The organism is Micavibrio aeruginosavorus EPB (assembly GCF_000348745.1).
GTDB classification, from domain to species: Bacteria; Pseudomonadota; Alphaproteobacteria; order Micavibrionales; family Micavibrionaceae; genus Micavibrio; species Micavibrio aeruginosavorus_A.
Window position 1 is genome coordinate 1,670,949 of record NC_020812.1, and the last position, 55,292, is coordinate 1,726,240.

The 55,292-nt window shown below is 55.6% G+C and carries 62 protein-coding genes and 1 tRNA gene (2 of these 63 cut by a window edge); 38 read left to right on the forward strand and 25 right to left on the reverse strand.

All coding sequences use genetic code 11. The features are described from left to right. A protein-coding gene (locus tag A11S_RS07770) for a peptidoglycan-binding domain-containing protein (RefSeq protein ID WP_015467956.1) crosses the window boundary here: on the forward strand, positions 1–546 show its end. 819 nt of this gene lie to the left of the window's left edge; 546 of the gene's 1,365 nt are visible here — the last part of the coding sequence; its start codon lies off the left edge, out of view; its stop codon occupies positions 544–546. 350 nt (positions 547–896) lie between these two features. Next, positions 897–1,217 carry a hypothetical protein gene (locus A11S_RS07780; protein ID WP_041802593.1) on the forward strand — a complete coding sequence of 107 codons (321 nt, stop codon included), beginning with the start codon at positions 897–899 and terminating at the stop codon, positions 1,215–1,217. 147 nt (positions 1,218–1,364) lie between these two features. Here A11S_RS07780 and A11S_RS07785 read toward each other — a convergent pair whose 3' ends face one another. From A11S_RS07785 to flgB, 3 genes are all read right to left on the reverse strand, one after another. Next, a complete protein-coding gene (locus A11S_RS07785; protein ID WP_015467958.1) occupies positions 1,365–1,652 on the reverse strand; it encodes a flagellar hook-basal body complex protein FliE in 288 nt (95 codons plus the stop codon). A gap of 74 nt (positions 1,653–1,726) precedes the next feature. Further along, positions 1,727–2,146, reverse strand: a complete 420-nt coding sequence (gene flgC, locus A11S_RS07790; protein ID WP_015467959.1) for a flagellar basal body rod protein FlgC — start codon at positions 2,144–2,146, stop codon at positions 1,727–1,729. 39 nt (positions 2,147–2,185) lie between these two features. Beyond that, positions 2,186–2,596, reverse strand: a complete 411-nt coding sequence (gene flgB / locus A11S_RS07795; RefSeq protein WP_015467960.1) for a flagellar basal body rod protein FlgB — start codon at positions 2,594–2,596, stop codon at positions 2,186–2,188. A gap of 65 nt (positions 2,597–2,661) precedes the next feature. On the opposite strand from flgB, the gene A11S_RS07800 reads away from it, so the two are divergent. The 4 genes from A11S_RS07800 (at position 2,662) to fliP (ending at position 5,464) form a co-directional block, all read left to right on the forward strand. After that, the gene (locus A11S_RS07800; protein WP_015467961.1) at positions 2,662–3,051 is read left to right on the forward strand and encodes an EscU/YscU/HrcU family type III secretion system export apparatus switch protein; all 390 of its coding nucleotides are present in this window, start codon (positions 2,662–2,664) and stop codon (positions 3,049–3,051) included. 152 nt (positions 3,052–3,203) lie between these two features. Then, a complete protein-coding gene (locus A11S_RS07805) occupies positions 3,204–4,208 on the forward strand; it encodes a D-alanyl-D-alanine carboxypeptidase family protein (RefSeq protein ID WP_015467962.1) in 1,005 nt (334 codons plus the stop codon). A 109-nt stretch (positions 4,209–4,317) separates the two neighbouring features. Next, complete coding sequence (locus A11S_RS07810) at positions 4,318–4,608, forward strand: flagellar biosynthetic protein FliO (RefSeq protein ID WP_015467963.1); 291 nt, start codon at positions 4,318–4,320, stop codon at positions 4,606–4,608. Then, positions 4,586–5,464 carry a flagellar type III secretion system pore protein FliP gene (gene fliP, locus A11S_RS07815; RefSeq protein ID WP_015467964.1) on the forward strand — a complete coding sequence of 293 codons (879 nt, stop codon included), beginning with the start codon at positions 4,586–4,588 and terminating at the stop codon, positions 5,462–5,464. The genes A11S_RS07810 and fliP overlap by 23 nt, the downstream gene beginning before the upstream one ends. On the opposite strand, the gene A11S_RS07820 is transcribed toward fliP, so the two are convergent. The 8 genes from A11S_RS07820 to A11S_RS07855 all read right to left on the reverse strand — a co-directional run bounded on the left by A11S_RS07820 (position 5,461) and on the right by A11S_RS07855 (position 13,824). Next, positions 5,461–5,946: a VOC family protein gene (locus A11S_RS07820; RefSeq protein WP_015467965.1), complete on the reverse strand. Its 486-nt coding sequence runs from the start codon at positions 5,944–5,946 to the stop codon at positions 5,461–5,463. The genes fliP and A11S_RS07820 overlap by 4 nt on opposite strands. Before the next feature lie 75 nt (positions 5,947–6,021). Next, positions 6,022–8,982, reverse strand: a complete 2,961-nt coding sequence (locus tag A11S_RS07825) for a hypothetical protein (protein ID WP_235067609.1) — start codon at positions 8,980–8,982, stop codon at positions 6,022–6,024. Between the two features lie 91 nt (positions 8,983–9,073). Beyond that, positions 9,074–9,907 (reverse strand): flagellar motor protein MotB, encoded by an 834-nt coding sequence (locus A11S_RS07830; RefSeq protein ID WP_235067619.1) that lies wholly within the window; start codon positions 9,905–9,907, stop codon positions 9,074–9,076. Next, positions 9,888–10,661 (reverse strand): flagellar motor protein MotB, encoded by a 774-nt coding sequence (locus A11S_RS07835; RefSeq protein WP_015467968.1) that lies wholly within the window; start codon positions 10,659–10,661, stop codon positions 9,888–9,890. The genes A11S_RS07830 and A11S_RS07835 overlap by 20 nt, the downstream gene beginning before the upstream one ends. A gap of 12 nt (positions 10,662–10,673) precedes the next feature. After that, a complete protein-coding gene (locus tag A11S_RS07840) occupies positions 10,674–11,399 on the reverse strand; it encodes a MotE family protein (RefSeq protein ID WP_235067622.1) in 726 nt (241 codons plus the stop codon). A 60-nt stretch (positions 11,400–11,459) separates the two neighbouring features. Beyond that, positions 11,460–12,035, reverse strand: a complete 576-nt coding sequence (locus A11S_RS07845; RefSeq protein WP_015467970.1) for a DUF6468 domain-containing protein — start codon at positions 12,033–12,035, stop codon at positions 11,460–11,462. A gap of 2 nt (positions 12,036–12,037) precedes the next feature. After that, positions 12,038–13,147: a flagellar motor switch protein FliM gene (gene fliM, locus A11S_RS07850; RefSeq protein WP_015467971.1), complete on the reverse strand. Its 1,110-nt coding sequence runs from the start codon at positions 13,145–13,147 to the stop codon at positions 12,038–12,040. Between the two features lie 89 nt (positions 13,148–13,236). Further along, entirely contained in the window at positions 13,237–13,824 is a 588-nt protein-coding gene (locus tag A11S_RS07855; RefSeq protein WP_015467972.1) for a flagellar basal body-associated FliL family protein, read from the reverse strand. 369 nt (positions 13,825–14,193) lie between these two features. Between A11S_RS07855 and flgF the strand changes: the two genes are divergently transcribed. The 4 genes from flgF to flgH are packed head-to-tail and all read left to right on the forward strand — an operon-like array spanning position 14,194 to position 17,543. After that, entirely contained in the window at positions 14,194–14,916 is a 723-nt protein-coding gene (flgF, locus tag A11S_RS07860) for a flagellar basal-body rod protein FlgF (protein WP_015467974.1), read from the forward strand. 39 nt (positions 14,917–14,955) lie between these two features. Next, entirely contained in the window at positions 14,956–15,741 is a 786-nt protein-coding gene (flgG, locus tag A11S_RS07865) for a flagellar basal-body rod protein FlgG (RefSeq protein WP_041803104.1), read from the forward strand. 18 nt (positions 15,742–15,759) lie between these two features. After that, positions 15,760–16,731, forward strand: coding sequence for a flagellar basal body P-ring formation chaperone FlgA (gene flgA, locus A11S_RS07870; RefSeq protein WP_015467976.1), 972 nt, complete (start codon positions 15,760–15,762; stop codon positions 16,729–16,731). Between the two features lie 47 nt (positions 16,732–16,778). Continuing rightward, complete coding sequence (gene flgH / locus A11S_RS07875) at positions 16,779–17,543, forward strand: flagellar basal body L-ring protein FlgH (RefSeq protein ID WP_015467977.1); 765 nt, start codon at positions 16,779–16,781, stop codon at positions 17,541–17,543. Positions 17,544–17,756: 213 nt separating this feature from the next. Here flgH and A11S_RS07880 read toward each other — a convergent pair whose 3' ends face one another. Then, positions 17,757–18,122 (reverse strand): hypothetical protein, encoded by a 366-nt coding sequence (locus A11S_RS07880; protein ID WP_235067624.1) that lies wholly within the window; start codon positions 18,120–18,122, stop codon positions 17,757–17,759. On the opposite strand from A11S_RS07880, the gene A11S_RS07885 reads away from it, so the two are divergent. Continuing rightward, complete coding sequence (locus A11S_RS07885; RefSeq protein WP_148285125.1) at positions 18,121–18,309, forward strand: hypothetical protein; 189 nt, start codon at positions 18,121–18,123, stop codon at positions 18,307–18,309. The genes A11S_RS07880 and A11S_RS07885 overlap by 2 nt on opposite strands. Before the next feature lie 9 nt (positions 18,310–18,318). Here A11S_RS07885 and dksA read toward each other — a convergent pair whose 3' ends face one another. Beyond that, the gene (dksA, locus tag A11S_RS07890) at positions 18,319–18,777 is read right to left on the reverse strand and encodes an RNA polymerase-binding protein DksA (RefSeq protein WP_015467980.1); all 459 of its coding nucleotides are present in this window, start codon (positions 18,775–18,777) and stop codon (positions 18,319–18,321) included. Positions 18,778–18,900: 123 nt separating this feature from the next. Then, on the reverse strand, positions 18,901–19,353 hold the full coding sequence (locus A11S_RS07895; RefSeq protein WP_015467981.1) for a flagellar assembly protein FliX: 453 nt from the start codon (positions 19,351–19,353) through the stop codon (positions 18,901–18,903). A gap of 294 nt (positions 19,354–19,647) precedes the next feature. Between A11S_RS07895 and A11S_RS07900 the strand changes: the two genes are divergently transcribed. From A11S_RS07900 to A11S_RS07930, 7 genes are all read left to right on the forward strand, one after another. Next, positions 19,648–20,775 (forward strand): flagellar basal body P-ring protein FlgI, encoded by a 1,128-nt coding sequence (locus A11S_RS07900; protein ID WP_041803106.1) that lies wholly within the window; start codon positions 19,648–19,650, stop codon positions 20,773–20,775. A 13-nt stretch (positions 20,776–20,788) separates the two neighbouring features. Continuing rightward, positions 20,789–21,142 (forward strand): rod-binding protein, encoded by a 354-nt coding sequence (locus A11S_RS07905; protein WP_015467983.1) that lies wholly within the window; start codon positions 20,789–20,791, stop codon positions 21,140–21,142. Then, entirely contained in the window at positions 21,139–21,615 is a 477-nt protein-coding gene (locus A11S_RS07910; protein ID WP_015467984.1) for a flagellar protein FlgN, read from the forward strand. Before A11S_RS07905 ends, A11S_RS07910 begins: the two co-directional genes overlap by 4 nt. Positions 21,616–21,665: 50 nt before the next feature. Continuing rightward, the gene (locus A11S_RS07915) at positions 21,666–23,351 is read left to right on the forward strand and encodes a flagellar hook-length control protein FliK (protein WP_015467985.1); all 1,686 of its coding nucleotides are present in this window, start codon (positions 21,666–21,668) and stop codon (positions 23,349–23,351) included. A 13-nt stretch (positions 23,352–23,364) separates the two neighbouring features. Then, the gene (locus A11S_RS07920) at positions 23,365–24,111 is read left to right on the forward strand and encodes a flagellar hook assembly protein FlgD (protein ID WP_015467986.1); all 747 of its coding nucleotides are present in this window, start codon (positions 23,365–23,367) and stop codon (positions 24,109–24,111) included. Positions 24,112–24,201: 90 nt separating this feature from the next. After that, positions 24,202–26,244: a flagellar hook-basal body complex protein gene (locus A11S_RS07925; RefSeq protein ID WP_015467987.1), complete on the forward strand. Its 2,043-nt coding sequence runs from the start codon at positions 24,202–24,204 to the stop codon at positions 26,242–26,244. Between the two features lie 62 nt (positions 26,245–26,306). Next, a complete protein-coding gene (locus A11S_RS07930) occupies positions 26,307–28,019 on the forward strand; it encodes a flagellin N-terminal helical domain-containing protein (protein WP_015467988.1) in 1,713 nt (570 codons plus the stop codon). A gap of 179 nt (positions 28,020–28,198) precedes the next feature. On the opposite strand, the gene A11S_RS07935 is transcribed toward A11S_RS07930, so the two are convergent. Beyond that, complete coding sequence (locus tag A11S_RS07935) at positions 28,199–28,711, reverse strand: GNAT family N-acetyltransferase (RefSeq protein ID WP_015467989.1); 513 nt, start codon at positions 28,709–28,711, stop codon at positions 28,199–28,201. A gap of 116 nt (positions 28,712–28,827) precedes the next feature. Here A11S_RS07935 and A11S_RS07940 point away from each other — a divergent pair, with 116 nt between their 5' ends. Both A11S_RS07940 and A11S_RS07945 read left to right on the forward strand, forming a co-directional pair. Beyond that, positions 28,828–30,390: a glycine--tRNA ligase gene (locus A11S_RS07940; protein ID WP_015467990.1), complete on the forward strand. Its 1,563-nt coding sequence runs from the start codon at positions 28,828–28,830 to the stop codon at positions 30,388–30,390. 172 nt (positions 30,391–30,562) lie between these two features. Continuing rightward, entirely contained in the window at positions 30,563–30,973 is a 411-nt protein-coding gene (locus A11S_RS07945) for a hypothetical protein (protein ID WP_015467991.1), read from the forward strand. 60 nt (positions 30,974–31,033) lie between these two features. Here the strand turns inward: A11S_RS07945 and A11S_RS07950 are convergent, their stop codons facing one another. Genes A11S_RS07950 through A11S_RS07960 form a run of 3 tightly spaced genes read right to left on the reverse strand, consistent with a single transcriptional unit; the run spans position 31,034 to position 33,325 of the window. Next, positions 31,034–31,543 (reverse strand): hypothetical protein, encoded by a 510-nt coding sequence (locus A11S_RS07950; RefSeq protein ID WP_015467992.1) that lies wholly within the window; start codon positions 31,541–31,543, stop codon positions 31,034–31,036. A 15-nt stretch (positions 31,544–31,558) separates the two neighbouring features. Beyond that, positions 31,559–32,527, reverse strand: a complete 969-nt coding sequence (locus tag A11S_RS07955; protein WP_015467993.1) for a S49 family peptidase — start codon at positions 32,525–32,527, stop codon at positions 31,559–31,561. A 30-nt stretch (positions 32,528–32,557) separates the two neighbouring features. Next, complete coding sequence (locus A11S_RS07960; protein WP_015467994.1) at positions 32,558–33,325, reverse strand: tRNA1(Val) (adenine(37)-N6)-methyltransferase; 768 nt, start codon at positions 33,323–33,325, stop codon at positions 32,558–32,560. 47 nt (positions 33,326–33,372) lie between these two features. Here A11S_RS07960 and A11S_RS07965 point away from each other — a divergent pair, with 47 nt between their 5' ends. From A11S_RS07965 to A11S_RS08000, 8 genes are all read left to right on the forward strand, one after another. Further along, positions 33,373–33,939 (forward strand): hypothetical protein, encoded by a 567-nt coding sequence (locus tag A11S_RS07965; protein WP_015467995.1) that lies wholly within the window; start codon positions 33,373–33,375, stop codon positions 33,937–33,939. Positions 33,940–33,961: 22 nt separating this feature from the next. Next, positions 33,962–35,020 carry a polyprenyl synthetase family protein gene (locus A11S_RS07970; protein ID WP_015467996.1) on the forward strand — a complete coding sequence of 353 codons (1,059 nt, stop codon included), beginning with the start codon at positions 33,962–33,964 and terminating at the stop codon, positions 35,018–35,020. Between the two features lie 179 nt (positions 35,021–35,199). Further along, complete coding sequence (locus A11S_RS07975) at positions 35,200–35,475, forward strand: hypothetical protein (protein WP_015467998.1); 276 nt, start codon at positions 35,200–35,202, stop codon at positions 35,473–35,475. A gap of 142 nt (positions 35,476–35,617) precedes the next feature. After that, positions 35,618–35,694 (forward strand) — tRNA-Pro (locus A11S_RS07980). Positions 35,695–35,941: 247 nt separating this feature from the next. After that, positions 35,942–36,181 (forward strand): YMGG-like glycine zipper-containing protein, encoded by a 240-nt coding sequence (locus A11S_RS12260; protein ID WP_041802603.1) that lies wholly within the window; start codon positions 35,942–35,944, stop codon positions 36,179–36,181. Between the two features lie 268 nt (positions 36,182–36,449). After that, complete coding sequence (locus tag A11S_RS07990) at positions 36,450–37,085, forward strand: OmpA family protein (RefSeq protein ID WP_015468001.1); 636 nt, start codon at positions 36,450–36,452, stop codon at positions 37,083–37,085. A 128-nt stretch (positions 37,086–37,213) separates the two neighbouring features. After that, positions 37,214–37,513, forward strand: coding sequence for a metal-sensitive transcriptional regulator (locus A11S_RS07995; RefSeq protein ID WP_015468002.1), 300 nt, complete (start codon positions 37,214–37,216; stop codon positions 37,511–37,513). An 83-nt stretch (positions 37,514–37,596) separates the two neighbouring features. Continuing rightward, on the forward strand, positions 37,597–38,631 hold the full coding sequence (locus A11S_RS08000; protein WP_235067636.1) for a permease: 1,035 nt from the start codon (positions 37,597–37,599) through the stop codon (positions 38,629–38,631). Here A11S_RS08000 and A11S_RS08005 read toward each other — a convergent pair. Genes A11S_RS08005 through A11S_RS08015 form a run of 3 tightly spaced genes read right to left on the reverse strand, consistent with a single transcriptional unit; the run spans position 38,628 to position 42,417 of the window. After that, positions 38,628–39,167 carry a hypothetical protein gene (locus tag A11S_RS08005; RefSeq protein WP_015468004.1) on the reverse strand — a complete coding sequence of 180 codons (540 nt, stop codon included), beginning with the start codon at positions 39,165–39,167 and terminating at the stop codon, positions 38,628–38,630. The genes A11S_RS08000 and A11S_RS08005 overlap by 4 nt on opposite strands. After that, complete coding sequence (locus A11S_RS08010) at positions 39,167–39,571, reverse strand: Rap1a/Tai family immunity protein (protein ID WP_015468005.1); 405 nt, start codon at positions 39,569–39,571, stop codon at positions 39,167–39,169. The genes A11S_RS08005 and A11S_RS08010 overlap by 1 nt, the downstream gene beginning before the upstream one ends. Next, the gene (locus tag A11S_RS08015) at positions 39,571–42,417 is read right to left on the reverse strand and encodes a helicase-related protein (RefSeq protein WP_041802605.1); all 2,847 of its coding nucleotides are present in this window, start codon (positions 42,415–42,417) and stop codon (positions 39,571–39,573) included. Before A11S_RS08015 ends, A11S_RS08010 begins: the two co-directional genes overlap by 1 nt. Before the next feature lie 138 nt (positions 42,418–42,555). Here A11S_RS08015 and A11S_RS08020 point away from each other — a divergent pair, with 138 nt between their 5' ends. After that, positions 42,556–44,121, forward strand: coding sequence for a hypothetical protein (locus tag A11S_RS08020; RefSeq protein WP_015468007.1), 1,566 nt, complete (start codon positions 42,556–42,558; stop codon positions 44,119–44,121). On the opposite strand, the gene hemW is transcribed toward A11S_RS08020, so the two are convergent. From hemW to rph, 3 genes are read right to left on the reverse strand one after another with little or no spacing between them, the layout of a single operon-like run. Then, positions 44,122–45,291, reverse strand: coding sequence for a radical SAM family heme chaperone HemW (hemW, locus tag A11S_RS08025; RefSeq protein ID WP_015468008.1), 1,170 nt, complete (start codon positions 45,289–45,291; stop codon positions 44,122–44,124). Continuing rightward, a complete protein-coding gene (gene rdgB, locus A11S_RS08030; protein WP_015468009.1) occupies positions 45,288–45,875 on the reverse strand; it encodes an RdgB/HAM1 family non-canonical purine NTP pyrophosphatase in 588 nt (195 codons plus the stop codon). The genes hemW and rdgB overlap by 4 nt, the downstream gene beginning before the upstream one ends. Positions 45,876–45,880: 5 nt before the next feature. Then, positions 45,881–46,612: a ribonuclease PH gene (rph, locus tag A11S_RS08035; RefSeq protein ID WP_015468010.1), complete on the reverse strand. Its 732-nt coding sequence runs from the start codon at positions 46,610–46,612 to the stop codon at positions 45,881–45,883. A 90-nt stretch (positions 46,613–46,702) separates the two neighbouring features. On the opposite strand from rph, the gene hrcA reads away from it, so the two are divergent. The 8 genes from hrcA to A11S_RS08075 all read left to right on the forward strand — a co-directional run bounded on the left by hrcA (position 46,703) and on the right by A11S_RS08075 (position 54,252). Then, on the forward strand, positions 46,703–47,743 hold the full coding sequence (gene hrcA / locus A11S_RS08040; RefSeq protein ID WP_015468011.1) for a heat-inducible transcriptional repressor HrcA: 1,041 nt from the start codon (positions 46,703–46,705) through the stop codon (positions 47,741–47,743). 109 nt (positions 47,744–47,852) lie between these two features. Continuing rightward, positions 47,853–48,680 (forward strand): hypothetical protein, encoded by an 828-nt coding sequence (locus A11S_RS08045; RefSeq protein ID WP_015468012.1) that lies wholly within the window; start codon positions 47,853–47,855, stop codon positions 48,678–48,680. Between the two features lie 43 nt (positions 48,681–48,723). Further along, positions 48,724–49,356 (forward strand): nucleotide exchange factor GrpE, encoded by a 633-nt coding sequence (gene grpE / locus A11S_RS08050; RefSeq protein WP_015468013.1) that lies wholly within the window; start codon positions 48,724–48,726, stop codon positions 49,354–49,356. A gap of 62 nt (positions 49,357–49,418) precedes the next feature. Continuing rightward, positions 49,419–49,931 (forward strand): hypothetical protein, encoded by a 513-nt coding sequence (locus A11S_RS08055; RefSeq protein ID WP_015468014.1) that lies wholly within the window; start codon positions 49,419–49,421, stop codon positions 49,929–49,931. A gap of 18 nt (positions 49,932–49,949) precedes the next feature. Next, a complete protein-coding gene (locus A11S_RS08060) occupies positions 49,950–50,465 on the forward strand; it encodes a hypothetical protein (protein ID WP_015468015.1) in 516 nt (171 codons plus the stop codon). A 214-nt stretch (positions 50,466–50,679) separates the two neighbouring features. Beyond that, on the forward strand, positions 50,680–52,626 hold the full coding sequence (gene dnaK, locus A11S_RS08065) for a molecular chaperone DnaK (protein ID WP_015468016.1): 1,947 nt from the start codon (positions 50,680–50,682) through the stop codon (positions 52,624–52,626). A 97-nt stretch (positions 52,627–52,723) separates the two neighbouring features. Continuing rightward, complete coding sequence (gene dnaJ / locus A11S_RS08070; RefSeq protein ID WP_015468017.1) at positions 52,724–53,893, forward strand: molecular chaperone DnaJ; 1,170 nt, start codon at positions 52,724–52,726, stop codon at positions 53,891–53,893. Further along, complete coding sequence (locus A11S_RS08075; protein ID WP_041802607.1) at positions 53,890–54,252, forward strand: putative signal transducing protein; 363 nt, start codon at positions 53,890–53,892, stop codon at positions 54,250–54,252. Before dnaJ ends, A11S_RS08075 begins: the two co-directional genes overlap by 4 nt. Positions 54,253–54,280: 28 nt before the next feature. Here A11S_RS08075 and A11S_RS08080 read toward each other — a convergent pair whose 3' ends face one another. Further along, the gene (locus A11S_RS08080) at positions 54,281–54,688 is read right to left on the reverse strand and encodes a hypothetical protein (RefSeq protein WP_015468019.1); all 408 of its coding nucleotides are present in this window, start codon (positions 54,686–54,688) and stop codon (positions 54,281–54,283) included. A gap of 141 nt (positions 54,689–54,829) precedes the next feature. Here A11S_RS08080 and dapB point away from each other — a divergent pair, with 141 nt between their 5' ends. Beyond that, positions 54,830–55,292: the 5' portion of a 4-hydroxy-tetrahydrodipicolinate reductase gene (gene dapB / locus A11S_RS08085; protein ID WP_015468020.1), read on the forward strand. Its footprint extends 245 nt past the window's final position; the window shows 463 of its 708 coding nt (coding positions 1–463); it begins with the start codon at positions 54,830–54,832; the stop codon falls past the right edge of the window.

The following is a 55,292-nucleotide window of genomic DNA, read 5'->3' on the forward strand; positions in this document are numbered from 1 at the left end:
AAGAGCCCTGTTTATCAAGACGCAATGAAGATAAACGAAACGCGCTTCGAACAAAGCATTACGCAAGGATTTGTGGACAAGGAAGGTGGCCCCAAATCGCCTTTGAAAGACCAAATCTTAAACATGAAAGATGGAGAAACCGTAAAACTGATCAATCCGCAAAAAGATGGGCAATCAGAATACTGGGACAGAGATATAAAACGATCAGAAGGGATAACAAAAGATCAAGATCGATTTTTCTCAATCGGGGCCACAAAAATGCGCTCTACCGGGGATTTACAAGCCACACGCCATGGCGATAAAATTGAAATCAGCGGAACGGTTCGCCATACAATCAAGGACCGCTATGACTTTAATGACGATACGGTCTTTGATAAATTGGCCTTCAAACATCACCGCCTCCTTGCAACAGCAGGGAAAGCAGAGCCTTTCAATATTGAAGGCACAAAAGAACAGCCCGTAACGGGCGTTTTGGAAATTAAAAACGGAAAGATCACAAATGCAAAATTCCAGTGGGGAGCAAAAAAAATGGAGGCCGAACGCTAAAAAAACTTTTCACTGGATCCTGACATTCATCTCCCCAAAACAATGCTGGCCATTTTACGTGTATTGGCTGGCATTGTTTTATGATGGATTCGCGTGGAACTCATGGATATACCCAGTCCTAACGGTTGATATATCGCCCAAAACACTCCCTCTCACATACATCATCATGGCATGGGCCATCTTTAAAATCGGCTTGAATCTGATCCGCACAATCCGGACCAAAGCCACGAGTGTGTTATCGATTTACATCATTCACATCCTGCTTATGATCACCCTGTCCAAATTTACCCATCATCTTATATACGCCCTTGTCTGGACTTACATCATCAGGTCATCATAACGGTACAATAATGACAACCACCCCCTTTATAGACCCAAAAATCATTTGGCCCATAGGCCTATATTGGGCGGTTATTCTTATTCATGAGTTGCGATGGGTGTGTTTTCTGCCAGTTCCGAATATTTTTCAACCATGTTTTTATTACGCGCAAGGGATCACCGCTTTTATTGCGCTACTTCTTGTTGGTATCATCGCAATTATTATTGTGCGTGCGTTTTTAAAAAACAACATGACCACAGCCTACGCCCTGACGTCCCATCTGGTTATTGCGACCCTTGCAACACCCTACACGCTCGAATCCGTTGAATTGTTTGTATGGTCAGGACGCTAGAAAACTAAGAAACGTCCCGTCCCTGGAATTTTAGAAATCAAAGATGAAAAAATCACACATGCCAAATTCCAATGGATGTTTTGATCCCTCATGAAAAAACCCCGTGCCCAGATGGCAACGGGGTTTTTCATGAAGGCTTCCAACATCTTAAATCGGCATCCGCATAATTTCCTGATACGCATTGATCATCCGGTCACGCACGGCCACGACGGATTGCAGGGTCAGTTCGGCGGCGGTGACCGCTTCGACCACGTCGGCCAGCCCGGCTTTGCCGATAATGGCCTGAGCCTGCACCGTTTCGGCGTTTTTCATGGTGGCGATGGATTCGGTCGCGGCCTTTTCAATCATCGAGCCAAAGGACACCGCGCCATCTTCGGCGGCGACACCGGCACCGGATGCGGTTTTCGCCATATTGGCGTAGGCGTTGGCGGCCATTGCGGGACTTGCGACTGAATTTACCATGGCTTTAAACCTTAATTGTTACACCCTGTTATTATACCATAAAACCGTTATTGGCGCAGAAGATTTATTGTCTGCATCATCATGGTTCGGGATTGTTCGATCATCCCCAGATTGGCCTCGTAAGACCGTTGAGCTTCGCGCATATCCATCATTTCGACGATCGAGTCGATATTCGGCATTTTCACATAGCCCTTGTCATCGGCCGCCGGGTGGTCCGGTTGGTATTTCAGGATGAACGGGGTTTTCTTGTCCGTGCCGATTTTGGATACTTCCACCATCTCGGCCCCGGTTGCGCGATCCAGTTCGTTTTTGAACGTCACCGTCTGGCGGCGGTACGGGTCCGCGCCCGGCGTTGTGCCGGTGGAATCCGCGTTGGCCATGTTTTCGGCCACCACGCGAACGCGCGTGCTTTGCGCCCGCATGCCTGCGGCGGAAACCGATAACGCTGTGAACATATCATCTGCCATTTTAAACCCCTTTTATGCCTTGTTCTGCTGTTCTTTGACTTATCGACCGACACCCAATGCGGTGCGGATCATGCCGACGTTTTTCTGGTACATGCTGGTCATCAAATTGTAATCAATCTGGTTTTTATTGGCGTTGACCATCTGTTCTTCCAGAACAACCGCATCACCCGTCGGGGCCACGTCATAAACCTTTTTCATTTCCGGGCTGCGTGCCGTTTCCACCTCGTTCGGGGCTGGCATGTGGCGCGGATTGGTGGTCACCGGGCGGACCACGTTTTCCTTGGTCACGTTTTTCAACACAGTGCCGAAATCAACCTTTTCCAGGTCGTGCGGGCGGTAACCCGGCGTATCGGCGTTGGCCACGTTCTGGGCCAAAATATTCTGGCGCTGGTCCAGATAGTTCATTTTCGCGCCGAGGGCTTTGAATAAACCTATATTTTGTGTTGTCATGGCGTTTGGGCCTTTTGTTCGTTTCAACCGTACCAACCGCTAAAAGCTTTGCAGGATCTGTGCCAATGGCCGATTACACCGAAAATGGCGGGAAAAAGCCCGGGGACGACCAACTCAAGCCACTGAATTTAAAAGAAAAAACAAATAAACGCGCGTCCGCCGTGGCGATTTCCGCCACGGGCGAACCCGGGGATATGCCGACCATTTCTGCCGCCGGACGGGGCAAAATTGCCGAGCAAATATTACAGCTCGCCTTCGCCAACGGCGTCCGCGTGCGTGAAGACAGCGCCCTGGCCGAAATGCTGGTGGCGCTGGAAGTCGACAGCCCCATCCCCACCGAGGCCATTATGGCCGTGGCGGAGGTGCTGTGTTATGTCTATCGCGCCAACGGGGAACCAAACCCCTTTGACGCCATTCTGAACGAGTCAGAGCAAGAACCGGGCCAAGACGATTAACGGCCCATCGATTAAAGCCTGCCGCCTGCGGACCTTTGCGCCGCAATATAGATTTTCTGTAAAGTCACAAAAACCCCCTTGTCCATAATCCCGTTTTTCTGCTTATGTGTCCCCAATCAATAAAAATACCACCGCATAACAGGGACATGGCCATGGGTGACATTACAAAATCACGCCGCAATTTTCTGAAAACCACAGCGATCGGTCTGGGCGCTTTATTCCTGAGCAGCCTGACCCCGCATTTTGCCGAAGCCGCACGATCGAACGACATTCGCCCCGTCGCTCGCGCGCAAAGCAACATCGTGATTGATGTGAACACCGGACGCATGTTGAGCGGCCACAATGTTGATGGCCTGCGCTATGCCGCATCGCTCACCAAAATGATGACCGCCTTGCTGGTGTTCGATGCCCTGCGCGGCGGGGACATTACATTGCACGAACCCGTCACCTTTTCCGCCCGTTCACAAAACGTGGAACATTGGCGATTGAATGTTGGCGTTGGTAATACGCTGTCCGTCAATGACTGCCTGATTGCGCTGCTGACTCGTTCCAGCAACGATGTTGCCGTGGCGTTGGCCGAACATATCAGCGGCAGCGAAGCCAATTTTGTTGAAGCCATGAACCGCAAGGCCCGCCGTTTGGGCATGACCAACACGCGGTTTTATGATGCGTCTGGGTTGAACAACCGGTATCAGCGCACAACCGCCCGCGATATGGCCACGCTGGGTCGGCATATTGTGCTGACCTATCCAACACGGCTGGACTTTTTTGCCCATGCGGAATTTTCGTATCACACGGATCGCACGCTGGGTCGCCGCCCGTATAATGTGAACCGTCTGGTCCGTGACACAACCATGCCGCAATCGCAGGCGCGCCTCCAACTGGATCGCATCGGCCTGACCCCGATGGGCATGAAAACCGGATTTATCCGTAATTCATGGCACAACCTGGTCGCGCTGGCCGGCGATGCCAATGGCAACAAAGTTCTGGCCGTTGGATTTGGCGGGCAATCGCAACCCGCTTTGGCCAACACACTGGCCGGATTAATGGTTCAGGGGTACAACGCCCTGCGCCGGGAACATGGCATTCCGCTCAACCGCCCCCTGCCCGCCCGGGCTCCGGCTCAGTATCGTGATCCGCGGTTGAATTTGTTCTAAAATCGCTTGGCACACTTAAAATCTGTGCATCTCCGGGTATCCGGGGGTGCACGGAATTGACTCGCGCCCCCCATGCGGCCATGCTGGGCACGCTATGGAATTGTTATCTTTGACAGATTTTGTCCGTTTTGCCGCCGCCCTGATCTTCGTTCTGGCGCTGATGGGGGGATTGAGCCTAGTCATGCGCCGGATCAATGCCGGGCGCCTGCCTATGACCGGGGCCAGCCGGCAAATGCGCGTGGTGGAAGTTTTATCGCTGGACGCGCGCCGCCGCGCCATCCTGCTCCGCCGCGGGCATGGGGATGACGCACGCCAGCATCTGATCATTCTTGGCCCCAACGGGGAAACAATCGTTGAAACAGGGATCGTGACACGCGATGACACAGACAAAAACGGATAACGCCCCCCGCCGCGTTCTGAAGAACAAGTTCGCTTTATGCGGGCTGGCTCTGTCTGCCATCTCCATGGTCGTCCTGACGATTTTGATCAACACGCCCGCCTTTGCGCAAAGCGTGACATTGGATATGGGCGCAGGCGCGCAGGATGGAACGGTCAGTGGCCGCGTCATTCAATTGGTGGCGTTGCTGACCATTTTATCACTAGCCCCATCGATCCTGATCATGATGACGTCGTTTACGCGGATCATCGTGGTGCTGTCCTTCCTGCGGACCGCCATCGGGATTCAGCAGACACCGCCGAACACGGTCATGATCTCGCTGGCCATCTTCCTGACCTTCTTCATCATGGCCCCGACATTCCAGACCGCGTATCAGGCCGGTGTTGTGCCATTGATCGAAGAACAGATTGACGAAGTCGAAGCGTTCAAACGCACCGTCGAACCGTTCCGCGAATTTATGTTCAAACATGTGCGCGAAACAGACCTCGCTTTGTTCGCGCAAATGAACCAATCCGACCCCTTCCCCAACCCTGAGGCTGTGCCGCTGCAGGTTTTGATTCCGGCTTTTATGATTTCGGAACTGCGCCGCGCCTTTGAAATCGGCTTTATGCTGTTCCTGCCCTTTGTCATCATCGACATGGTGACGGCGTCCATCCTGATGTCCATGGGTATGATGATGCTGCCGCCCGTGATGATTTCACTGCCGTTCAAGATCGTATTCTTTGTTCTGGTTGATGGCTGGCACCTGTTGGCCGGGACACTGGTGCAAAGCTTCGATGTCGGTGCCGTTCCGATCAATATGCCGTCCCCGGCTTTGATCCCGGACGTCCCGGCGGAAGCGATTGGAACCGTTCCTTAAGCCTTCAATAAAGCGTCAAGATCCAGTGCATCACTCTTCATCGCCAGTTCGCCGTCAGGAGTGAACGGCCATTGATCGCGCGGCTTGTCCCAATATAATTCAACACCGTTCTGGTCCGGATCGCGTAAATATAACGCTTCACTTACACCGTGGTCGGCGGCCCCATCCAGGGGAATACCCGCGGCCATAACCCGTCGCAACGCATCCGCCAGCAAGGCCCGCGTCGGATACACAATGGCCGTATGATAAAGCCCCGTCGTTCCCTGCGCAGGCGGCCCCCCATTCAGGCTTTCCCATGTATTGAGCGCAATATGGTGGTGGTAATCACCCGAGGCCAGAAACACGGCCCCACGCCCATAACGCTGGGTAATTCTGAACCCCAGAACGCCATGGTAGAACGCCAGCGCCCGATCAATGTTCGCCACTTTTAAGTGGACGTGCCCGATACGAACGCCGTCGGCAACAGGGGAAAAATCATTCATGGCAACCATCCGGGCACAACATTACAACCATCACCTTATGTAGATGATGGTAAACGGCAATCAAGCCCGGTCAGATTAGTTTGAAGGCTGGTCCGACGCGCGGTAGGTATCCAGAAAATCCTTAAACAGATCAACCTCGGACACCAGGGCCGCGATGCTTTCGCGGTCGGATGCCAGGGTCGATGTGCGGGACCGCGTCACCACGTCGAACAATTTGGACCGTGACGTTTTCATCATCTGGTCGCCGAAACGTTCGCGCATGTTGGCCAAAGCCACACGGTCACCAGCCAGATTGAGGGCGACGGCCCGGTTCAGGATAATATCTGCCTGCGCCTGCGTCAGCGGGCGTTCCGCAACAATCGCCTGATCAACGATCAAATCCTGCAACGCAATCGCCGCATCCTGCCACCGACCGGCATTCCACGCGATATCGGCGCGCAGACGGTTGATATCAGGGGACGGCGGATAGGTATTCAAGATCGCCAGCGCCTCATCCACGCGTTTGAGTTCAGACAAAGCCCGCGCACGCAACATGGCGGCTTCGCGCAGTTTCTGGTTCACGCTGTCGTCCTTGGGCAACCCGGCATAGGTTGTCGTCGCCTTGTCCAAAACGCGCAGGACCGGATTCGGATTATCGCTGAGCAGGTAAATAGCCGCCAGACGCAGCGACGTATCCGCCGCCTCGCGCCCTTGCAAACGATAATCGACCTGATACTGCAACAAGGTCGCCGCACGCCCCAACAAATCCGCATCAACCAACCGTTCGGCCAGACGGCGGATCAAACGGTTACCGTCATCCCCGTCCGGAGTCAGTTCGCGGAATTCTTCGTAGACGGTGATGGCGTCAACCGGGCTCATCTTCTCCAACGCGTCGCTGAGGAACAGATTTTTGAATGAATCCGTCATCATATAGGCGATGTCGTTGGAAATATCCGTGCCCGGGCTCATCGCCACGGCGTCACGCAGGATGCTGAACCCCTTCATATAACGGGCCTGATCCAGATAAAGTTTGCCAAGACGGGAATTGATCTGGGCCTCCAGCTCGTCACCGCGCCACATATAGCGCAAACCTTCCAGACGATCGACCGCCTCCTCCAGCTTGATCGTTCCCTGATCCAGTTGCAGCATGGTCAGGGCCAGACCGGCCTTGGCCCGATACAAATCATCTTTCCCCGTCAACAACGGCTTCCAGTATTCTTCGGCCTTTGTATATTCTTTGTTTTGACGATGCGCCTCACCGCGCAAATAATCCATCGCGGCCACCGTCCACGGCTGCAGATGCTGTTGCTCTTTCTGCAACATCCCCAGCATGGATTCCGCCGCCTTCACCTCACCGGAACGCAGGGCGATTTCAGCCAGACGCAACAGCATGCGTTCCTGCAACCGGCGCGGATATTCCGATACAATCGTCATATCGGTCGGTAATAATTTTTTCGCCTGTTGCCAGTCTTCCAAACCGGCAGCGGCATAGGCACGCCAGTAATCCAGCTCTGGATAATCTTTCAGCGCCGCGGTGTTCAGGTCCCGGAAACCATCTTCGAACATGCTGGCCATGCTGAGCGCAACACCGCGCAGGGCCAGAAATTCGGGGCTTTCCTTGATATCCGGCATTTCACTTTCGGCAAAACGCAACAGGCCGACGGCTTCTTGTCCGCGATCATTGGCCATGTTCATTTTGGCCATCATCAACAAATCCTGCACGCGGCCGGACTTATCCTTATCCGCCATACCCGCCAGCAGGATATGCTGGTTATCATGCAGGGCGTTTAATCCCCCCATCATCCAGCGGTTAAAATCAAACATGCGCGGCGTTTTCGTCGGGTCTGTGGCCGCCGGGTTTTCGGTTTCGCCCGTGGTTTTCTGTTCAATAATCCGTTGCGTCACATCGCGCATGCGCGATAAGGCCAAACCACCCGGACGCGTCACCGCAACACCGCCCGCACGTTTTTCAAATTTCACATCATCGGCCTTCGGCACAATCGCCAAACCAATGGATGAATTTAATTGTTCAAAATCGACGAAATTCCGTTCCGTTCCGGCGAACTGGTCCGCCGCATCGACCGTGGCCACCAAAATTGTGTCACCCACGTCGGGATCAACAATACTCAGGTTTTTGGTCACCAAGGGCATCGCCCACGCCATCGCCCCGCCGCGAATATCATCGCCGGACTTAAATTCGCGCGTCGGTGGCGTCGGTTCAACGGCCTTGTCCTTTGGCGATACAATCACACGCCAGATCAAGCCCCCGCCCTCGCCCTCAATCGTCGCGGTTCCGGGCATGCGTGTGCGATACGCCACGCCGCCTTCGGATGTTGCAACCTTTTCAAACGGCGTAAACTCTTCCTTCTTCGGCCCGTTAATTTGCGGCAGAACCGATAAAGACGGGCGATCAATCACCAACCACAAATACCCATTGCGCTCAAACGCGGCCAGCCCCATTTCCTCGGTCGAGGACACGGTAATGACATGCGGGTCCGCGATGCGGGCCGCCTCCTGCTCCAGCACCGTCGGGCCCTGATCGACCACGGCGACAGCTTCGGGCGCAGATTCAGCAGCGGCAACAGGTGCCGATGTCGTTTCAGCAGGCGTTGATACAGGTGCGGCATCGACCACAGGCGGTGTTGCAGCGGGCTTTGCCGTTGGCGTTGGGGCCTTTGTCGCCTGAACGGGTTTTTCTTCCGTTGGTTTCGCGGACACCGGTGCTGCAACAGCTTTCGTCCCGGTCGCGGAATTGTAAACATCCACCACCACGCGATCACCGATCAGGAAATGGCGATATTTGCTGTCCGCCGGAATGCGAATACGAATTTTCAAATTCTCGCCATCGGCGGATAATTTTTCAACCGACGCAACGTTGGGTAATTTTTCAACCGCCGTGAGATCAGGCACCGCATTTTTGCGGAAGGTCAGATCGAGAACACCCGGTTCCGTTTGCTGCAAATCATATGGCGCGGATGTACCCCAATCGAACACCACGCGCGAATAATCCGAATGTGTCCCGGTGCGAATGGACACACGGTCCTGGGCCCATGCCATGGGCATGAGCGCCGTCAAACAAACGCCGGTGAGCAAAAACAGACGCACCATTCGAAAATCCGGATTATTCCCCTAAGGACACACTTGAAATTTATGGAAAAGCGGAGTCGGGATACACGCGCTCCGCCCGCCAATCGTAGTTCATTATAACAATATCCACGCGTCTGGACAGGTCCAGTCTGCGATCTTCGGGCAAAGACGTGCCAATATCGTCATAGCGCCCCCGCCCCGCCCCCTGAATCGTCACCGGATAGGTGTAGCCAACATTGTCCAATATGGCCGCAACGGCGGCCGCGCGCGCCATCGACACATCCCAATTTGTCGTAAAACCAAAATCCTTCGCCGTATCCATAGCACTGGGGTCGGCATGCCCGACCAGTGTGATTTTGTTTTTAATCCGCGCCAGCGTGGCGGCAAGACTGTACAGCGCTTTGCCCCCCTCGTCCTTTACGCTGGCCTGCCCCGGTTCAAACAACAAATCTTCCGGCAGGGATATGATCAGCGAATCATAACGCGGGATCAAAACCACGCGCCCGGCCAAATCGGTATGACGATCAATCACCGATTGGATCAAAGCTTGCAGATAACGAATATCCAACGCCTGATCAAAATTGATTTTGGCGATATTGATCGTTTCTTCCGGCCCGGCATTCATTTGCGCGCCATAGAAACGGTTAAATTCCTGTTGCAGGGCCGAGGTGATTTCAGAGAATGATTTTTTCTCCGGCTCGGACATTGCAAACAACAGGACGAAGAACGTCAACATCAACGCCATCACATCCGTGAAGGTCGTCAGCCACAAAAACGGATTCCCTTCAGCCGCAGCATCCCCCATGCGGCGATTGCTGCGCCGAGGCACTTTTTTGGGCGCGCCTGCAACATCAAACGCATGCTTGGCTGTACGTTTAGGGGGCGTTGCCATCATCGCCCCCATTATCAACCGGGGTTTGTTCATTATTCCCCGGCATGATTATTTTTGACGCATCAATTTTTTCGTAGCGCAGGAAGAACAAATCAACCATCGCCTCATCGCCCTGTTGCACCGATGCCGTGATCTGCTTGGCGGGCAGGCCCGCCTTCTCAATCGTTTCGGCCATAGCATCGACGGCACGGATCGTGCCTTGCAGGGCTTGTGGTGCCAACCGTTGCATCCGCGCCGGGTTTTCCGTGACATTATAGGTGATTTCCATGCGGAACGGTTGCCCCCGGTCTTCGGACCGCAACATCACCACCAATGTCGGCAGGAAATAATTTTGAAAGGCGGACTCCTTGTTCGTTCCCGCCGGGGCCACGCGCTGGCCAATCGCGGTCACGGCCCGTTCGAACGCATCGCGCGGGACGCGCACATGCATCATGCCGCGCTCCTTGTTCATCACCACTTCATAAGACGGGATCTGTGCCTGAAACAGGCCACTCACACGATCCAACGTATCGCCGTCATAAATTGATGTTTCAATCGACTTCGTCACCGACGGGCGCATATCACCGCGTTGGATAATTTTGGATGCAAAGGTGAATTCCAGACTTTCCATCACATTCCGGGCCTTCAATTCTTCGAATGTGGAAATGGAATTCAGAACGATGAAAAACGCCAGCAACATAATGAACAACGACAGCCCCAGAAGCTGGGATGCCAGCCCCTGCCCCTGTGGTTCAATATTCTTGCGTCTACGTCTCATGAAATCTGCCGATCAGTTTTGCGGCAACATTGGCATTTTTTTCTGTTCCGCCATCAAGATGGTCACCGTGCGGGCGCGTTCGGCGTCCATCTCGGCCAGAATGGGGGCGGATTTCCGTTCCGACATGCGCGTCATCACCGCAATCAAAACATCCAGATCCAGCGTGTTGAAAATACGCGCCGCGTCTTTGGCCTTCATGCCTTCGTAAATTTTGACCAGGCTGGCAATCCGGGCCTCTTCTTCCTCGGATCGTTTTTGCATCAGCCCTTCGATTTCCGTGCGTACCGTATTCAACTCGCGCAGTTTTTGATCCAGCTCACGTTCCGCCGCGCTCAACAACGCTTCACGGACGGCCATTTCTTTTTCCTTGGCATCCAACTGGTCACGGCGTTTGGCCAGATCCTGATAAATTTCTGCTTTCACGGATGAATAATCGATGTCGGTGTCACCGGCATCTTTCCATTCGACGGATTCGGCATCATCAAATTCGGGTTTCGGCTTGATCTCTTCACCCGGCGCGTCCAGGTCCAGACGGCCCGGGATTTCATCCCCGGCGGCGGCCACTTCACCCTCTTTCGCGGCGGCTTCGGTCGGCGATATGGCCGGAGGGGCCGCATGTTCGTCCTCATGCACTTCTTCCTGGGCCATGGCGGAGCCCATATGCCCCAAACCATAGGCGAAATCCCCCACGCGCACGGCAAACGCCATGCTGGCCACAATGACCAGCATAGGCATCATTCGTATTTTACTGCGCAGGTTCATAAAGAGTTACCCCAAAGAAATCAGATAGCCGCCGGATTAACGGCGGCCTTTATTGATGGCGGCGAACAATTCGCGTTCGGCCTTGCTGTGGAACATATCGGCGTCATCATCACCAGCAGACAGATCATCCGCGGCCAGATCGGCCCCCGCATCGTCATCTTCAAATTCGCGGTCACGAATATTGAATCCAGCGATGGCCGGCTCCTTGCGTTTCACACTGGCGGCCACAGCGCCCAGACCTTGTGACGCCGCACCAGTCGTATCAACCCGCGCCGCCGCATCACGGCCGCGATCGGCCAGACGTTCCAGACGCGCGGCCAGATTGTCACCGGCCTCGGTCATGATATTCAGTTCATCGGCCTGAATGCGCGCCTTGTTCATGCGTTCCTGCAATTCCGCACCGGCTTCGCGGGATGCGGATTTCATGCCAGCAATGGCTGCTTCGGCCCGGTCGATGTTGCGCGACAAATCCTGGACCAGCTTGTCCAGTTCCTTGCGGCTGCTGCGAAACGCGGCCATGTTCGACGACAGGCGCACGGAAAAGAAAATCGTCACCGCCAGAAACAGCAGGACAATCCCATCCAAAATCATGCCAATCAATGCGCCGTCCATGATTATTGATCATCCTTTTCCGGCGGGATGTAGCGTTCAACGCGCACGGCAATGTTGCCCTGCTTCTGGCCCACGGGCCCGCGGAACATCGGGAAATGGCCGCAGCGCAATTCCAGATCATCATCCACACTTGTATTAAAGACCACGCGCGTGCCGACTTTCCAGTTCAGCAGATCGTGCAAAGACACCGTTTTTTCGGCCAGAACCGCCTGCAACTGCACCTCGGTTTTGTACAGTTCCTGGGTCAAGTGGTTTTCCCAGATCGAGTCACGACCGAATTTTTCACCCATGAACATCTGCAACAGCAATTCACGGATCGGTTCCAGCGTCGCATACGGGATCAGAATTTCAATACGCCCGCCGCGATCACCCATATCCACGCGCAGACGGGCCAGAACGCACGCGTTGCCCGATTGCGTAATCGTGGCGAAACGCGGGTTGGTTTCCATGCGGTCCAACTGGAAGCTGACCGGGGCCAACGGGTCAAACGCGGTGGACAGATCGCTGAGCGTCACGCCCACCATACGTTCCACCAATTTGGTTTCAATGGTTGTGTAGGGACGCCCCTCGACACGAATGGCGGGTGTGCCCTTACGTCCGCCCAGCAGCACGTCCACGACCGAATAAATCAGCGCGGAATCCGTGACCAGAAGACCATTGTTATCCCACTCCTCCGCCTTGAACACCGACAACATCGCGGGCAGCGGGATGGAGTTCATATAATCGCCAAAACGCACCGTGGACACCTGATCCAGCGACACTTCAACGTTATCGGATGTCAGATTGCGCAGGGATGTGGACATCAAACGCACCAGACGGTCGAACACAATGTCCAACATCGGCAGGCGTTCATAGTTCACCATGGCGGAATTGATCAGGGCCATCACGCCCGACATTTCCTCACCACCCGAAATTTCATCGTCAAAACCGAGCAGAGAGTCGATCTCATCCTGGTTCAGGATGCGGGTGCCGCCATCTTCTTCTTCGTCAAAACCACCGTCGAACGACGGCGTGGCGTCGGCCTGTGCCGCACCGGAATCAGTACCATCGCCCCATTCTTCCATCATGGCGCGTTCGGCATCGGTCATTTGTTCCAGTTCGGTATCGCTCATAATCTTTAAAATCTTGGCGCTGGCCGTTACTCTTTACTGTGTTACGCGAAAGGCTTTGCAAGCTTCATGCCACAAAAGACCTTATCCCTTTATTGTATCAGGATTTCCTGAAACAGGACATCTTTGACCTCAACCGGATAGGCCGCCGCGTTCACACGGGACAGCAATTCCATTTGCAGGCGGTAAATGCCCGCAGAGCCGCGCAAATCCTTGACGCGCAATTCACGCAAATAGGTCTGGAACTGGTCCACCACGCGCGGCATCACGGCCTGAACCGCGGCCATATCGGTCTGGTTTGCCACTTCCAACTGGACCTTCAAACGCAGGTAACGCGGCTGTTCATCCGGGCCGGACAAATTGACCAGCATGTTCGGAATTTCAAGGAAAACCGGACCACCTGTCACGCCACCATGACCATCATCCTTGCCGTGGGCATCGGCTTTTTTACCGTGACCATCATCGGCGGCGGCATGTTCTTCGGTGGCTTCACCCTTCTTCAACATTTTGTCGAGCGCGCCAGTGAAATACAAACCACCACCCGCGCCGATCAAAAGAAACAGCGGCACAACGGCGAATAAAACAATCTTCTTCGCATTAAACTTCTTGCCACCACCTTCGGCGGCGGCCTCTTCGCCTGCGCCGTTTTCGGTTTCGGTGTCATCTGTCTGGTCGGCCATGGAACTCATCCTGTCTGGGTTGGGGCTGGGAACCTTTCAGGTAAAAAGGCCAGCCCCATGAAATATATAGCGAATCTATTATCAGGCTATCATACCTTGGCGCGCAAGGCCCCCCTTTCATAAATCCGTTACCGAAATTCGTACCCGTCACATGGAAAAAATTGCCCCATGCCGGCGCATTTTTGCCCGATCCGGCAAATAGCCGCCCGCCAAGCGCCCGGTCAGGCCCGGGAAGAACAAGTCAACGTATTGATAAATAACAATATTTAAAACTGGCACGCTGGGTGCATACCCTTTTGGGGAAGGCTCAGGCCCACAGGCTGAAAGTTTTTCGGAAAATAACTGGGTCAACAAGGGACCAGACAGACAATGGAAAATTCGATCTATACCGGACTGTCACGTCAGATGGCGCTTCAAAGCGACATGAACACGATTGCGAACAACCTCGCCAACGTGAACACACCGGGTTATCGCGGCCAGTACATGATGTTTACAGAATATGTGGAGAAACCGAAGGGGATCGAAGACCCCCTCTCCATGGTCATGGATTACGGCCAATTTATCAGCAACAAGCCCGGCCCGATGCAACACACAGGCAACCCGCTGGATGTGGCCATGCAGGGCCCCGGATTTATTGGCATCACCCGCAACGGGGAAACATTTTACACCCGCGCCGGCAATTTCATGCTGGGTGAAGATGGGGCCCTGGTCACACCGACGGGCGACCGCGTTGCCAGCGCCGGCGGATCGGCCATCATCATCCCCCAAGACGCCAAGTCGGTCAGTATTGCCGAGGACGGCATGGTTTCGACGGAAAATGGTGCCGTCGGCCAGATCATGATGACCGAATTTGACAACATCGATTCACTGGATGCCATCGGCGACAATTTATACAAAGCCAATGCACCGGGCACCGCCGCCACGGAAACCCGCATGATCAGCGGCATGGTCGAGGGTTCCAACGTCAATCCGATCATGGAAATGACCCGCATGATTGATACGCAGCGTGCGTACCAGTCCGCGGCACGAATGTTGCAGAGTGAACATGACCGCCAGCGCACGATGATACAGCGCCTGAGCCAGACACAGTAATTTAACGGGATACACGGGTAAAGGGAGCACACCATTATGATGCGTTCATTAGATATCGGCGCCACAGGGATGCAGGCACAACAGATGAATGTTGATGTCATCTCCCAGAACATCGCCAACATGACCACCACGGGTTATAAACGCCGCCGCGCCGATTTTAAGGACCTGATGTACCAGAACATCACCCGCCCCGGCACGACATCGTCCGATGCTGGAACGATTGTTCCCGCGGGCCTGCAAATGGGTCTGGGCGTGCGCGCTGCCGGTGTGTACCGCATTCACGAACAAGGTACATTAAAGGTCACGGAAAACCCGCTGGATCTGGCCATCAATGGCGATGGGTTCTTCCAGGTTGAACTGCCCAGCGGTGAAACCGCCTACACCCGCGATGGCGTGTTCCAGGTCAACCAGGACGGCGAATTGGTAACCGGCATGGGGTATCTGTTACAGCCGGGCATCGTTATTCCGGAAGATGCCACCGACATTGAAATCAACGAAAGCGGCCAGGTTTTTGCGAAAATCCAGAACCAGGTCAACATGCAGGAAGTCGGCCAGATTGAGCTGAGCACCTTCGTCAACCCGGCCGGTTTGGACGCGATTGGCGACAACCTGTTGCTGGAAACCGAAGCCTCTGGCGCGCCTGTGAACGGCAACCCGAACGAGGACAATTTCGGCAGCATTCGCCAAGGCATTCTCGAAAGCTCTAACGTCAACGTGGTTGAAGAAATCACCAACCTGATCAGCGCCCAGCGTGCGTATGAAATGAACTCCAAAGTTATTTCCGCAAGCGATGAGATGCTGAGCACCGTGGTTCAATTGCGCTAATTGATAAGGGATAGAACGATGAAACAGATCATTCTGACATCATTGGATATGGCGGCCCGCATTTCGGTGCTGGTTCTGGCTCTTGTTCTGGCGGCCTTTATTGCCGTGGCCGGCGCCCGCACGGCACACGCCGCTTCGCTGAAACCGGATGTGGTTTTGGAACAGGGTGTCCTCACCGTCGGTCATATTTTTGACAATGCCGGGCGCAACGCGGCCTATATCCTCGGTCCCGGCCCGGATGCGGGGGAAACGCTGACACTGAACGCATCGTCCCTGCTCCGCATCGCCATGGCGCTGGACCTGGATTGGCGTCCGGCCAGCCCGACCGACAAAATCACGGTCACCCGTGCCGCCACAATCATTCCGACCAGTGATATTGAATCCGCGCTGGAAGAAAAATTGGGCGAACAGGGCCTGACCGGCAATTTCTCTGCCTATATCAACGGGACAAGCCACGACATCATCCTGCCCGTGGATCAGGCCGCGACGGTTGAAATTGACGAAATGCGTTATGACCCGCGCACATCCACCTTTACGGCCACCGTTTACGCCCCGTCCCGTGAAAAATCCACGGTGAAACTGCCCGTATCCGGTCAGGTGCGCCAGATGGTCTCCGTGCCTGTGCTGAAAACCGCTCTGCGCAACGGTGATTTGATTGGCATGAACGATCTGGATTTCATTGAAATGTACGTGAAAGACATCGGCAGCGACGTCATCACCGATACTGAAAAGCTGATCAACATGACCCCGCGCCGCGTCGCCATTGCCGGTCAACCGGTCCGTGCGATGGACATCCAGCGCCCTGAACTGGTCAGCCGCGGCAAGAACGTCACCATCATTTTCAAAACCGGCCCGATGATGCTGACCGCGACCGGCCGCGCCCTGCAAAACGGTGCCAATGGCGATCTGGTGCGTGTCACCAATCTGGCCAGCAATATTCAGGTTGATGCCGTGGTCACCGGATCACAGGAAGTCACCGTTACAGAATAAAAAACGACAATAAAAACATACGACAAGGGATAGTAAGGAGAGTTAAAATGATTGCACAAACACAGAAAAATCGCGCAAGCCGCCTTGCCTTGGTCTTGCTGATGGGCGTGTCGTTGAGCGCTTGCGGTGCCAGCGAGCGCCTGTCCAATGTCGGCCAAGCCCCCGGCATGAGCCCGATCGTCAACCCGCAAACGCAGGCCGATTACAAACCGATCAGCATGCCGATGCCCGCCCCGGAAGTGGCGATGCAACAGCCGAATTCCCTGTGGCAATCCAACCGCAAGAGCTTCTTCAAGGATCAACGCGCCAGCAATATCGGCGACATCCTGACCGTGGTCATCGATATCAATGATGAAGCCGATTTGGAAAACAAAACAGACCGGACCCGCAGCTCCAGCGAAAATGCGGGGCTGGACAATTTGCTGGGTTACGAAGCATCGCTGGGCCAAATCCTGCCCGATGCGATTGACAACGCCAACCTGGTCGGTGCGGACGCCGATTCTAGCCATGCTGGCAGCGGTAAAATCGAACGTGAAGAAGAAATCACGATGAAGGTTGCCGCCATCATCACGCAAATTTTGCCCAACGGAAACATGGTGATCCAGGGCAATCAGGAAGTCCGCGTGAACTTTGAAAAACGTATTCTGAACGTCGCCGGCGTGATCCGTCCGGAAGACATTGCGATCGACAACTCGATCTCATACGAAAAAATTGCCGAAGCCCGTATCATTTATGGCGGTGAAGGACAAATTACGGATGTCCAGCAACCGCGTTACGGACAACAGGTTTACGATATTCTGTTCCCCTTCTAACCCCAGACCCGACCGTCGGCCTTTCTCGTACCCCCGAAAAGGCCATGGAAGGAGAACAGATAAGGCGCGTCCCCTTGCCACCCAACCCCTTCCCCCTTCCGCACTGGGGGTAAGGGGGCCGCCGCCCCCCTTTAGCTGTAGGGCCCCAACAGCGACCCAACCCTTGTCACCTTCAACCGGCTCTTCCCCAAGAGCCGGTTTTTCTTTGGGAGCCTAGCTGACCATCAGGCCTTTGAAACTCATCCACGCCAGACCGTTGCAATACATGAACGCATCATTCCTGTAATCAATGACCCCCGGTTGCCCGCACAGAAGCCCCGTCGGCAAGCCCAGCAATGTGCGCCATTTCGTGCCATCGCACAGATAATAAACATTCAGGACATTGTTATAGTCCAGGGCCCCGGGCCTCGAACATGATGGCAACAACAGGTAATCCAGCAAGGCCAGATCGACCAAATTAAAACGGAACCAGTTGGCGCCATCAAAAAACTCCATATTATTGATCGTGGAATTATACCGCATCGTACCCGCTGTTTGCGCCTTTGCCGAATTGGCAAAGCAAAGGATGCAAATTGTCATGATGATTGCGAAAATCCACCGTACCCGCATAGTCACATTCCCCGAAATCCGCCGTTTCTTAAATCCCTCGGCAAAGAACGGGGCAACGCGTGTGCCAGCACACCTGTGCATTGGCACCGCACTGTTTTCGCAAAATGAAAACAACAAAAACCCGGCCTTGCGGGCCGGGTTTTTAAAAGAACTTTAAATCATGGACCTATTCGTCGCGGTGCGTGCGTTCCATGCGCTCGTGACGTTCCTGCGCCTCGAGGCTCAGCGTCGCATTCGGGCGAGCTTCCAGACGGGCAACAGAAATCGGTTCACCCGTTTCTTCACAATAGCCATAGGAACCGTCTTCGATCCGCAACAACGCTTCGTTGATTTTTGAAATCAGCTTGCGTTCCCGGTCACGGGTGCGCAGTTCCAGCGCGTGGTCCGTTTCCGCCGAGGCGCGGTCCGCCATATCCGGCTTCTGCAATTCTGTGCTTTGCAGGGTGTTGTGAATGGTTTCGGACGATTCACGCAACAACTCTTCGCGCCAGGCGATCAGTTTGCGGCGAAAATATTCCAGCATCAGGGGATTCATGAAATCGCCCTTGTCCTTCTTCGGATCGTAATCCGGCGGCAGGATGGTGGATGTGCTGTCGGTACTCTTTGCTTTTGTTTTTGTGGCCATGGCCCCATTCCTATGCTGTGAGGGGGTGTACATTAAACAGATTCAAATATATGGATTTCCGCCCCCCTCAGGCAAGCGGTAAAAATCCTTTGAATTCAATGATGAACAGATCTTTGCCGCCTTTTACGCCTCGGGATGGGTGTCGGACCCGCCCAGCGCCATGCGCATTTTGGCAATTTCAATCTGCGCCCGCAGATCAATTTCATCCAGAATCGCGGTCAAACCGGGGTCCTGAATACGTTCCCGATGCTGTGCCACAACATCGGCAATGTTCAAAATATCCCCAACGGTCAGTGTCCCGGTCAGCAAGCCCAGACGGATGGCCTCCAGCTGGTCCAAAACGCTATCTGCCCGGCCCACCATACGGCGGCGTGCGGCACGGGCGGCGGGGTCTTCGACCTCCTGCGCGGCCAACAGCGCGTCCACCTGGGCAATCGCCCGGGCCGTTGCCGGGGCGGCGGTTTCCGCCGTTCCCCCGGTCATGAAATCGCCAAAAGACGCCCCCGTCGCGCCGGCCTTGTCTTTCGACCGGGTAGAGCTGGTTTGGGATGTTTTATTCGGGCCTTCAATCTTCATGGTGATACCAGTGACTTAAGGGAATCGTGAGGAAACGCGCGGGGGAAACACCCCCATTCCTTTCAGGATACCATTTTTATAAGCCCCGCGGCACAGGCAATTTTTGCCGCTCCGCACGCTCCAAGGGCAGGCTTTGCCCCAAAACGGCCCTTCCGAGAACCAAACAGCAATATAACCATTTGTTTTTAAATACAAAATTTAAAAACCCCATCTGGCACGCCCCCTGCATCTATAGACCCGGAATAGTGGCTTTCTCGGCTTATGGGAAGAATGATGCAAAAACCGACATATAATATGAAAGCAATCATGCGCGGCCTGACCCTGCTGGGTCTGACCGCCATTCTGGGCGGCGTCATGTCCACCCCCGCTTTCACCAAAACCACCCGGATCAAGGACATCATCAATATTGAAGGTGTCCGTGACAACCAATTGGTCGGTTATGGCCTGGTTGTTGGCCTGAACGGTACGGGTGATTCGTTGAACAACGCCCCGTTCACCCGCCAATCTCTGACCGCCATGCTGGAACGTCTGGGCGTCAACGTAAAAGACGAAAACCTCAACACTGGCAACGTGGCCGCCGTTATGGTCACCGCGACCCTGCCCCCCTTCACCAACCAAGGGGGCCGTATTGATGTCACCGTCTCCGCCATGGGCGATGCCGACAGCCTGCAAGGCGGGACATTGCTGGTCACGCCGTTGCTGGGTGCCGACAGCGAAGTCTATGCCGTGGCTCAGGGCCCGGTGAATATCGCTGGATTTGCCGCAACCGGTGCCGCCGAAACCGTCACACAAAACACCCCGACCGCCGGTCGTATTCCGGGCGGTGCCATTGTGGAACGCGAACTGGATTTCCAACTGGCCGATTACACGCAAGTACGTCTGGCCCTGCGCAACCCCGATTTCACAACGGCCCGCCGTATCGCCAGCGCCATTAACGGCTTCACCGCCACCAATGTGGCCACGGCCGAAAACGCCGCCAGCGTCGTCTTGAAAAAACCGTCTGGCTATAAAGGCTCGATCGTTGACCTGATCACCGATGTTGAACAATTGCCCGTACAGCCGGACCAGATCGCCCGCGTCGTCATTGATGAGCGCAGCGGTGTGATCGTCATGGGGTCCGAAGTCCGCATCAACACCGTTGCGATCGCACAAGGCAACCTGACCATCAAAATCACGGAAACGCCGCAAGTATCGCAACCAAACCCGTTCGCGGAACAAGGTGAAACCGTCGTGGTTCCGCGCACTGATGTTGAGGTCAATAACGGCGCGGATGTTCGCCTGGGCGTTCTGGACAGCGGTGTAACGCTGCAGGATCTGGTCACCGGCCTGAACCGTCTGGGCGTTGCCCCCCGCGACATGATCACCATCTTGCAGGCGATCAAGGCCGCCGGTGCCCTGCAAGCTGAAATCGACACGCTGTAAGGAGGGATAAACCATGAACAGTTTGATGACATCCCTGACCACAACCGACGCCCAGATCGCCATGGTGCGCAGCCAGGCCGAACAGGCCAAGCAAATGGCCGAGGCTATGAAGGCCAAGGGCATCGACATGGAGAAGATCAACGCCGCCGCACAGGATTTCGAAGCCGTCTTCATCGCATCAATGATGAAGCCGATGTTCGAGGGGATCGAGCCCGACCCCCTGTTCGGCGGTGGCAATGGCGAAGCAATTTTTAACGACCTGATGATTGATGAATACGGCAAGAACATGGCCTCCAACGGGGGGCTGGGGATTGCCGACATGGTTCGCGCGGAAATGATCCGCCAACAAGAAGGAGCTGTACAATGAGCACACCACCAAAAAACTTTGAACCCGCCATCACCCTGCCCACCGATCCGGCCCGCGCCATGCAGGACATGATGGAAACCATCGATAGCCTGCGCGCCGTCTATGTCGAGGAAAACGAGGCCCTGAACGCCGCACGCACGCGCGATTTCATGGCATTGCAGCCGCGCAAGCTGGAAACCACCCGCGCCTATCACGACGGCATCAGCCAGATGATCGCGCGTAAAAACGATTTCTTGAACGTCCACCCGGATCTGAAAAGCCTGTTCCGCAAGAAGCAGGAAGAATTCACCGTCGTGGCCGAAGAAAACATGGAAGCGTTGGACCGTATGCGCCGCAGCGTTAACCGTTTGAATGAACGCATCATGACGGCTGCCCGTAAATCGATGGAACGCGACGGCGTGAACTATGGCGCCCACGGCAAAATGAAGGGCTATCACAGCACAGCCCCGATGACCCTGAACGAATCTGCGTAATCGTCACCTTAAAAAATCTTAACGGGCAGAAGGCCAGAGAAGGACAGATCATGACGACAGAGATCAGCATGCAGATCACACCGCAAGCCAGACAATCCGCCCTGACGGGTGCGGGACTGACTGGCTCTGGCCTGGCTGGCAACGGCATGGGGGGCGCACTGTCCTTTATTGACCTGATCTTTACACAGATCAGCCCGGACGGTGGCATGGCCTTGACGCCGGAAAGCCAGAATCAAAATGCGCAAGACGCCATGATCGATGCTGAAACCGCTTTGCTCGACACATCCGCCACCACCATCATCAACACACGCCCGACGCAAATCAGCGCCGACACAACACTGAACACAGATCAGGGCGATGACGTGATCGGGATGCTGGTGAATGATGCCCCGCTCAGCGAGGAAGCCGCCGCGTTTTTGGAAACGCTGGCCCAGGCCCTGCGCCAGAGCAATGCGGAAGACAATTCAGATTCATTGTCATCCACCGACATGCCGCACATTGCCGATTTAACACCGGAATCGCGTAAAACCCTGCTCGCGCGGCTGGAAACGCTTATTCAGGGATTGCCGCTGGATGATCAAACCATCACCCTGCCCAAATCATCAAACGACACATTAACGGTCGATGCCCAGACCATTGCGAACGCGCAACAGGCTTTGATTGCCACAGGGTTAACACCAGAAGACATCACCCAGATCGTGCAGGACATTCATGATGGCCGCGATCTGACCAATGACAGTGAAGGTCTGGCCTTGCTGTCTGTGATTATCAACATCCTGCCGCCGCAATCCGGCGCATCCGCGCGCAAGGCCCAGGACATTGTAATTATGCCCCGGTCCGGTAACCCGGTGACCACCACCGCTACACCGCCGAAAGCTACGGGCACAAGTGAGCCAACCGTTCAATCTTCGCTCAACGACCTTCTGGTCAATCCCGAAGAAACCACCTTTGTTGAAGATGACGGCTTGAGCGCAGGCGGAAAAACCAAAGGGTTTGACGAAATTCTGCGCCTGATGGAGGCCGCGCAAAGCAACGGCAACACAAAAATGGCCACGGGCCTGGAAAAGGCACTGGCCGCCGTGCAATCCGGCACATCCCCATCCGCCGCACTCAGCGCCCAGGGCATGGATTTCATGAACGGCCTGGGCAGCCTGATCAATGATGGCTCTTTGGACGGTATTTTCCCGGACGGTGCTGAATGGGCCCGCAACCTGAATGGCTTGAGCGGTCTCAGCATTACGGGAACGGCAAATTTGACCTCTCTGGTCACCAACTCGGCAAATCCTGCCGCCCCGCACCCGGCAACACAGGCCGTTGCCGCCGCGATTACGAAAACAGCCCAGAATAACGGCGATAGCACCCTGTCCATGCGCATGGACCCGCCAGACCTTGGAAAACTTGAGGTTCACGTGCGTTTTTCCAAAGACAAGACCATGAAAGCACACATGGTTATCGAAAAACCGGAAACTTTTTTGATGCTGCAGCGGGATTCCAGCGCTCTGGAACGATCCTTGCAAGAGGCAGGAATAGACACCGGGAATGGTGGGTTGAGCTTTGAACTGGCCGACCAATCCCATGACTGGAGCCGAGACGGAAATGGCCGCGGATACGAAGGCGGCGCAGGACGGAACGGTAAAGGTGCCGAAGATGGCGAACAAGAGATCGTTATTGAAAGCACGATGAATTGGTACACCGACGCCGCGACCGGCATGCAGCGTTACGACATTCTGGCTTAATGGAGAGCCGCAGATGACAAGCGATGTAACATTAACAGGGACGGCACAGAGCGCTGCGAGCACGCAAACGCAGTCCATCAAACTGGCGGAAGATTTTTCCCAGTTCCTGACGCTGCTGACCACCCAGTTGCAGAACCAGGACCCGTTGAACCCGATGGACTCCACCGAGTTCACGAACCAATTGGTCCAGTTCAGCCAGGTGGAACAGGCCATCAACACCAACCAGAAACTGGACGACCTGCTCTCCCTGCAACTGGGCAGCATCTCCAGCGTGGCCTTGGGCTATGTCGGTATGGATGTCACCTATACCAGCGCCGAAATGAACTGGGATGGCGCGAAACCGGTCGACATTTTCTACAACATGGAATCCGACGCCTCGGTCGCAAAAATCAACATTTACGACGAAGAAGGCGAATTGGTCCGCAGCATGGAAGCCCCCCGCACGTCCGGTTACCACGAAGTACAGTGGGACGGTAAGGACAACAGCGGTCAGGCTCTTCCCGTAGGCACCTACACCGTCAAGGTTGATGCCGCCGATCTGGACGGCAAACCGATGGAAAAAATTACCACCGCCGTATCCGGCAATGTCCGCGGTATTGAATCACAAAACGGCGTCATCTTCCTGCTGGTTGGTGAACGCGCCGTCGCCCTGGGCAACGTCATTCAGGCAAAAACGGCCCCGGAAACAACCACCCCGGTCCCGGACACAGGAACCGACACCGGTGACACGGAAACTCCGGATGAGGAGGACACCGCATGACCCCCTTGATGGCTTAACGACGCAGAATACGAATAAACAAAAAACAAACAGACAGAACAGCAACAGTTAGAGAGTAAAAGGAGACAGAATATGAGCTTGTTTGGATCCCTTTTCACCGGCGTATCTGGTCTTGGTGCACAATCGCAATCCACGGCCATGATCGCCAACAACATCGCCAACGTAAACACGGTCGGTTTTAAACGCTCCGAAGCCGCGTTCTACAGCCTTGTAACATCCGAAGGCCGTTCATCCCGTTATTCACCGGGTACGGTTGCCGTGAACCGCGTTCAGCGCGTAAACCAACAAGGCCCGATCCAACAAACCGGTTCCACCACGGACGCCGCCATTTCCGGGAACGGGATGTTTGTTGTAAAACGTGACGCCTCCTCCACACAGGAATTCCTGTACACCCGTTCCGGGTCGTTCAGCGAAGACTCTCAAGGTCTGCTGCGCAACACCGCCGGCTTCGTCCTGTATGGCTGGCCGCTGGACGCCAACGGCGACCTGCCTGCCAACCAAGGGGATTTGACCTCGCTGGTTCCGGCCGACGTGGCCTTCCTGGGCGGTCTGACGCGCCCGACCACAACGGGTGAAATTTCCCTGACCCTGGACCAGAACGAAGTGGACTCGACACTGGGTGCCGTATCCACCTCCCCGCCGGACTTCACACGCGGCCTGACCGTGTATGACAGCCTTGGCACGGCCCAGGTTCTGACCTTTGAATACACCAAAACCTATGGCCCGCAAGGGACCGCCGCCGGTACGGTTGCCGATCTGTCCGCGACGGACAACTTGGTCACCGATCTGGGGATGACGGCTGGTAACAGCTTCTCCGTCTCCATCGACGGTGGCGCGGCTTCGACCTTTACCGTCACGCCGACCTCCACGGTGAATGACATTTTGAACTTCATCAACGGCACCACCGGGGCGCAAGCCTTCATCGGTAACGATGGTGAACTGGTGTTCCAACGCACCGAATTTGAAGGTGGTGCGGCCCAAACCATCACCGTGACCAACGTCGGCGGCACACCGCTGAACGCTCTGGGCATGACGGCGGGCACCTATGCTTCCAACGACATGACGACGGCCACGGCCATCGCCACCGGCACGACCACGGGTCTGGCCGACGGCACGCCGGGCCCGGCCACCCTGCTGGCCGCCCTGGGTCTGGTTCCGGGTGATACACTGACCATCGACCTGGACGGTGCGGGTGCTCCCGCCACCTTCACGGTGGGTGCCGGTGATGACATCGACGACATCCTGACTTTTATTGACGGTGTGACCGGCGTTCCCGGCTCCGCGGTTATCAGCGGTACGGGCCAGTTGCAAGTCACCCACTCCAACGCTTCCCCGAACGATGCCATTATCGGCTTCGGCGGCACAAACGTGGCCACGGCTTTGGGATTAAGCACGACCCAATCCTACTTCGCGGCTGGTTTCGCCAACGGCTCGCCGCTGGATACACCGCCGTACAGCTCCGGTGCCTACCCGACACCGCAATCCCTGCCGGGTGATGCCGGGTATAACAGCCGCGGCTGGTGGAATGTTCGTGTGGTTCACCCGAACGGAACGACCCTGTCCAACGGCTTGTTGAACTTCGCCGGTGACGGTTCGCTGAACGCGCTGCCGGATGCCACGGGTAACATTGACATCAACCTGGACCAGATCGACTGGGGCAACGGTTCAAACGCCCAAAACATCAGCATCGACGTTGAAAAATTCAACAGCTTTGCTGGCCAGTACAACGTGATTTTCTCTGACCAGAACGGGGCCGAACTGGGCCTGCGGACCGGGGTTGAGATTACACGGGATGGTTTCGTGGTCGCCCGGTTCTCCAACGGCGCCTCGGCCAACCTGTACAAGGTTCCGCTGGCAACCTTCGCCAACATTAACGGTCTGGCCGAAGTATCCGGTACGGCCTACGCGGAAAGCGAATTGTCAGGTGAAGAAAACTTGCGTGAAGCCGGAACCGGCGGCGCAGGCTTCCTGGAACCGTCGACAATCGAATCCTCGAACGTCGACCTGGCCGATGAATTCGCGAAGCTGATCGTCAGCCAGCGTGCCTACTCGGCCAACACGAAAATCATCACCACGGTGGATCAGATGACCGAAGAGCTTCTGAGACTCCGATAATCCACCGTAACCAGACATAACCGTTTCAAGAGATAAAAAGTACGTAAGAAAGGACTAAAATCATGACCAACGATGTCGTATTGACCGCAGCCTTGCGCACGAACCTGCTGTCGTTGCAGAACACGCAAAGCCTGATCGATATTACCCAGAACCGTTTGGCCACGGGTAAAAAGATCAACTCCGCCCTGGACGGCCCGCAAGCGTTCTTCGCCTCTCAGGCGCTGAACAACCGCGCCAGCGACCTCGGCCGCCTGCTGGACTCCATTGGCCAGTCCATCCAGGTGATCAAAGCCGCCGACAACGGCGTCACCGCCCTGACCACCATGGTGGAACAAGCCGACGCCCTGGTCACCAGCGCCCGCGAAGCGGTCGCAAATGCCCAGTCCGAAGCGAAAGTGACAGGCACAAAGGATCTGCGCGGTATCGACGATTTGCGCGGAATTGTCGGCTGGCCAGCAGATGCTCTGACACGAATCTCCTTCACCCTGACAACGAAGGAAGGCGTATCACGCCCAACAGGTGAATTCGCAACACCTTTGGTCACTGGCGCAACGACAAACATTGATGTTGCCGTTGGCACATCAACAGAAGAGCTTTTAGCCCGACTTAACAGCATTGTTGACGCCGATGGAAATCACGTCATTCAAGCTGAGTTAGACGCAAAAGGCCAGTTGTCGATTAAGACAACAAACGGCGACAGCTTAAATATGAACTTCACCACCACAACAGATGACGATGTCACAAACTTAGGATTGGCAAACGCTCTCGGTTTTGGTGACATTGTAAAAGTTACAGCAAACGGCGCAGCAAATGAAGTCGGCGTCACTGCTGTAGCGGACGTTGCGCTGCGTTCATCTGCACTCCACACCGGCACAACACCGCCAGTGACAGCGCTACGGAGCGATTTGCTGGCCAACATCACAGACTCAAGCGGTAACGCTTTGTTCGGAAACCTGAACAACGCCGCCGACGTTTATACAATTGCCATCAATGGCGGTGCCGCAGTCAGCATTCCACTGAACGGACAAAGCATCCAAGGATTTATTGACGAGATCAACAATAACGGATCTCTAAATACAAAAATCAAAGCCGAGTTTGATGAAGAATTAGGACAACTGTCGATCCGTCCGATTGATGGCAGCGTCCGCAGCCTTACGATCGGCGTCACAGGTAACGATGCTGGCACGCGTGCTGACTTCGGGTTTGGAACCGTCGACTTGTCCACACCCGGCGCAAACTCGATTTCCGAACACATCACCTTCGGTGACTCCGTCGCGGAACTGGCGAAACTGGAATCCGACTATAACAAGTTGCGGGACCAGATTGATGCCTTGGTGTCCAACGGCGACACGGGCTATCGCGGCACGAACCTGCTGTTCGGGGATGACCTGCTGACCGTCTTCAACGAAGACCGTACCAGCTCGATCACCACCGAAGGCGTGACCTTCACCGCCGATGGTCTGGGTCTGGACGTTGCCGACTTCTCCCGTATCGACACGGTGGAAACCAGCATCGAAAACGTTCGCGAAGCCCTGGAAACCGTGCGGAACTTTGGTTCCACGCTGGCCAACGATTTGTCGGTCATCCAGGCCCGCCAAACCTTCACCAGCTCGATGGTCACCACGTTGAAAGAGGGCTCCGCCCTGCTGGTCAACGCCGACCAAAACGAAGAAGGTGCGAAATTGCTGGCACTGCAAACCCGCCAACAGCTGGGCGTCACCGCCCTGTCGCTGGCCTCGCAGTCCCAACAGGCTATCCTGCGTCTGTTCGGTTAATCGCCGACGATACAGGGATAGGACTCTGGCCTTACGGCGGAGGATGGACACTAACCCCCCACCTCCGCGGGCAGAACGCCCCAGTTCAGAACGGATAGTCGTAAGGACCCAGATCATAAGGGTACACCGGGAAACCGGTGTACCCTTAATCTTTCACCGCTCTATCCTGAATTCGGCCCCTACAAATCCTTCACCATCATCACATTCAAATCATCATCGACACACACAAACGCCCCTTCGGCCACGCGGTCCATATCGTAGACGAGGCCGAAACCATCGGGCATATACCCGCGCCGGACATACAGGCGTTGGGCCGATCCAAACCCGGCATGCAGGCCGACGGCCAAGCCGATCATGTCGCAATTCTCTGCCCGCGCCAGATCCTCGCACGCCTGCACCAATTGTTCGCCTACGCCGCCACGGCGGTGGTCGGGCAGGACGTAGAGATCCTGAATTTCATAAATTCCGGCACTGCGAAACGGTTGATAGCGCGACTGGCGGTTCAGCATGACATACCCGGCGATGGTCCCGCCGGTTTCGGCCACAAACATGGCCCGGCGTTCGGTGGCAATTTCATCCATGCATTGGGCGAAATAACGATCATCCCGCACCCGATCCATGCGCGGGCGCAGGGCGTTTAAGGCGGCCATATCGGCCTCAACCGCCATGCGGATTGTGATTGTTTCGGTCATCGCCTTGTTTCCCTTATCTTTTTACCCGTTGTGCAGGGCGCAAACCCGCTTTACAGCGTTTTCCCGAAACGGTAATGTACCCGTTCCCAATTTATTGCAAAAACCGCAGGAAAACCATGTCTGTTGCTCAAGAAAAAACATCCGCAGAAATCGCCAACTCCGTGAAGGACATGAAGGACATCGTCGCCCTGTGCAAACGCCGCGGCTTCGTTTTTCCGGCATCCGACATTTATGGCGGCCTGAACGGGTTTTGGGATTACGGCCCGCTGGGTGTTGAGCTGAAAAACAACCTGCGCGATTTGTGGTGGAAATGGATGGTCACTTGCCCGCCCGTTGGCCCGGATGGCCAGCCGGTGGATATTGTCGGCATCGATTCATCCATCATCCAGAACCCGAAAACATGGGAAGCATCGGGCCACGTCGGCGGATTCTCCGACCCGATGGTGGATTGCCGCGAAACGAAATTGCGGTATCGCGCCGACCATCTCAGCATCATTTATTGGATTGGTGAAACATTCGCAGTAGCCATTTTTGATGACTGGGATGAAGATACGATTGCAAAGCGCCTCAAAAAACTTGGCGTCAGCAAAAAAATTGGAGATGCAGGCTACACAAGAATTCAAGGGATTCAAGTTGCAGGCGCTGGTCAACCTGGCCTTGATAGGACTTACGGACCTGACGCAAAAGAAATCGGCACCCTGACCGAACCGAAACAATTCAACCTGATGTTCCACACCTTCGTCGGCGCCACGGGCGGCGATGATAACAAGGCGTATCTGCGTCCGGAAACGGCGCAGGGAATCTTCCTGAACTTTAAAAACGTGCTGGATTCATCCCGCGTGCGCGTACCGTTCGGGATTGCGCAAGTGGGCAAAGCCTTCCGTAACGAGGTCAACCCGCGCAACTTCATCTTCCGGTCCCGTGAATTTGAACAGATGGAAATGGAATGGTTCTGCCACCCGAGCGAAGCCAAAATGTGGCGCGACTTCTGGTTCGCGGAGCGTCAAAAATTCTGGACCGCGATCGGTTTGGTCAGCGAGAACGTGCGTATGCGCGACCATGACAAGGACGAATTGTCCCACTACGCCAAGGAAGGGCTGGGCACCGCCGACATCGAATATCGCTTCCCGTTCACCGCGCCGGGCTTTGGCGAGTTGGAGGGCATTGCCCACCGCTGCAATTTCGATTTGACCCAGCACCAGAAGCATTCCGGCGTCAAAATGGAATACACCGACCCGATGGACCCGAAAAACAAATTCATTCCGGACGTCATCGAACCGGCCGCCGGTTTGACGCGCGGCGTTCTGGCCCTGCTGTGCGAAGCCTACACCCCGGATCCGAACCGTCCGTCGGGCGTTTACCTGAACCTGCACCCGGCATTGGCCCCGAAGAAGGCCGCCATCCTGCCGCTGACGGCGAAGGATCAGCACCCGGTGATCGCCACGAAACTGTACATGGATATCCGCAACGAATTCGCGGTCGATCTGGACATCAAACAAAACATCGGCAAACGCTACGCCCGTCAGGACGAAATCGGCACGCCGTATTGCTTCACCATCGACGACCAGACCGTGTCCGACCAGACCGTCACGGTGCGCGAACGCAACACGATGTCGCAGGAACGCATCGGCCTGGACCACGTGGCAGAATACTTACGCAAACATATCCGCAGCGTTTAATCGCTCCCACTTTCAAAAAGCCCCCGCCTTGGCCGGGGGCTTTTTTCATGTCCTATCCCTTGGAACAGGCGGGTTTTCGCGGTTTATTAACCATAATTTCACCCCCACACCCCCATAATAGGGCCAGTTCTATACACCAAAACCCAGAATCAGGGGTTTGAAGGGGGCCGTTATGGCAGAGAGTTTTGAAGAGTATCAGGCCAAAATCGAAAAGGCCGAAGCCTGCGAAGCCACCGATAACGAAAGCCGCGCCCTGGCCATGGGTGAGGTCGACGAAAACGGTTACAGCGAGATAGATAAAAAGATCAACGATCAATACAACACCGATAAATACCAGACCGTGCGCACCGAAGTTGCCAATTGCTATGTCGGCATTGAACGTACACCGGGTTTTCTGGACGAAATGGTCGGGTTTGCAAAAGATTCATTCGACAAGGCAGCCAACGCCGTGAAGTCGATCGACGTTACACCGCAACTGGTCAAAGATGTTGATAGCGCTCTGGATCGCGCCAACACATCGGACAGCGAACAAAACCGTCGCTGGGACCGCCAGATTGCGGAATCCACTGGGCCGAGTATGTAAGATTTCGGAATCGGAGATACGATCAGAGGGCGATACAGATATGTATCGCCCTCTTTCTATTTAAACCACCGGGGACAAACCGCACGGCGTATGTTCCAACCGATAGCGGCTGCGCCCCGTCACGGGTTTCGTTTGCCCGTCATACAAAATGGGCAAAGATGGATAATGGGCCACATGCAAATCTGGCAAAGCGGGAACGGCGGCGGCGGCGCCCTCCGGCTCAAACTGAGTCAACGCCAGAACGCGGCCAACCCCGGCGGCATGGCCGAACATCAGATGGATCATCATGCTGCCATGGCCGGTGCGTTTGTGGCCCAGACGGGTGCTGACCTGTTGCAGCTTTAAAATATTCTGGGCCGGATTATCATGGAACGTTGCCGCCGCAACAATCACCCCGTCATCATTGACGCGCAGGGCATAGCGCGCCGTTGGGTCAACATGCAACAACGGCATCGGGTCCACCGCGCCGCGTTTGGATGCGGAACAAGTAATAAATTGATTATCCGGGTGTTTCGCAACCACCGCCATCAACCCATTCGCATCCGTAAAGATATTCGTGAAAAAGGTCATGGCGGCGTCCCGTTCTTATAACCCGTAACGGGACCAGAGGGCGCGGTCTTCAACCGCGGCGATCGCCCCGTCGACCAGAGCGGATTCATCAAACGCAATCCCCCCGCCGCGCGCGGCCAGAAACGCCGGAATGAACGGCGGCTTCGCGCTGGTTTCCACCAGCCGCACATCGGGGCCGAATTTTTCGCGCATCACGCCGCGCACATCGCCGATGCCGTCGATCAGGCCCAGATCCATGGCCGGACGGCCGATCCAGAAGCGGCCTTCGAACAATTCCGGCCCGGCCCCGCGAATGGCATCGCCACGGCGCGAGCGGACCCAGTCGATAAATTGTTCATGAATTCCGGCCTGAAGATCTTTCAGACGCTCAACATCCTCCGGCTTTTCCGGGATGAACGGGTCGAGCATGGATTTATCGCGCCCCGCCGTGTACAGGCGGCGCGTAATACCGAATTTAGAGATGAAACGGTCCATGCCGAACCCGGCGGAAATCACGCCGATGGACCCGACGATGGAACAATCCTGCGCAAAAATCTTGTCCCCGGCGCAGGCGAGCCAATACCCGCCCGATGCGGCCACGTCCTCGACAAAGGCGAAAACGGGGATGTCTTTTTCATCCGCCAATTGACGAACCAGCCCGGCGATCAGGGAGGCTTGCGCGGGCGCACCGCCCGGCGAATTGATCACCAAAGCCACGGCGCGGACGCCCCGCACGGCAAAGGCCTTCTCCACCGCTTTGGACACGCGGGCATAGGACAGGGTGTTTTTCCGCATCCCGCCCATATCGGTCAGGACACCAGACAGGCGGACCACAGCCACGCGCGGCCCCTTATCGAAAATCTTCGCCAGAAGCGGCCCGATAACGGGCAAGCCCTCGGCCTTCTTCACATTGATCATTGGGGGATCATCGCGGCCATTGTCGCGTGCAAAATCCCCATGGTCATCCCGGTCAAAATCATCATGTGCGTTCATGGTTCGATTCATACCAGATTCGCCCTCCCCCCTAAACAGGCATCAGAATAACCGTTCACCGTTTCGTAACACGGCGTCCGCTTTTTCCGTATAATCACCATTGGCTTCGTGCAGGACCAACCCGGCATGGATGGTCGCCGGGGTCTTTCGATCCTTCACCGCACGGATCACAACCCGCTTCGCCGCCTGCCCCATCCGGGGCCAGAGGGGGAAAATTTCCACCGCACCAAAACGGCGATTGCCGGTCCGCCCACACATCGCCTGAATAATTTCATCGGTGCGATCGGCCCGGTGGATGATGGTCATCGACCCGCCGGATTTCAAATTCCGAAACGCGCAATCCACCCAGACCCCGATATCCAGGTCCACATCCGCATGCCCCAGCGCCGTGGCGCGGCCCGTATCGGGCGATGGGGTCCATGTTCCGGCCTCCATAAAAGGCGGATTGAAGATAACATGATCAAATCGTTGTTTTAGATCAGAAATTTCGAATTGAGAAATATCACCATGAGCAAATTCGCACCGATCCGTATTGTTATTTAGGGCGGCATTTTGTCCTGCCAATTCAATATATTCATCCTGAATCTCAATCCCGCAGCCAAACACACCGCCCAAGCGCTTGAGAACACAGAAAATCGCCCCGCCAACCCCGCAGCCAAGGTCCAGCACCCGGTCCCCGGCTTTCGCCGGACACGCGGCGGCCAGCATCACAGAATCCAGCGACGTGCGAAACCCACCCCCACCCGGTTGCAACAGGCGGACGGATTGGTTGAGGACATAAATTTCTTCGGGCTCCGGCCTTGTTTGCATATTCATCATCCCTATAATGCCGGACAGATTATAGAAGGTTGCAGATCATGAGCACACTGAAAACTCTCTTCACCGGAAAATCCCTGCGGGCCTGGATCATCATGGCCGGGGTTATTTTTGTTCCCTTTATCCTGTGCTTCGTCTTTCAGGCCCCCCAGGTTGCCAAAGCCGCTGCGGCGGACGCCGGAACCGTTAAGGTCTTCATGCTGGATGGCACCAAGATGGCCCTGCTGACCAGTCTGGGCATTCTGGCCCTGCTCTGTTGCGGCCCGGCAGGGTATTTACATAGGAAGAACAGAGCCACACTGGACAACCATGTCGGCACCACCACCCTCTGGACAGCGCTCTTCAGCACCCTCCTCGGCATCGCCGCGGCCGCTTACGATATGACGACCGGGAACGGTGCCTGGCTGATGGGATTTTTGGCGACAACAGCGGTGACCTTTATCACCGTGATTATCCCGGCCCTGATGGCCATGATCGGTTACTGGTTTCTGGCGGTCCGCACCAAGGATGGCCAGGCCGCCGCCCCGGCCTTCTCCATCCTGCTGGTTTTATGGAACATTGAATGTTTCCTGATCGCCACCGGGCAAGCCGTACAGGCCAGCACCTGATAAATAATCAGGCTGGCCCAGCTTGATTAAACGCACCCCATCCATTAACACTTTGGGCATGATGATGACACCGCAAGCCGCCGCCAAACCAAGCACCGAAACGATCCATCCGCTGGATCGTTTGTCGTCGTTGCTGGGGGATGATCTGGCCAAGGTGAATGATCTGATCATCACGCGCATGGATTCCCATGTGGCCCTGATCCCGCAATTGGCGGCGTGGTTGATCGCCGCGGGCGGCAAGCGCATTCGCCCCCTGCTGACACTGGGTTGCACCCGCCTTTATGGGTACGCCGGGGACCGTCCGTTTGGATTGTCGGCCGCCGTTGAATTTATTCACACCGCCACCCTGCTGCATGATGATGTCGTGGATGAAAGCGTCGAACGCCGGGGCAAGCCATCGGCCAATATGGTGTTTGGCAACCAGGCCAGCGTTCTGGTCGGTGATTTCCTGTTCTGCCGCTCGTTCCAATTGATGGTCGCGGATGGATCGATTGATGTGTTGCGCATCCTATCCGACGCATCGGCCACCATTGCCGAGGGCGAGGTTCTGCAACTCTCCGCCGCCAATGACCTATCCACGGGCATGGAAAAATATACGGCGATTATCGAAGCCAAAACCGCCGCTCTGTTCGCCGCCGCGTGCGAAGTCGGGCCGATCATCGCGGGCGCGGATGCAACGGCGCAAAAAGCCATGCGTGATTTTGGATATTATCTGGGCATGGCGTTCCAGATTGCCGATGACGTTCTGGATTACAGCGCCAACCGCGAAAAACTGGGCAAGACCGTCGGCGATGATTTCCGTGAAGGCAAATTGACCGCACCCGTGTTGATGGCGCTGGAACGCGCCGATGCGGCCGAACGCGAATTCTGGGCCCGCACCATGGAACGCCGCGAACAAACGGATGCCGATCTGGCCACCGCGCAAAGCCTGCTGGTCAAACATGATGCCTTAAATCGTGGCCTGGCGCTGGCCCGCGAATACGAAGACAAAGCCCGCGCCGCCCTGCACACCGCACCGAAAAACGCCATCCGCGATGCGCTGGATGACGTTTTGTCGTTCGCCGTTGGGCGTGATCATTAATGACCGGATGGCGGCAGGAACGCGCGCCCTATCTCACCCCATCCCAAAGGTCAGAATCGGCGGATTTCCGGATTTTTTGACATTTTTCTGGCCCAAAACCTGCCAACCCCATAAAAACGCTTGCGGCGCGGAAAAATATGGATTATGTTAAACAAAATTTCCAATCGAGGGTGCGTATTATGAGCGTAAACAAAAAATTGATCGGGGCCACATCTGCCTTTGCTTTGGCCTGCGGCCTGGTGGCCTGTGGCGACAGCGAAATCTCTGCGGATACAGCGTTCTGCCAGATTGATGAAAGCGCCAAATACCCGGTGCAGATTATCAGCGCATTTGATGGCGCATTGATGCGCGAAGGCACGGAAAAAGCCTTCCCCGTCGACCGTGAGGCGGGCACCTGCTCTGTCCCGCAGGACAATAAAAGCGGGTCCTATTTCATCTATCAGCTGAAACACTAAGCCCAAAGGGCGCAACAACCCGCCCCAAAACCGACAAAGCCCCCGGATCTGGGGGTTTTTTCATGGTCTTTTTCACCCGTTTTTCAACAAGCCAATTGACAGCCCGCCCCGATTTACGCTACCTCTCTGGCCTTGCTTGGATCGGGGCGTAGCTCAGCTTGGTAGAGCGCTACGTTCGGGACGTAGAGGCCGGAGGTTCGAATCCTCTCGCCCCGACCATTCATAAAAAAGCTCCCGCCCGGGGGCTTTTTTATTGTGCCTGTTCAAACAAGAAGGCTTTGCCCGTCCGCCTACACCCAAAGCACGCATAATAATTACGTCCTCTCTCATTCCACCCTATATTAATCAGTGACACTGGTGCCCGATACATGCACGGCCATATTGGCCGCGAAGGGGGCGTTGTTGCTTGTTCACTGTATCGCGCACCAGAAGATCTCCCAGAAACGCAAAACCAGAGGAGGCTATTATGTTACGTCTCATCATATGTTCCGGACTTGTTATCCTGCTTTCTGCTTGCGGGACATCGTCATCAGATCGGGCTTTGAGCGGTGGCGCTATTGGCGCGGGTGTGGGGGCCGTCGGTAGTTCTCTCACAGGCGGTAGCCCCTATACCGGGGCCATTATTGGGGGTGCCGTTGGTGCCGCGGCTGGTGGCTTGACGGATGAAGATGACGTCAATCTTGGCAAACCGATCTGGAGAAAATAACCCACGCGGACACGCCTGGCCGTTATGTTTGTGGGCGCAGATGCGCCCACAAATGCATTCGCAAACATTTGAAACAAATTTAAAACATCAAAACACAACCGTGACATCCGCAGATTCCTGCGGCCTCTGCTTTGTCGTTTGAAAAATGCAACAGCTCCGCCGCCATCCTATCCCCCGAAATATTATCCTTAAGGTTTCCCTATAGACTGAACGGACTACCCTTAATGATCGATATCAGGTGTACACCGATGATCGAAAGGATAAAAAAATGTTTAGACCATCATATATTTTGCCCGGTGTGGCCGCGGTGATGTTGTTGGCATCGACGGCAGCCAATGCGGCCGGGTATGAATGGAAGCGCGTTGATTACCAATATTTGCAGAGCGTTTCCGAAAAAGATCGCGGCATGTTGCGCATTTATAAAGATTACGAAGAACGCGAACCATGCCAGAATTACCGCGAGCTTCCGCCCGAGGTGAAATACGTGGATTGTAAATTGTATCACCGCGTCGCCATTCCCGATCCACCACCGCCGCCTGCTCCACCACCTGCACCGGAGCCACCAAAAGTCGTTTCCAGCTATGAAATTTTCTTCCCGCTGGACAGCACGGCCCTGGATCTGCAGGCCAATGCCATGGTTGATAAAGCCGCATCCGACATTGCGCTGTATCAACCCAGCGCCGTGATTGTCGCCGGTTACACCGACACATCCGGCGCGGCGGATTATAACGACCAACTCTCCGCCAACCGGGCCATGGCGGTGTCCGCCGCGTTAACCCAGCGCGGTATTCCGAACACGGCCATGAATCTGGAGGCCCACGGTCAGAATGACCTGAAAGTGCCAACAGAGGATGAGGTTCACGAACCGCAGAACCGCCGCACGGTCATCCATTTTATGAAATAGATGATCGCGACAGGCATGCCCAAAAGCCCCCGGTAAAAATCGGGGGCTTTTCTTACGCCTATACCCCGCGGGGGTACTTGACGCCGATACCCCCGCAGGGTATATAATGGGGTATACGGAGAAAAACCATGAGTGATACCGCGCACCCCCACGAGCACGCCGCCCACACGGACCAGATTCCGCGCCTGAACCGCATTGCCGGACAGGTTGAAGGCGTCAAAAAGATGATCGTCGAAGAACGCTATTGCCCCGACATCATCACACAATTGCGCGCCATTCGCGCCGCCATTAAAACCATCGAAGCCAATATTCTAGAGCGCCACTTACATTCCTGTGTTGCCGGAACAATTGCCAGCGGTGATAAAGACGAAGCCGCGACGATGATCGAAGAGATCAAAGATCTGTTTAAGCGTTTTGAACTGGACTAGAAAAAATGAAAAGTTGCTGCTCTGGTAAAGATGTATTTGAAACCGCCCCCCCGGCCCCGATTGAAACCGCGGGATGTTGCGCGATGCCATCGGAAAAACAGCGGCCGGATTACCTGCTCTGGGGATCGGGCACCATTATTATTGCGGGCGTATCCGCACATCTGATCTGCAATAGCCTAAATATCACAGCACCACTGGTTCACCATTTCGGTCATGCCGTCCTCGATTTGGTCAGCATGATGTGGTGGGGCGTTATTCTTGGGCTTATCGTTGTTGGCTTGATGAGCCGCGTGCCCCGTGAATATTTCACGGCCATGCTGGGTCGCGGTGACAGTGTGGGTGGCATTTTCCGCGCGGCGGCGGCAGGATTGCTGCTCGACCTTTGCTCGCACGGCATTTTGATGGTGGGCGCAAAGCTTTATGAACGTGGGGCCAGCCTGGCCCAGGTCATGACGTTTCTGATCGCCAGCCCCTGGAACTCGTTCTCCCTTACCCTGATCCTGATTGCTATGGTCGGGCTGAAATGGACGTTGGTCTTCATCGTGGCATCGGCGGCCATTGCGATTGCCACGGGATTTATGTATCTGGGCCTGACGCGCGCCGGCATTTTACCGGACAACCCAAACAAAACCGATCTGCCGGATGGGTTTAATATGATGGCGGATGCCAAAGCGCGTTTGAAACATTTCAAATTCACCCGATCCTTTGCCGTTGATGTATTCCGCCATGGCTGGATGGATGGAAAAATGGTCTTGCGCTGGTTGGCGTTCGGGATCGTGCTGGCCGCGCTGATCCGTACATTCGTCCCCGAGGATACGTTTGCCACATGGTTTGGCCCGACGATTGCCGGATTGTTCCTGACCCTGATCGCAACAACGCTGATTGAGGTGTGTTCCGAAGGGTCCACGCCGATCGGGGCCGATCTGGTCACACGCGCCGCCGCGCCGGGCAATGGCTTTGCCTTCCTGATGGCCGGGGTATCGACGGATTATACGGAGATGATGGTCCTGCGCGATATGACGAAATCGTGGAAGATTGCGCTGTCCCTGCCCCTGCTGACCGTGCCGCAGATTCTGGTTCTGGGGTGGATTATGAACCAGTTCGGGGCGGGTGGTTAAACAATCACCAAGCCGTAAATCAGCAATACGCTGGCGATAATCGTCAGCGGCCAGGCCACCGTGCCCGGCAAACCGCCGCGGACAAAGAACCAGTATTGCACAAAGAACATCGGGATGGATGCGACCATAAACATGCGCAGGCGCAACCCCGTCACCATGTTCCATTCAGGGAACAGCACCAGGCTGATAATCAATGTCAGGCATAACAGCCCGGCCATGCCCTTGTACCAGACATCGGCATAATCGGAAAACCGCACCGACACACGAATAAAAATCCAGAAGATCGCCGGGATGGATACAAACACCGCCATCCACAGCGCCGTGTTATAGGCGAAGGAATCTTCGAACAAATAATGGAGAAATCCACCCCACCCATCGACCCGCCAGGCGATACCGATGATAGAGGCGATATAGGTCAGACTGACCACCGGGAGATAACGGCGGACGATAATGTCGTAAAAATCGCGCGGTACAAACCGCGCGTTTTCATCAGGCTGTATATCAAATGATTGTTTTTGCGGACGACGCGAGAACATTATCTTTTCTTCTTCCCACCGCAGGGGAATGTTTCATACAAAGCCATAACAACGGCCGGGGCCGCCACGAACGTATCGTGCTGCGGATTTTTATTGAGATAGGCCAGAACCACGGCATGCAGACGGTTCATCGACGTATTCACGGGCAGGCAGAACCGTACCTCGGGTGCCATTTTCATGGACAGCATCAGATTGTGGTAGTCGACCACGCCGGAAATATAGGCCTGACACGCCGCGTGGCCGCCACGCACCGCTTCCTTGCCTTCATTATCCACGCCACAGACATAGCGCAGATAGGCCCCGGAAAAACGCGCCCCCTCGGCCCGGGCATCGGATGCACCGACGCCCAGAATTGCAACCATCATGGTCGCCCATAAAAGGGTTTTGATGGTTGTGGCGACCATTATTTGCCGTCGCTGGATTTCAGTTGCTGCAAAATGGCGAACGGTGAATCGGCCTTGGTTTTGGCTTCGGCAGAAATCACATATTCCTTGCGCTCGCGTGGTTCCGGCTTGCCGCCCTTGCCTTTGTTAAAGGGCTTGCGGTCGCCGTGTTTCTTGTCGCCGAATTTCTTTTCACCACCGGGTTTACGGTCGCCATGCGGGCGTTTTTCATGATGGTCGCGGCGCGGCGGACGGGATTCATTGGCCTTGCCGCGTTTCAGGCGGAACGTTGCCAAAACCGGTTTTGCGACGGCGGCTTCGGCTGTTGCGTCTTCTGTTTTGGCTTCGGCAGGCTCATCCGCCTTCACCTCGGCAATCAAGGATTCCGCGGTGACTTCAGCCACAGGCGTTTCAGCCGGGGTTTCAACAACACTCGCCTCGACAGGGGCCGGTTTGTCTTCGACCTTTTTGTGGCCCATTGATTCCAGAACCTTGTACAGATCCGGAATGGAACAGCCCAGCCATTCGGCCATTTCGTGCTTGGCCTGAAACTCACCTTTGACCGCGTTGTCGTAAATCGCGCTGATCAAACGATCCAGCATATCGACGCGGATCACACGACCGCCATAAACCGGATAACCGATGGAGCGGAAATACACCGGGTCAATCGCGGCTTCGTCCACGATTTTCGAAACCATGCCATCATTCGGCACATCGGCGGGCAAGGTTTTGTCGTGCCACAGGGACCACAGCAACGCGCGCAAGCGCACCGCCGCCGGTTTGTTGAGCGCAGGCAGGAACACCAAAACGGGCCCCAGACGAATTTTGCGCGCACGCAAAGCCGCACGATCTTCCGGCGTCAATGTACCGATCAATTCTTCGACCTGCGCACGCGGAACGATACCCAACCCTTCATACACCTGCCACGCAATACCGCGCACAGCCGGGGTGATTTTGTCGTCTTCGGCTTCCAGCGCCTTCAACGGTTCCAAAACGGTGGCGATGTGGTGCGTGTGCAGCCATTCGCGAATATGATCCGTCACGGCGGCCTTGTCCTGCCCCTGCAGCAAATCGCTGTCGATCACATCGACATCCGGCTTCATCAGGGATGCGCCCTTGCGCACGCGTGCGACCGCTTCGCCCGGCAACGGATTGGTTGCATCCTTTTGCCAGAAAATTTGACCATCATCGGTCAGGCGAAATTGTTTCGGTACGGAATTCAGCATAATCTTTAATCTTCTCTCTATTTCCGGTTTCAGGGCGCTGCGCGCCGCTGTCATCACCGCCTTGCGATCTGCACCGCCGGCGGATTCATCTGGAATAAAACGGAAGGCCTGAAGATGTCCGACCTCGTGCCCTTCGACCACGACGGAGCCATCGCCCCGCACACCGGCCAAAAGGGGACCACCCGATTCCAGCGAGCGCATCAACACCGCCGAACGGCGATCGACAAAACGCTGGGTCAGACAATCATGCAGGGCATCGGACAGGCGATCCTCGATCGCCAGTGTTCGTGCCTGCCACGGGGCAGCTTTCTGCAGCCATTCCGATTTATGCGTAATATACGTCCAGGTGCGAATATGTGCAATGCGGGCCATCAGAGAATCGACCTCGCCATCCACACGATCGAGGCGGGAAATCTGGGCCTCGACCCAGTCCTCGGGCAGGCTCCCCCGGGTTTTCAGGTGTAAAAACACCTGTTCAACAAAGGCTTGGTGGGATTCGGACAGGGTTTTGCGAAAATCCGGGATCTGGCACACCTCCCAGAGCAGTTGGATCATCTCCGGCCCCTGAACGGCCTGTAAAATGCCCTCCCGCTGGGCCAGATGGGCCAAAGCGGCGTAATCATCGGCCGGGCGGCCCCGCTGCAGCAGGCTGGACCCCGACCCCACCTCCAGCGACCGGAGCAGGTTGGGAATGGTCGAAAAATCCAGCGCCGCGTTCCGCCAGTAGATAAAGGGCAGCGGGTCAAAGATATGATGTTCAATCGCCTCGACCATATCCGGGTCCAGCCCCGGTACGGGGCCCGTGACCCCGAATGTACCGTCCCGCACATGGCGTCCGGCGCGACCCGCGATCTGCGCGATCTCGGCCTTGTCCAGCGACCGGATATGCGCGCCGTCAAATTTCCGTGTGGCGGCCAGCGCAACATGGTGAATGTCCATGTTCAACCCCATGCCGATGGCGTCGGTGGCGACCAGAAAATCGACCTCGCCGGATTGATACATTTCCACCTGTTTGTTCCGCGTGCGCGGGGACAGTGCACCCAACACCACCGCCGTGCCGCCGCGATGCCGCCGGATCAGATCGGCGTTGGCATAAACATCATCCACCGAAAACGCCACCACCGCCGTGCGTTTGGGCAGGCGCGTGAGTTTTTTGTACCCGCGATAGGTCAGTTGCGACAGGCGCGCACGGCTTTCAAATTCGATATTGGGGATTAGGGCCTGCATCAACGGGCGGATGGTTTCCGCACCCATAAACATGGTTTCAACGATGCCGCGGGACCGCAGCAAGCGATCGGTAAAAATAAAACCGCGTTCCGGATCACCACAGAGTTGGATTTCATCAACAGCCAGAAAATCGAACTTTTGATCCGTCGGCATGGATTCGACGGTGCAGACGTAATAGCGCGCATGCGGCGGGATGATTTTTTCCTCCCCCGTCACCAGGGCCACGGCCTGCACGCCCTTGCGTTCAACGATGCGGTCATAATTTTCGCGGGCCAGCAGACGCAACGGAAACCCGATCACACCGTTATGGTGCGTCAGCATCCGTTCAATCGCCGTATAGGTCTTGCCCGTGTTGGTCGGCCCCAAAACGGCCAGAACCCGTCCGGGTGTGCGTATGGCGGTATTTGTGCGCATCCCTGTCATAATCTCTATTGATATATGATATTTCCCGTGATTATCAGCCGAAAAATCCCTTTCGCGGGGTATATGCACGGTTTCCTTTCTGCTAACGTAGGCCCCGGTTTTTCCCTGTTTTTCACCGGAGCCCGCACCATGATGACCACCCGCCTGTTGTCCCTGTCCCTGCTCAGCCTTTTGATGATCTCGACGGCTCCGGCCCACGCCGCCGTTGACCCCGCTGGCGCAGATGCGGTGCGGATGCTGGTCGCCAATTATCTGGACAACCAGAAAAATGCAATCAACGCCGATGGCGACATGACCATGGTGACCAAGGGCGATATTACCGTCAAAGCCGCGGGCGATTACTACGCCACCACCCTGCCGCATATCAGCATTCAATATGATGATGGCAGCGTGTTCGAAATCGGCACCATCACCGCCAATATTGCGCCGGGGGATGCCCCCAATTTGTGGAAAATGACGTGGGCCCTGCCCCAACCGATGACGATGATCGGCGCCAACAAAAAACCCGAAGCACGCGTCACATTCGATGACCAGAGCTTAAGCGGTGTCTGGCATTCAGATATCAACACGTTTGTACAGTTGAACGCCCAGTATAAAAATATCGTCGCAACCGTTTATGACGAAAAAAATGCACCCGATGTCACCGTAGCCCTGCCAGAGGCACGTTTCGGCATCAATCTGAAACAGGGGGCCAACGGCAACTGGTCCGGCCCCAGCCATTACACAGCCCACAACATCACCGTGGAAAGCCCGCAGGAACCGGGCTTTGTCAAAATCGGAAAAATTGATGCGATTGGCGAAATCACAGATTTTTCCCCCGCAATGGCAAAGGATTTTGAAGACAAAATCAGCGCCATGAGCGAGAGCATGGCCGACGGTGCCGTCCCCAGCGCGGGGCATGTGCAAGGCATGTATGATCTGGTGCTGAGCTATGTCGGCAATATTTGCGATTCCATGGCCACCAAATTTTCCATTCACGATTTTCAGGTGAATGCACCAGCCAAGGGCGAAAAACCGGCGCAAAAATTTGGGATCCAGACCATCAGCGCCGGGTTTGGCATGAAAGGATTCCGCAGCAATGATGTCAGCCTGAACATGGAACTGGATTATGACGGGTTCACGGCAGAACCCAAACTGGACCAATCCGAAACCGTTCCGACGGAAAGCCGAATTGATATCACCATCAAAAAGATTCCGTATAACGAGCTGGTTGAACTGGGTCGCTCCACATTGAAAAGCAGCATGGACAGCGGCGCTGGCGCACAATTGGCCGGGTTACAAGCCATGATGCTGATCCCGCAACTTCTGACCAATGCGGGAACGACCGTCAATATCAAGGACACCAATTTTGGCAACGACCTGTATGGCCTGACCATGAACGGTGACGTTGTCGCCAACATGCAAAGCGTTTTGAGCGCCACGGGCAAGGCCCGGATTGAAGTCGCCGGGATGGACAAGCTGATCGCGGAAGTCAAAAAGCAATCCGAAACCGCGGCTGACCCCGCTGTTAAACAGCAGATGGCCGAAGTTCTGGCCGGCCTGACCATGTTGCAAATGGTCGGGCAACAGCAACCGGGCACCGATGCCCAGGGGCGCGCTGTACGCACCTATGACATTGAGCTGACCAAGGAAGGTCAGATGCTGATGAACGGCACGGATATGACCACCCTGCCCGGATTGATGAAACAGCCGTAATCAGGCCAGAAGATACCCCAGCAACGCATTCAACCGTTGCCGCCCGCTGGGCGTGGCAATGATATGGGTGTTGGTTTTGACCAGATACCCCTCGCCCACCATGGCCGCAATTTTGGCGGGGTCGATGGCGGATGAAAAATCCATGCCGCTTTCGCGTTCAATCCGCGCCATCGGCACACCTTCATCCAGACGCAAGCCCATCATCACGCATTCATTCAAGCGCGATTCCGCCAGTACGGGTTCAAAATCATGCGACCCGTGCCCGGAATCATGCACACGGTCCAGCCAGATTTCCGGCGCGCGGTGCGCGCGTGTGGCCGTTTTCACGCCGTCCAATGTCAAACGCCCATGCGCCCCCGGCCCCACGCCGACATAATCGCCATAGCGCCAATAGGTCAGGTTATGGAACGATTCCTGCCCCGGCACGGCGTGGTTGGACACTTCATAGGCGGGCAGTCCGGCATCCGCCATCATGGTTTGCGTTAATTCATATAAATCTGCGGCAGTGTCTTCGTCCGGGATCTGAAATTCACCGCGCTGGTGGCGCGTGAAAAACGGTGTGCCCGGTTCGATGGTCAGTTGATAGAGCGAGAGATGCCCACCATTCATGGCCAGCGCCTCACCCAACTCCGCCCGCCACGCATCCACGGTCATGCCCGGACGCGCATAGATCAAATCGAACGTGTAACGGTCAAACACCTTCGCCGCGATATCCAATGCCCCACGCGCATTTTCAACCGAGTGGAACCGCCCAAGAAATTTCAGATCATCATCGCGCAATGATTGCACGCCAACCGATACACGGTTGACACCAGCGGATCGAAAACCCCGGAATTTTTCAATTTCGATGGATGTTGGATTGGCTTCCAACGTGATTTCCAAATCATTGGCGACGTGCCAGTTTTTGACAACGGCATCAATCGCCGCCTGCACCGTTTCCGGCTCCATCAATGATGGCGTCCCGCCGCCAAAAAAGATGGACGTCACGCGCCGCCCCTGCGTCAGGCCCGCATAATATTCAATTTCCCGCACCAACGCATTGCGCCAATCGGCGTGGTCGATACGTTCACGAACATGGGAATTAAAATCACAATACGGGCATTTGGACGCACAGAACGGCCAATGGATATAAACACCAAACAGATCCGATGAATCCGGGACGATCATCATAGCGCATCAACCAGCGCGGCAAAGGCGTTGGCGCGATGGCTATAGCCCTTTTTCTCTGCCGGGGTCATTTCACCGAAGGTCCGGGTTTCCCCATCGGGCACGAACATCGGATCATACCCAAACCCGCCCGTCCCGCGCGCGGGCCAGACCAGCGTGCCATTGACCCGCCCTTCAAACACATGTTCGGAGCCATCCGGGTAAACCAGCGCCAAAACGCAGATAAAATAGGCAGAGCGATCATCACCCGCACCCAATTTGTCATGCACGGTTTGCATGGCCATGGCAAAATCCTTGCCCGGCCCGGCCCAGCGCGCGGAATACACGCCGGGATCACCATTCAACGCATTTACGCACAGGCCGCTATCATCCGCCAGACATGGCAGGTTGGTGGCCTTGGCTGCCGCGTGGGCCTTCAGCAAAGCATTACCGACAAACGTGGTTTCGGTTTCGTCCGGCTCGGGCAAATTCAATTCGCCCGCCGATACGACATGAATGCCCATCGGGGCCAACATCGCCCCGATCTCGGCAACCTTGCCCGCATTATGCGTGGCCAGAACCAGTTTTTCGATGGTCGGCAAAGCCATGGCGTTTACGCCGCCTTCAATGCTTGTTTCGTCGCCAATTGCAGCGCCTTCAGATCGTTGCATCCCTGCTTGGCCAGCGACAGCAACGCCATAAATTGATCTTCGGTAAACGGATCTTTTTCCGCCGTACCCTGAATTTCAACAATGCCACCATTGCCGGTGATCACGAAATTTGCATCCGTATCGGCGGATGAATCTTCGATATAATCCAGATCCAGAACCGGAACGCCGTTATAAAGGCCGCATGAAATGGCCGCGACAGAATCTGTAATGGGCGATTGTTTCAACGCGCCAATGCGGATCAAATGTTCACACGCCATCCACAACGCAACATAACCACCCGTAATGGATGCCGTGCGCGTGCCGCCATCGGCCTGGATTACGTCGCAATCAATACGCACTTGGCGTTCGCCCAGCGCCTTCATGTCCACAACGGCACGCAAGGCACGACCGATCAGGCGTTGAATTTCCTGCGTCCGGCCCGATTGTTTGCCCTTGGCCGCTTCGCGGTCCATACGGCTGGATGTCGATCGCGGCAACATGCCGTATTCGGCGGTTACCCATCCGGCACCGGAATTTTTCATCCAGCCGGGGACCTTTTCCTCGACCGTCGCAGTGCACAGAACATGCGTATCACCGAATTTGACCATGCATGACCCTTCGGCATGCTTGGATACGTTCGGGATGATTTCAACAACGCGCAATGAATCGGGGGTCCGGCCGGAAGGTCTGGTCATTCTTTTGGTCCTTTTATAGTGAAACGGAGGGCACTTTACAGATTCGCCCTTTATTGTCAAACACCCCTTGGGCGTACTATATTTCATCCCATGATCCCGGAACTGAACCAACGATCGCGCGATATCTTCCGCTATATAGTGGATTCCTACCTGGCTGGCGGCGACCCGGTGGGGTCAAAAACCATTTCCCAATATATGGATATGAATCTGGGGCTTAGCATCTCCCCCGCGACCATCCGCAATGTCATGGCGGATTTGGAAGAAGCGGGTCTGCTCTATGCCCCCCACACCTCTGCCGGGCGGATGCCGACGCAACAGGGATTGCGCTTTTACGTCGACGGGTTGATGCAGGTCGGGCATCTGAGCGCGGATGAACGCCAGTATATTGAAACCTCGTGCACGCCGTCGGGCCGATCCGTCAACCAGATCTTGGAACAGGCCAGCACCATGATCTCGGGCCTGTCGGGCAGTGCGGGGATCGTCATTGCCCCCAAAACCGACAAACCCATCCGCCAGATCCAATTCGTGCGATTGAAAGATACGCAAGCTTTGGTCGTTTTGGTGATGCAGGACGGGTTGGTTGAAAACCGCGTCATGGATATTGACCGCGATATCACATCATCGGCACTTGTTATGGCCGCTAACTATTTGAATGACCGTTTGGCCGGACGCACATTGAACGAAGCGCGGTTGTTGATTGAACGCGAAATTGCGGAAAACCGCGCCCAACTGGACAGCATTACCACACGGCTGGTCCGCGATGGCATTGCCCTGCCCACGGATAAAAACAACGGTGTCATCATCGTGCGTGGCCAATCCAAATTGCTGGACGATGTGCGCGCGGTGGAAGATTTGGAAAACGCACGCACCCTGCTCTCCGCGCTGGAGGAACAGGAAACGATGATGCGGCTTCTGTCTGCGACGCACGGCGCACAGGGCATTCAAATTTACATCGGCACCGAAAACCAGATGTTCAGCCATTCGGGTTGGTCCATGGTTATTTCCCCGTATCGGTCCGAAGACCGGATTGTCGGTGCCATTGGCGTCATCGGCCCCACCCGGCTGAATTATGGCCGGGTCATCCCGATTGTGGATTATACGTCCCGCGTGGTGGAGCGGCTGCTGGGATAACAATCCACAACACATTGAAAACAAAGGCCGCCTTAAGGCTGGACACCGATTCGCCCCTGCGATAGCTTCGTGTGGTTTACAACCACGATTCGTGACCAGCGGGATAACCATGTTTTTCAACCGTTTTCATCGCGTATTTTTGACCACCGCCCTGCTGCTTGGCATGGCGGGCGGAGCCGTGGCCGCAACCGACAAAGAAAACTTTGACGAAAATGTCAAAACCATCACTCCCCGCACGATCAGCATCAGCCTGTTGCGTCCCGACGACGGCAGTGGCGAGGCCGTCTTGCGCATGATGGCACCCAACGCGATCAGCGGATGCCCGATCATCGGCCCCATTGAAACCGAAATGAATGTGAATTCCACGTATCTGGATATTACAGTCGATGGCTACACCATCGACCAGAATAATCTGGAGACGCATCGCGGGGCCTGTGACACCGCGCGCCAATATGCGTACGCCGATATTCCGCTAGATCGTGCGTTGCTGCACGGAAACAACGTGACCGAAATCCGTTTCACCGTGAACAATGAAATGGATTATTACACGGTCGATCTGAACGAAGAGCGTTTGGAATTGTTGCCGCGCCGCCAAATGCGCGTAAAGCCTGCGGGCGGTGCCGATGCCGCGACCGGCGGCCTGACCTTCTGGTACTATCCCAAGGGCACGGTCATTTTGTCGGTCCCCGCCGCCCCCGCCGGATCGGACACAACCAGCACGCTGGACCAGTTCGCATCCCAGCACGGATTAAAGCGACTGGACAGCGTGATGCATGGTTTTAGCGCCATCGCTGGAAAAGCCGGGCAAGCCTACTATATCGATGGGACTGGCGCTTTGGGGGCGATGGCCGGAAAAACCCCGGTCACCGTCGGAACAGCCATCATTGATGGCCGCACCGTCGATGTCTATGGCCACCAGCCCGGCATGAATGAATAAGAAAAACAAACAACCACAACAATAAAGTAAGCAGTACAGACCAATGACCGATCAAAATAACAACAACCCGAACGATCCCGCCAACATTGACCCGCTGGCCCCGACCGCGACAGGCGAAGATACCGGCGCAACGAATGGCGAACCCACCCCGGTGGATGAACGCGCCGCGTTGGAAGATGAAATCGCCCGGTTGAAGGACCATGTCCTGCGCGCACTGGCCGATGCGGAAAACACCCGCAAACGCGCCGCCAAGGAGCGTGAAGACGCGACAAAATACGCCGTCACCGGATTTGCGCGCGACTTGCTGTCCGTGGCCGACAATTTGCGCCGCGCGCTGGAAGCCATTCCGGACGAGGCCAAAAACGGCAATGACGAATTGTTTAAAAACCTGCTGGTTGGGGTTGAAGCCACCGAACGCGAAATGCTGCGCGCCTTTGAAAAACACGGCATTAAAAAGATCGAGCCGATCAACGTCCCGTTCGACCCGCACCAGCACGAAGTGATGTTTGAAGCCCCCATGCCCGGCAAACCGGCGGGCACGATTATTCAGCTGATTGAAGCCGGATATGTCCTGAATGACCGCCTGCTGCGCCCCGCCCGCGTGGGCGTGTCCCGCGCCGCTGATGGCGGTGAAGGCCCGGATTCAGGCCCGGGACACATTGATAAAACTGCGTAATTTTTAAATACTTGCATTTGGGGCCGATTTTACGTAAATTCCGACCCGAGGAATATATTATTATGGCATCTAAATCCGGCAAAAAGGGTGGGCCACGGTCCTCCCGCAGCGCGACGCGCCCGGCCAGCGAGCAAGAGAAAATTTTCAAAATGCTCGATGAACTGGCCGACAATGACCCCGATCTGGTTGATCGGGCAACGGATGCCGCGCGCGACCCGGATACGGGACGCACCTATCTGCGTGATGTGACCGACAATATCCTGAAGGAATCCAATCCGGCCCTGAGCGCGACACTCAGCGCGGCGTCCGCTTTTATCGACGCCACCCGCGTACCGGTGCGCGAGCCACAGGACCTGCCCCACTTTCATATCATTCTGGCCCACGCCACCGACGACCATCGCGCCGCCAGCCGTATTTTCAATTCGGCCTCCAGCCGCCTGAACGCCATGGTCCAGTTGGCCAAGACACGCGAAAATGCCGATATTGGCCCGGTTTTACAGGCCCTGATCCCGATGGCCGAATACGCCATTAACAAGGCCATACAGAATTACAAAGCACCCCCAGCACTGCATTAAATTAAACGGAGAGTGGATATGCCGACGCACAGCGCTTCAACCGATGATCTTTTTGACAGCCTGCCCAACGCATCCATCCTGCAAAAACTGGACGCCAAATGCCCGGGGGCGAAACTGGCCGTTCTGGACCGCGCCGAAAAAATTCAAAAAGCCCGCCACGCCGCCGAGAGTGACGCGCTGACATCGCCGAAGCTGCCGCTGAAAAAACGTATCACCGATATTTTCAAATCCATCGCCCGCGGCTTTTCCGAAGGCATGTTGATGTATCCTGGTCCGCATTACGGCCCGGAATATTCCGGCCGCGCGACGCAAGACCGGATGGAAGCCTATGAAAGGCTGCGCACCCGCAATGTCATTGAGGCCATTCGTGGCGATATCGCCAACGTGGCCGACGACCTGCGCGCGGCCATTCGGGCCGAAATGGTGAGCCGCAAGGTCACCGTGAAGGATCTGGGCCTGACCCGGGCGGAAGTCGTCGATTTGCACCTGGTTGTGGCCAAACCGGCCCCCAAAAACGGCCCGGAACTGCGTTAAACAACCAATCCACAGCGATCTTTAAAAAAGGCGGGGAAAACCCGCCTTTTTTACACAAAAAATCAAGGAATTCCGGGGGGATCGGGTCTGGTCAGCCCCCCTCTTTGTGCTATATTCCCTTTCTGTAAAGCCTGACATTCAGGTCTTAAGGGAATGAGGGCGGCGCTGCCTGGCGGGCTGCCCTTTGCATTTGCCAACATAAAGTGAGGAAAGAATGAGCAAAATTATCGGTATCGACTTGGGCACCACCAACTCCTGCGTGGCCATTATGGATGGCAAGGACCCCCGGGTTCTGGAGAACGCAGAGGGCACCCGCACCACCCCGTCCATGATCGCCTTCACCAAAGATGGTGAACGTCTGGTCGGCCAGCCGGCGAAACGCCAGGCGGTCACAAACCCGGAAAAAACATTGTACGCGGTCAAGCGCCTGATCGGTCGCCGCTTCGACGATCCGCAAGTACAGAAAATGGCCAAAACCGCCCCGTTCAAAATTGTGAAGGGCGATAACGGCGACGCATGGGTCGAAATTGACGGCGAAACATTCGCCCCGGCCCAGATTTCCGCCATGGTCCTGCAGAAGATGAAGGAAACGGCAGAAAGCTATCTGGGTCACGAAGTGACGCAGGCGGTGATTACCGTTCCGGCCTACTTCAACGACTCGCAACGTCAGGCCACCAAAGACGCCGGTAAAATTGCCGGTCTGGATGTGCTGCGTATTATCAACGAACCGACGGCGGCCGCGCTGGCCTATGGTCTGGACAAGAAAAATTCCGGCGTGATCGCCGTGTATGACCTTGGTGGCGGGACGTTCGATATTTCCATCCTGGAAATCGGTGACGGCGTATTCGAAGTGAAATCCACCAACGGGGATACGTTCCTGGGCGGTGAAGATTTTGATGATCGCATCATCCATTATCTGGCTGATGAATTCAAAAAAGAACAAGGCATCGACCTGCGCAGTGACAAGCTGGCCCTGCAACGTTTGAAAGAAGCGGCAGAGAAGGCAAAGATCGAACTGTCATCCACCACGCAGACGGAAGTGAACTTGCCGTTCATTACCGCCGATGCGTCGGGCCCGAAACACTTGAACGTGAAGATGACCCGCGCCAAGCTGGAAAGCCTGGTCGAAGATCTGGTCAAACGCACGATCGATCCGCTGAAAGCCGCATTGAAAGATGCTGGCCTGAAGGCCTCTGACATCGACGATGTTGTTCTGGTCGGCGGTATGACCCGTATGCCGAAAATCATCGAAACGGTGAAGGACTTCTTCGGCAAGGAACCGCACAAGGGCGTCAACCCGGATGAAGTTGTTGCCGATGGCGCGGCGATTCAGGGCGGTGTTCTGCAGGGCGACGTGAAAGACGTTCTGCTGCTCGACGTGACCCCGCTGTCGCTGGGTATTGAAACGCTGGGCGGCGTGTTCACCCGTTTGATCGACCGGAACACCACCATCCCGACGAAAAAATCCCAGGTCTTCTCCACTGCGGAAGACAACCAAAGCGCCGTGACCATCCGCGTGTTCCAAGGGGAACGCGAAATGGCCGCGGACAACAAATTCCTGGGCCAATTCGATCTGGTTGGGATTCCGTCCGCACCGCGCGGCATCCCGCAAATCGAAGTCACATTTGACATCGACGCCAACGGTATCGTGCACGTAACGGCAAAAGACAAAGCCACAGGCAAGGAACAGAATATCCGTATCCAGGCCAGCGGCGGTTTGTCCGACGCGGACATCGACCAAATGGTGAAAGACGCCGAGGCCAACGCGGAATCCGACAAAAAACGCCGTGGCGTTGTCGAAGCCCGCAACCAGGCCGAAGCCGCTATTCACCAGACGGAAAAAACAATGTCCGAATTGGGCAATGACATTCCGGCGGACGATAAATCCAACGTCGAATCCGCCTTGGCCGACCTCAAAGCCGTGCTGGACACCGAAGACCAATCCCTGCTGGAAGAAAAAACGCAGAGCTTGATCCAGGCCAGCATGAAGCTGGGCGAACTGGCATACCGCCGTGCGCAGGAACAATCAGCCGGCACGCCGGACAATGATGGTGCAGACACCGCCGCGAAAGCGGACGCACCGCAATCGTCCGATGACGACATCGTTGATGCCGACTTCCTGGAGCTGGACGACGAAGACGACAAGAAAGCCAGCAAGTAACACACAATAAGAAACAGCGCAGCGGACTACGGATTATATCCATCCTCTGCGCTGTTCTTTTCTGAACGTCCGAAAAACCTTGTGGTTAGAAAAATAAATGGCCGACAAAGATTTTTACAAAACACTCGGGATCGAACGTGGCGCCAGCGACGATGACATCAAAAAAGCATTCCGCAAACTGGCAATGCAATACCACCCCGACCGGAACAAAGATGATCCGACCGCGGAAGCAAAATTCAAAGAAATCAACGAAGCCTATGACGTTTTAAAAGACCCGCAGAAAAAAGCGGCGTATGACCGCTTTGGTTCGGCCGCATTTGAACAAGGCGGCGGGTTCCGTCCCGGCGCCGGTGCAGGCGGTTTTGACGCCAGTGGCTTTGGCGGCGCGTTCTCCGACATTTTCGAAGATATGTTCGGGGATTTCATGGGCAATGGCGGCGGCGGGCGTGGCCGCGCCGGTGGACCGCAACGCGGGTCCGACGTGCAATACACCATGGAAATTTCCATGGAGGAAGCCTTCGCCGGCAAGGAAGCCACGATCAAGGTTCCGCTGGCCGAAACATGCGATAAATGCAACGGCTCCGGCGCGAAGACGGGCACGGGCACCGAAAATTGCCCCACCTGTTCCGGCCAGGGCCGCGTGCGCATGCAACAGGGTTTCTTCACCATCGAACGCACCTGCCCCACCTGTAACGGCGAAGGCGCGATTATTCGCGACCCATGCGACAAGTGCAGCGGGTCGGGCCGCATGCGCAAGGAAAAAACCCTGCGCATCAAAATTCCGCCCGGAGTCGAAAATGGCCGCCGCATCCGTTTGGGTGGCGAAGGCGAAGCCGGTTTCCGCGGCGGTGTCGCGGGCGATCTTTACGTCCTGCTGGCCATCAAACCGCACCGTTTCTTCAAACGCGAAGGGGCCGATTTGTTTGGCCGCGTGCCAATCCCGATGACCACAGCCGCCCTGGGCGGTGATGTCGAAGTGCCCACGATTGAGGGCAGCCGCACCAAAGTCAAAATCCCCGCCGGAACCCAATCGGGCCAGCAATTGCGCCTGAAAGGCAAAGGCATGTCGATTTTGAAATCGTCATCGCGCGGTGACATGTACATTGATGTCTTTGTGGAAACGCCGGTCAACTTGTCGCGCAAGCAAATGGATTTGCTGAAGGAACTGGATAAATCCATCGGCGGGTCCGAGGCCAGCAAGCACAGCCCCGAAGCTTCCGGGTTCTTTGGCAAGATGAAAGATATCTGGAGCGATCTGACGGAATGACGGATAGTACGCTTGTGCCGCTGGACCGCTATTGCGATTGTTACGGCGCACACGTTATCCGTGGTTTGTTGGAAACCAATGATATTCCATGCTTTGTCTTCGATGGCCTGCACGCCCAAAACGTGTGGTACATGCAGCACATTATGGGCGTGCGGATCATGGTGCGCCAAAGCGATCTGGAAGCGGCAAGAGCCGTGATTGAACACGCGCAACTGACACCACTGGACCTGCCGGAAGGTGAACAGCCGCCGCAAACTGTCGCAGAATCAATGTCTGTATCTGATAAAATTATCGCCGTTATCGGAACCATTGCGGCAGGCGCGCCCTTTATCCCGCGACCGAAAAAGAACAAAAAATAAAGGGGCCCAAACGGCCCCTTTTTCTTTTCTATGGCTTCGGCTTCTTCGCGAAGGTCGAACTGTCCAGCCAGACCACGTTGCCCGTTGGGCGGTCCGCCGGATCGGGCGCGCGTTCGCCCGCCGAAATATTTTCGAATTTTAAAACCGCCATCACCATGCGATGGCCCAGATCCAGCGGCTCAACCGCATGATTCAAATATCCTTGAACGGAATCACCTTGTAGCGGGATTTCATGTTTGGCCATCGCATCAAATGGGACACCGCACGACACGATGATGCCGCCATTATGGGCATCGAATACGATCAGGCCTTTGTCTGCATGGATTTCAATATCCTCGACAATCCCCATAAAGCGTTGGCCGACAGCCATGCCTTCGGCGCTCTTCTTATATGTTTCTTTCAGCTCGCGGATAAAGCGCCATTGATCGTAGCTCATGCCCAACACCCTGTTTTTTATGACTTTGTTCCCTTATGAAACAGGATTTTCGCTGCACCCGTCAAACAAAATCCCCTGTTGCGCCGGAAAACCATTCAATTACAATAGGTTGAACTTTTACCGCACAGGGGCAAAATCACCATGATCAAGGTCGGAATTGCAGGATATCGGGGCCGCATGGGCCAAATGCTGGTCCATGAATTGCAGTCCGGCCAGTGGCCGGGATTGGCCTTTGGTTCGGGCAGTGAATCATCCGACAACCCGAACAGCCTGTTCGCGGAAAACGATCTGGTGATTGATTTCACCACACCGGATGCGACACGCGCCCATATTGAAATTGCAGTGACCCATAAAAAACCGATCATCATCGGCACGACCGGATTGAACGACAATGATATGGCGGTTTTGATATCAGCCGCCACCACCTGCCCGATTTTATATTCCGCGAATATGAGCGTGGGCGTGAATTTGCTGGCCGCCTTGGTGGAACAAGTCGCAACACGGCTGGGCGATACATTCGATATTGAAATCATGGAAACGCATCACCGCAACAAGATGGATTCACCATCCGGTACCGCCCTGATGCTGGGCCGCGCCACGGGCC

What these genes read in the sequence shown, in the direction of transcription:
- A11S_RS07780 (WP_041802593.1), top strand. Translation starts at nt 897, where the DNA reads ATGACAACCACCCCCTTTATAGACCCAAAAATCATTTGGCCCATAGGC.
- dksA (WP_015467980.1), bottom strand. Translation starts at nt 18,777, where the DNA reads ATGGCCACAAAAACAAAAGCAAAGAGTACCGACAGCACATCCACCATC.
- A11S_RS08010 (WP_015468005.1), bottom strand. Translation starts at nt 39,571, where the DNA reads ATGGTCGCCACAACCATCAAAACCCTTTTATGGGCGACCATGATGGTT.
- A11S_RS08005 (WP_015468004.1), bottom strand. Translation starts at nt 39,167, where the DNA reads ATGTTCTCGCGTCGTCCGCAAAAACAATCATTTGATATACAGCCTGAT.
- A11S_RS07935 (WP_015467989.1), bottom strand. Translation starts at nt 28,711, where the DNA reads ATGACCGAAACAATCACAATCCGCATGGCGGTTGAGGCCGATATGGCC.
- A11S_RS07955 (WP_015467993.1), bottom strand. Translation starts at nt 32,527, where the DNA reads ATGAATCGAACCATGAACGCACATGATGATTTTGACCGGGATGACCAT.
- A11S_RS07895 (WP_015467981.1), bottom strand. Translation starts at nt 19,353, where the DNA reads ATGAAGATTGAAGGCCCGAATAAAACATCCCAAACCAGCTCTACCCGG.
- dnaJ (WP_015468017.1), top strand. Translation starts at nt 52,724, where the DNA reads ATGGCCGACAAAGATTTTTACAAAACACTCGGGATCGAACGTGGCGCC.
- fliP (WP_015467964.1), top strand. Translation starts at nt 4,586, where the DNA reads ATGACACAGACAAAAACGGATAACGCCCCCCGCCGCGTTCTGAAGAAC.
- A11S_RS07940 (WP_015467990.1), top strand. Translation starts at nt 28,828, where the DNA reads ATGTCTGTTGCTCAAGAAAAAACATCCGCAGAAATCGCCAACTCCGTG.
- A11S_RS07785 (WP_015467958.1), bottom strand. Translation starts at nt 1,652, where the DNA reads ATGGCCGCCAACGCCTACGCCAATATGGCGAAAACCGCATCCGGTGCC.
- flgH (WP_015467977.1), top strand. Translation starts at nt 16,779, where the DNA reads ATGATTGCACAAACACAGAAAAATCGCGCAAGCCGCCTTGCCTTGGTC.
- A11S_RS07920 (WP_015467986.1), top strand. Translation starts at nt 23,365, where the DNA reads ATGACAAGCGATGTAACATTAACAGGGACGGCACAGAGCGCTGCGAGC.
- dnaK (WP_015468016.1), top strand. Translation starts at nt 50,680, where the DNA reads ATGAGCAAAATTATCGGTATCGACTTGGGCACCACCAACTCCTGCGTG.
- A11S_RS08055 (WP_015468014.1), top strand. Translation starts at nt 49,419, where the DNA reads ATGGCATCTAAATCCGGCAAAAAGGGTGGGCCACGGTCCTCCCGCAGC.
- A11S_RS07950 (WP_015467992.1), bottom strand. Translation starts at nt 31,543, where the DNA reads ATGACCTTTTTCACGAATATCTTTACGGATGCGAATGGGTTGATGGCG.
- rph (WP_015468010.1), bottom strand. Translation starts at nt 46,612, where the DNA reads ATGACCAGACCTTCCGGCCGGACCCCCGATTCATTGCGCGTTGTTGAA.
- hemW (WP_015468008.1), bottom strand. Translation starts at nt 45,291, where the DNA reads ATGATGATCGTCCCGGATTCATCGGATCTGTTTGGTGTTTATATCCAT.
- A11S_RS07905 (WP_015467983.1), top strand. Translation starts at nt 20,789, where the DNA reads ATGAACAGTTTGATGACATCCCTGACCACAACCGACGCCCAGATCGCC.
- A11S_RS07910 (WP_015467984.1), top strand. Translation starts at nt 21,139, where the DNA reads ATGAGCACACCACCAAAAAACTTTGAACCCGCCATCACCCTGCCCACC.
- flgF (WP_015467974.1), top strand. Translation starts at nt 14,194, where the DNA reads ATGGAAAATTCGATCTATACCGGACTGTCACGTCAGATGGCGCTTCAA.
- A11S_RS07830 (WP_235067619.1), bottom strand. Translation starts at nt 9,907, where the DNA reads ATGATGGCAACGCCCCCTAAACGTACAGCCAAGCATGCGTTTGATGTT.
- fliM (WP_015467971.1), bottom strand. Translation starts at nt 13,147, where the DNA reads ATGAGCGATACCGAACTGGAACAAATGACCGATGCCGAACGCGCCATG.
- A11S_RS07800 (WP_015467961.1), top strand. Translation starts at nt 2,662, where the DNA reads ATGGCCGATTACACCGAAAATGGCGGGAAAAAGCCCGGGGACGACCAA.
- A11S_RS07960 (WP_015467994.1), bottom strand. Translation starts at nt 33,325, where the DNA reads ATGCAAACAAGGCCGGAGCCCGAAGAAATTTATGTCCTCAACCAATCC.
- A11S_RS07825 (WP_235067609.1), bottom strand. Translation starts at nt 8,982, where the DNA reads ATGGCATGGGCCCAGGACCGTGTGTCCATTCGCACCGGGACACATTCG.
- A11S_RS07880 (WP_235067624.1), bottom strand. Translation starts at nt 18,122, where the DNA reads ATGACAATTTGCATCCTTTGCTTTGCCAATTCGGCAAAGGCGCAAACA.
- A11S_RS08075 (WP_041802607.1), top strand. Translation starts at nt 53,890, where the DNA reads ATGACGGATAGTACGCTTGTGCCGCTGGACCGCTATTGCGATTGTTAC.
- A11S_RS07915 (WP_015467985.1), top strand. Translation starts at nt 21,666, where the DNA reads ATGACGACAGAGATCAGCATGCAGATCACACCGCAAGCCAGACAATCC.
- grpE (WP_015468013.1), top strand. Translation starts at nt 48,724, where the DNA reads ATGACCGATCAAAATAACAACAACCCGAACGATCCCGCCAACATTGAC.
- A11S_RS07805 (WP_015467962.1), top strand. Translation starts at nt 3,204, where the DNA reads ATGGGTGACATTACAAAATCACGCCGCAATTTTCTGAAAACCACAGCG.
- A11S_RS07840 (WP_235067622.1), bottom strand. Translation starts at nt 11,399, where the DNA reads ATGATGCCTATGCTGGTCATTGTGGCCAGCATGGCGTTTGCCGTGCGC.
- A11S_RS07855 (WP_015467972.1), bottom strand. Translation starts at nt 13,824, where the DNA reads ATGGCCGACCAGACAGATGACACCGAAACCGAAAACGGCGCAGGCGAA.
- A11S_RS08020 (WP_015468007.1), top strand. Translation starts at nt 42,556, where the DNA reads ATGATGACCACCCGCCTGTTGTCCCTGTCCCTGCTCAGCCTTTTGATG.
- A11S_RS07975 (WP_015467998.1), top strand. Translation starts at nt 35,200, where the DNA reads ATGAGCGTAAACAAAAAATTGATCGGGGCCACATCTGCCTTTGCTTTG.
- A11S_RS08000 (WP_235067636.1), top strand. Translation starts at nt 37,597, where the DNA reads ATGCCATCGGAAAAACAGCGGCCGGATTACCTGCTCTGGGGATCGGGC.
- A11S_RS08045 (WP_015468012.1), top strand. Translation starts at nt 47,853, where the DNA reads ATGTTTTTCAACCGTTTTCATCGCGTATTTTTGACCACCGCCCTGCTG.
- A11S_RS07925 (WP_015467987.1), top strand. Translation starts at nt 24,202, where the DNA reads ATGAGCTTGTTTGGATCCCTTTTCACCGGCGTATCTGGTCTTGGTGCA.
- A11S_RS12260 (WP_041802603.1), top strand. Translation starts at nt 35,942, where the DNA reads ATGTTACGTCTCATCATATGTTCCGGACTTGTTATCCTGCTTTCTGCT.
- A11S_RS08015 (WP_041802605.1), bottom strand. Translation starts at nt 42,417, where the DNA reads ATGCGCACAAATACCGCCATACGCACACCCGGACGGGTTCTGGCCGTT.
- A11S_RS07900 (WP_041803106.1), top strand. Translation starts at nt 19,648, where the DNA reads ATGAAAGCAATCATGCGCGGCCTGACCCTGCTGGGTCTGACCGCCATT.
- A11S_RS07995 (WP_015468002.1), top strand. Translation starts at nt 37,214, where the DNA reads ATGAGTGATACCGCGCACCCCCACGAGCACGCCGCCCACACGGACCAG.
- A11S_RS07965 (WP_015467995.1), top strand. Translation starts at nt 33,373, where the DNA reads ATGAGCACACTGAAAACTCTCTTCACCGGAAAATCCCTGCGGGCCTGG.
- A11S_RS07835 (WP_015467968.1), bottom strand. Translation starts at nt 10,661, where the DNA reads ATGAGACGTAGACGCAAGAATATTGAACCACAGGGGCAGGGGCTGGCA.
- flgG (WP_041803104.1), top strand. Translation starts at nt 14,956, where the DNA reads ATGCGTTCATTAGATATCGGCGCCACAGGGATGCAGGCACAACAGATG.
- hrcA (WP_015468011.1), top strand. Translation starts at nt 46,703, where the DNA reads ATGATCCCGGAACTGAACCAACGATCGCGCGATATCTTCCGCTATATA.
- flgC (WP_015467959.1), bottom strand. Translation starts at nt 2,146, where the DNA reads ATGGCAGATGATATGTTCACAGCGTTATCGGTTTCCGCCGCAGGCATG.
- A11S_RS07885 (WP_148285125.1), top strand. Translation starts at nt 18,121, where the DNA reads ATGATGATTGCGAAAATCCACCGTACCCGCATAGTCACATTCCCCGAA.
- A11S_RS07945 (WP_015467991.1), top strand. Translation starts at nt 30,563, where the DNA reads ATGGCAGAGAGTTTTGAAGAGTATCAGGCCAAAATCGAAAAGGCCGAA.
- A11S_RS08060 (WP_015468015.1), top strand. Translation starts at nt 49,950, where the DNA reads ATGCCGACGCACAGCGCTTCAACCGATGATCTTTTTGACAGCCTGCCC.
- flgA (WP_015467976.1), top strand. Translation starts at nt 15,760, where the DNA reads ATGAAACAGATCATTCTGACATCATTGGATATGGCGGCCCGCATTTCG.
- A11S_RS07930 (WP_015467988.1), top strand. Translation starts at nt 26,307, where the DNA reads ATGACCAACGATGTCGTATTGACCGCAGCCTTGCGCACGAACCTGCTG.
- rdgB (WP_015468009.1), bottom strand. Translation starts at nt 45,875, where the DNA reads ATGGCTTTGCCGACCATCGAAAAACTGGTTCTGGCCACGCATAATGCG.
- flgB (WP_015467960.1), bottom strand. Translation starts at nt 2,596, where the DNA reads ATGACAACACAAAATATAGGTTTATTCAAAGCCCTCGGCGCGAAAATG.
- A11S_RS07820 (WP_015467965.1), bottom strand. Translation starts at nt 5,946, where the DNA reads ATGAATGATTTTTCCCCTGTTGCCGACGGCGTTCGTATCGGGCACGTC.
- A11S_RS07845 (WP_015467970.1), bottom strand. Translation starts at nt 12,035, where the DNA reads ATGGACGGCGCATTGATTGGCATGATTTTGGATGGGATTGTCCTGCTG.
- A11S_RS07990 (WP_015468001.1), top strand. Translation starts at nt 36,450, where the DNA reads ATGTTTAGACCATCATATATTTTGCCCGGTGTGGCCGCGGTGATGTTG.
- A11S_RS08080 (WP_015468019.1), bottom strand. Translation starts at nt 54,688, where the DNA reads ATGAGCTACGATCAATGGCGCTTTATCCGCGAGCTGAAAGAAACATAT.